The sequence below is a fragment of the Streptomyces sp. NPDC006743 genome (assembly GCF_040703815.1).
Taxonomy (GTDB): domain Bacteria; phylum Actinomycetota; class Actinomycetes; order Streptomycetales; family Streptomycetaceae; genus Streptomyces.
In genome coordinates this window covers 115344-171844 of sequence record NZ_JBEYJA010000009.1, presented here as the reverse complement: position 1 = coordinate 171844, position 56501 = coordinate 115344, and the positions used below count along the sequence as shown (strand labels likewise).

Here is a 56501-nt window from a genome sequence, read left to right as displayed (position 1 = left end):
AGGGACCACGTGCCGCGCCGGGCGCCGAAGGCCTCTTCCTGCAGGGCCCGCACCGAGGCCTCCAGGAAACCGCCCTTGAGCACCGGTATGCCGAGGGCGCGCCCGCCCTGTGGCAGCCCGGCGGCCAGGCCCGCGAGCGTGCCGCCGGTCCCGCAGGCGACGGCGACGACGTCGGCGCGGTCGCCCAGCTCCGCGCCGAGCGCCGTGCAGCCGTGCACGGCCAGGGAGTTGCTGCCGCCCTCGGGCACCACGAAGGCGTCCGCGGCCCCCACCGTGCGCAGGACGGTGGCCAGGGTGGCCGGTTCGGCCTTGCGCCGGTACGTCTGCCGGTCGACGAAGTGGAGACGCATCCCGTCGGCCGCACACCGGGCCAGGGAGGGGTTGAGGGGACGTTCGGCCAGCTCCTGGCCGCGGACCACACCCACCGTGGGCAGCCCCAAGAGGCGGCCCGCCGCCGCGGTGGCCCGCAGGTGGTTGGAGTAGGCGCCGCCGAAGGTGACGACGGTCCGTCCGGCGGCGGCCCGGAGGTTCGGGACGAGCTTGCGCCACTTGTTGCCGGTCAGCTCCGGATGGATCAGGTCGTCCCGCTTGAGCAGCAGGCGCAGCCCGCGCCGGCCGAACCGGTCGTCGCTCAGCTCCTGCAGGGGTGAGGGGAGCCTCGGTGCCGGCGCGGCGGCAGGGTCGGGGACGGGGACGGCGGAGCTGGTCATCCGTCCATTGTCCCCGGCACCGCCGCGCCCGCGCCGCCCTGCCCGCACCGCCGCGCCCGCGCCGCGGCGGACGACGGCGGGGCGGTGGTCATCCGGGGGCCAGCCCCACCGAGATCGAGCACGAATCGAACAGGATCGCTACGCGTGCCCGGACCGACGGTGATCCATTCCCGCTCTTTCGTGTAATAGCACGGACACGTTACGTGATGGAAGGCTGGGGCTCGCAAATCGATGCGCGGCGCCGATCGGGCCGGGCATGAGAGCGGGAGGGCAATTCTCTATGTCGGTAGGCGAAGAGGTCCGCACGGAGCAGGACCGGCCGCAGCAGAGCCTCGGCACCGCGGCCGCGCGGAACCTGGCCACCACCACCAAGTCCGTACCCCAGATGCAGGAGATCAGCTCACGCTGGCTGCTGCGCATGCTGCCGTGGGTCGACGTGCAGGGCGGCACGTACCGGGTCAACCGGCGGCTCACCTACGCGGTCGGCGACGGCCGGATCACCTTCGTGAAGACCGGCGACCGCGTCGAGGTGATCCCCGCCGAACTCGGCGAGCTGCCGGTGCTGCGCGGGTACGAGGACGACGACGTGCTCTCCGAACTGGCCCAGCGCTGCAGGCAGCGTGAGATCGCCGCCGGACAGGTGATCGCCTCCTTCGGGAACCAGGCCGAGGAGGTCTACCTCCTCGCGCACGGCAGGGCCGAGAAGGTCGGCACCGGCCCCTACGGCGACGACCAGGTCCTCGGCGTCCTCGCCGACGGCGCCTACTTCGGCGAACAGGCGCTGCTCGACCCGGACGCCATGTGGGACCACACGGTCCGCGCCGCCACCGCGTGCACCGTGCTCGTCCTGTCCCGGCACGACTTCCAGCAGGTCGCCGAGCGCGCCGACTCGCTCACCGCCCACCTGGGGCGGCTGCGTTCGATCCCCGGGCAGCGCACCAACAAGTACGGCGAGAAGGCGGTCGAGCTGGCCGCGGGGCACAGCGGCGAGCCGGACATTCCGCACACCTTCGTCGACTACGAGGCCCGGCCCCGCGAGTACGAGCTGAGCATCGCCCAGACCGTCCTGCGGATCCACTCGCGGGTGGCCGACCTCTACAACCAGCCGATGAACCAGACGGAGCAGCAACTCAGGCTCACCGTCGAGGCGTTGAAGGAGCGCCAGGAGCACGAGCTGATCAACAACCGTGACTTCGGACTGCTCCACAACTGCGAGTACGACCAGCGGATCCAGCCGCACGACGGGGTGCCGAGCCCCGACGACATGGACGAACTGCTCAGCCGGCGCCGCTCCACCAAACTGTTCCTCGCCCACCCGCGTGCCATCGCCGCGTTCGGCCGCGAGCTGAACAAGCGGGGGCTGGTCCCCGAGACGATCGACATGGGCGGCAACCGGATCCCCACCTGGCGCGGGGTGCCGATCTTCCCGTGCAACAAGATCCCGGTCACCGAGGCGCGGACCAGCTCGATCATCGCGCTGCGCACCGGAGAGGACGACCAGGGCGTCATCGGGCTGCGCGCCAAGGGCATCCCGGACGAGATCGAGCCGAGCCTGTCCGTGCGGTTCATGGGCATCAACGAACAGGCCATCATCAAGTACCTGGTGACGGCCTACTACTCGGCGGCGGTCCTGGTGCCGGACGCCCTGGGTGTGCTGGAGAACATCGAGGTCGGGCGTTGGCGCTGAGGCCCTTCGCCGGTCACCGGTGTCCCCGCCCCAAGGGCCGGGGAGTACACCCCGGCGGCGGGCGCCCGGTGCCCTGCGGGCGGACGTCACGGTTCTCGCAGTCTCCGAGGGGGAGCGGATGGCGGAGTTCATGACGGGGACGACACCCCGTCCGCCCGGCGCGCGGGGCGGCGCGCCGACGGCGCGGCAGGAAGGGGCGGCGCCTGTGGAGCCGCTGCCCCGCCCCGCCGGACCCGGCCGCCCCGACGGCTCCGAGACCGCCGCCGGTGGCCCGGGGGGCGGCTGCCGGGGGCAGGAAGGCGCGTGGGACGGGCAGGACGCGGCGGAGATCCTGGAACGGGCGCGGGTGTCGTTCGACCCCGAACTGCGCTCCGCGGTCGCCTCGCTGCCCGCCTCGATGCGCCGGGTCGCGAGCTACCACTTCGGCTGGGAGGACGCGGACGGCACACCGACCGCGGGAAACGCGGGCAAGGCGATCCGTCCGGCCCTGGTGCTCACCGCGGCCGCCGCGCTCGGCGGACCGGCGGCGAGAGCCGGGGCCGCCCGGGCCGCGGCGGCGGTGGAACTGGTCCACAACTTCACGCTGCTGCACGACGACGTGATGGACCGGGACGCCACCCGGCGGCACCGGCCCACGGCGTGGACGGTGTTCGGTGACGCCGACGCCATCCTCGCCGGGGACGCCCTGCAGGCGCTGGCCCTGCGGATGCTCGCCGAGGACCCGCATCCGGCGTCGCGTGCGGCCGCCTCCCGGCTCGCGTCCTGCGTCGTCGAGCTGTGCGCGGGCCAGCACGCGGACACGGCCCTGGAGCGGCGCCCGCCCGACCAGGTCACCCTCCCCGAGGTGCTCGCCATGGCCGAGGCCAAGACAGGGGCGCTGATCGGCTGCGCCTGCGCCGCCGGGGCGCTGTACGCGGGGGCCGGCGAGGAGGAGGTGGAGGCGCTGGACGCGTTCGGCCGGCAGGCGGGGCTGGCGTTCCAGCTCATCGACGACGTGATCGGCATATGGGGCGACCCGCGCCGCACCGGCAAGCCGGCCGGAGCCGACCTCGCCGCCCGCAAGAAGTCCCTGCCCGTGGTCGCCGCACTCACCTCCGGCACGCCGGCGGCCGAGGAACTCGCCGAGCTGTACGCCCGGCCGCATCAGGAAGGAGAGGAGGAGCGCGCCGCGCTGGCGGTGGAGCGGGCCGGCGGCCGGGACTGGGCGCAGTCCCAGGCGGCCGACCGGATGGCCCAGGCCGTCCACGAGCTCTCCCGCGCCGTCCCGGACCCCGCCGCCGCCGGGGGCCTGCTGGCGCTGGCCGAGTTCGTGACCCGGCGCAGCAGCTGAACGCGCACGAGATTCCGGCGGCCCCGGGTGCGCACGGTTCCTGACCCCGCGCGGACCCGGGGCTCCGGTCGGCGGGTCCCGCACTGCCCCACGGTGTGCGGGACCCGCCTCTCACCGCACCGGCAGCCGGCCCCCGCCGATCTTCTGCGCCGCCCCCCCCGTGCACCGGCCGGGCGGGAGGAGACACGCCGTTCGGAGCCCGCTACGGCAGGCCGCCCGTCTCCGGGTCCCGGCCGGTCAGGCAGTACACCCCGCCGGCCGGGTCCCGCAGCACCGTCCATTGCGGGTGATCAGCCACGTGGGTCGCGCCCAGGCGCTCGTGCCAGGCGCGGGTGGCGCCGATGTCCGCGCAGGCCAGGTCCACATGGGCGGCGGGGGGCCGTTCCTCGTCCAGCCGTTGCAGCAGCACCCGGACCGGCAGCCCGGACGGCGGTTCGAGCACGTGGAACTCGGGCCGGGAGCCGGGCCGCGACTCCCAGCCCTCCAGGAGGCCGCTCCAGAAGGCGACTTCGCCGGCGAAGGCCGACGGCGGGACGTCCAGGCACACCTGGTCCAGGCGGGTGCCGCGGACGACGGGCGGGCGTACCGCCTCCCCGCGCCAGGGCACCGCGCAGAACAACTGCCCTGCCGGTGAGCGCAGGACGGCCCACCCCTGGTGCGCGGCGACGGCCGTGGCCCCGAGCCGTACGGCCGCGGCGACCAGGCCCGGTACGTCGTCGACGGCGAGGTCGAGGTGCGCGCCGCCCCGGCCGTCCGTGACGGCCTGCACCTTGCCGCAGGCGTCGACGCCGGGATCCACCGGGACCAGGGTGGCGAACTCGTCGTCCTCACCCTGCCGTTCGGACGGCCGGGTGTCCGTGACGGCCGACCAGAAGTCCAGGGCACGGCCGAAGTGCCCGGCGGGCCGGTCGAGGAAGGCGTACGTCCAGCGGATGCTCATGGACGGGATCGTAGGGCGCGGCGCGGGCGCGGGCGGGCGGGAGAACCCCGTCCGCGGGACCCGGCGGCGCGTTCATTCCCGCGCGCGCTGCATGAACCGCAGCATGTTCCCGGCCGGGTCCCGGAACGCGCAGTCCCGTACACCGTAGGGCTGGTCCATGGGCTCCTGGACGACGTCGGCGCCGTACTCCCGGACCCGCGCGAAGAGGGCGTCGCAGTCGCTCGTGGTGAAGTTGACGCCCCGCAGCACGCCCTTGGCCAGCAGCCGGGCCATGATCTCCTTGTCGGCGGGGGAGATGTCCGGATGGGCCGCGGGCGGCTCCAGGACGATCTCCACATCGGGCTGCGCCGGCGACCCCACGGTCACCCACCGCATCCCCTCGAACCCGACATCGTTGCGGACTTCCAGTCCCAGCACGTCGCGGTAGAAGGTGAGCGCCTTGTCGTGGTCGTCCACGGCGATGAAGCACTGCCGGAGTTTGAGATCCATACACACCACGCTAGTGCTGTGACCGGAAAGCTTCACCGGCTCGCGACGCCCGGCGGCCTCAGCGCCGAGGCCTGCGGCCTGATCCGCCGGACAGACCTCCCGGGCGGACCCTGGCTAGGGCCCGGGCGGGGGTCCCGTGCGTCTCGGGCGGGTGAAGGCGCGGGTCACGCAGGCCGGGATCACCGCGCTCTCCTCGTGCGAGCGGGCGCGGTAGGCGCTCGGGGTCTCGCCGACGAGTTCGGTGAAGCGTGAGCTGAACGAGCCCAGCGAGGTGCAGCCGACCGCCAGGCACACCTCCGTCACACTCATGTCACCCCGCCTGAGCAGGGACTTGGCCCGCTCGACGCGCCGGGTCATGAGGTAGGTGTAGGGGGTCTCCCCGTACGCCTCACGGAAACTGCGCTGGAAGTGCCCCGGTGACATCAGCGCGGTCCGCGCGAGCGCCGCCACGTCCAGGGGCTCGGCGTACTCCCGGTCCATCCGGTCCCGGGCCCGCCGCAACCGGACCAGATCCTCTCGCGACATCACCCGGCCAGCATCGCACGCCGGCCGCCGGGCGGACCCGTCCACGGCGAAGGGCCCGGCCGTACGGCCGGGCCCTTCACTGTCCGGAGCGGCCCGCGGTGGTGCACCGACCGCCGGTCACCGGACCGAGCCTCGAGTTCAGGCCTTCTTCGTCTCCCAGAAGATCTTGTCGATCTGGGCGATGTAGTCCAGGGCCTTCTGACCCGTGGCCGGGTCGGTGGAGGCCTTGGCCGCGGAGAGGGCCTTCAGGGTGTCGTTGACCAGCTGGTGCAGCTCGGGGTACTTCTCGAAGTGCGGGGGCTTGAAGTAGTCGCTCCACAGCACGGAGACGTGGTGCTTGGCCAGCTCGGCGCGCTGCTCCTTGATGACCGTGGCGCGAGCCTGGAAGTGCGGGTCGTCGTTGCCGGCCATCTTCTCCTGGACGGCCTTCACCGACTCCGCCTCGATGCGGGCCTGGGCCGGGTCGTACACACCGCAGGGCAGGTCGCAGTGCGCGCTGACCTTGACCTTGGGGGCAAACAGGCGGGAAAGCATGGAGCATTCCTTCCTCGTGATCGTCTTCTCAGGTGGGACATTACTCCGTGCAAGGCCCGTTTTCGCGGGTGCCCCCTGGGGCTTAGGACAAAAGTCCAGGGTCAGACTGAGACTGGTGGAGGAACGGACCGGGGAGGTGCCGGGGATGCCGGAGCTGTTGCAGGAGGGCGAGCGCAGGGGTGCCGTACTGCCTCTTGGGCTGGCCGAGGTGACCGGGCCGTCCATGGTGCCCACGCTGCACCACGGGGACCGGCTGGTGGTGCAGTACGGCGCCCGCGTCCGTCCGGGTGACGTGATCGTGCTGCGCCATCCGTTCCAGCAGGACCTGCTCGTCGTCAAGCGGGCGGTGGAGCGGCGTGAGGGCGGCTGGTGGGTGCTCGGCGACAACGCGTACGCCGGCGGGGACAGCACCGACTACGGCACCGTGCCCGAGGAACTGGTGCTGGGCAAGGTGTGGCTGCGCCTGCGGCCGCGCCGGGACGTTCAGCGCTCGCCGTTCGCGCGGGTGCGCTGGGCGCTGTCGGCCGTCAGGCCGGTGCTCGCCGACCGGTCGGCCTCCAGGCGTTTGCGGGCGCGGTAGGCGGCCACGTTGGCGCGGGTGGCGCAGCGGTCGGAGCAGTAGCGGCGCGAGCGGTTGGTCGAGGTGTCCAGGTAGGCGTTGCGGCAGGGGGCCGCCTCGCACAGGCCCAGACGGTCCACGCCGTACTCGGTCAGGTGGAAGGCCAGGCCCATGGCGGCGATCGCCGCGTAGCCCGCCGTGGCGTTGGACGGGTGGTCGGCCAGGTGCATGTGCCACAGCGGGCGGCCGTCGTCGTCGCGGTGGTCGTGCCCGGAGATCTGCGGGCTCACCGGGAACTCCAGCAGCAGGGAGTTCAGCAGGGCTACCGCGAGGGTCTCGTCGCCCTGGTCGGCCGCCTCGAAGACGGCGCGCAGCCGGGCCCGTACCGAGCGGAAGCGGGTGACGTCGGCCTCCGTGGCCCGGCGGGCCGCCGAGGCGTTGGCGCCGAACAGGTCCCGGACCGCCTCCACCGTGGTCAGGACGTCCTTGCCCCGGGCCGGTTCCTCGCTGTTGACGAGACGTACGGCGTAATCCGAGTAATAGGCCAGTTCCACTTGTAGTCCTTACGCGGGCGCTCTATGGTGACGGGCACGGCCTTGTAACAGCCGGTCGTGGATCCAGGGTATTACGCGAGTGTGGAGTGAGGGAGGACTGCGATGACGGACGCGGGCACGGACGTCACGGCGGCGGGCACGGACGTGAAGGGGGCGGGAACGACGGGCACGGGCATGACCGCCACGGGCGGGGACGTCATGGCCGCGGGGACGGACTGGCGGGCCTGGCAGGAGAGCTGGGACCGGCAGCAGGAGTGGTACATGCCCGACCGGGAGGACCGCTTCCGCATCATGCTCGACATGGTGGAGGCCCTGGTCGGGGACGCGCCGCGGGTCCTGGACCTCGCCTGCGGCACCGGCACCGTCACCGCCCGCCTCCTCGCCCGCTTCCCCGGCGCCACCAGCACCGGCGTCGACCTCGACCCGGCACTGCTCGCCATCGCCGAAGGCACCTTCGAGGGCGACGGACGGGTCTCCTTCGTCACCGCCGACCTGAAGGAGCCCGACTGGACGGCGAAGCTGCCGTACGACTCCTACGACGCCGTCCTGACCGCCACCGCCCTGCACTGGCTGCACAGCGAACCCCTCGCCGCCCTCTACGGTCAGGTCGCGCGACTCGTCCGCGACGGTGGTGTCTTCATGAACGCGGACCACATGATCGACGAGACCACCCCGCGGATCAACGCGGCCGAACGCGCCCAGCGGCACGCGCGCATGGACGCGGCCAAGCGCGAGGGCGCCCTGGACTGGGCCGAGTGGTGGCAGGTGGCCGCCGAGGACCCGGTCCTGGCCGCCCCGACCGCCCGCCGCTTCGAGATCTACGGGGAGCACGCCGACGGCGACATGCCCTCCGCCGCCTGGCACGCGCGGGTGCTGCGCGAGAAGGGCTTCGCGGAGGCCCGGCCGGTGTGGTGCTCGCCCTCGGACACGCTGCTGCTCGCGCTGAAGTGAGGACGTGCGGCCTCCGGTCGCACGAAGGTGCGGTACGAGGCCGCAAAGGGCGGTACGGAGTCTCCGTACCGCCCTTTGCGCGTGCGCGGCGCGGCGCCGGTCGCAGGGCCTCAGAGGACCTTCGACAAGAACGACTGGGTGCGCTCGTGCCGCGGGTCGGTCAGCACCTCACGCGGGTGGCCGGACTCGACCACCACCCCCTCGTCCATGAAGACCAGGCTGTCGCCGACCTCGCGGGCGAAGCCCATCTCGTGGGTGACGACGACCATCGTCATGCCCGACTCGGCGAGGTCGCGCATGACGTCGAGGACGTCACCGACCAGCTCCGGGTCGAGCGCCGAGGTCGGCTCGTCGAACAGCATCAGCTTCGGGTCCATCGCCAGCGCACGGGCGATGGCCACGCGCTGCTGCTGGCCGCCGGAGAGCTGGGAGGGGTAGTGCCCGGCCCGGTCGGCCAGGCCCACCCGCTCCAGCAGCTGCATCGCGCGTTCCCGGGCCTCGCCCTTGTTCACGCCCTTGACCTGGACCGGTGCCTCCATGACGTTCTCGACGGCCGTCATGTGCGGGAACAGGTTGAAACGCTGGAAGACCATGCCGATGTCCCGGCGCTTCATCGCCACCTCGCGGTCGCGCAGCTCGAAGAGCTTGTCGCCGTGCTGGCGGTAGCCGACCAGTTCGCCGTCGACGTACAGCCGGCCGCCGTTGATCTTCTCCAGGTGGTTGATGCAGCGCAGGAACGTCGACTTGCCGGAGCCGGAGGGGCCGATGAGGCAGAACACCTCGCCCGGCCTGACCTCCAGGTCGATGCCCTTGAGGACCTCGACCTGGCCGAAGGACTTGTGCACGCCCTCGGCCTTCACCATCGCCACGCCCGCGGCGGGCGCGGGGGAGTCCTGCTTGGTGAGCTTGTCGGTCATGCCGTGACCTTCCTGCTGGAGAAGGACGTCAGGTGCGCCCTGACCTTCTGCCACGGCGTCGCCGGGAGGGCGCGGCTGGAGCCGCGGGCGTAGTACCGCTCGATGTAGAACTGGCCCACGCTCAGCACGGAGGTCATGATCAGGTACCAGGCGGCGGCGAGGAAGTACATCTCCACCGGGGCACCGGAGACCTGGCCGATGTCCTGGGCGTAGCGGAACAGCTCCGGATACTGGACGGCCGCCACCAGGGAGGTCGTCTTCAGCATGTTGATGACCTCGTTGCCGGTCGGCGGCACGATCACCCGCATCGCCTGCGGGATGATGATGCGGCGCAGGGTCTTGCCGTGGCTCATGCCCAGCGCGTGGGCGGCCTCGGTCTGGCCCTCGTCCACGGCGAGCAGGCCGGCGCGGCAGATCTCCGCCATGTACGCCGCCTCGTTCAGGCCCAGGCCGAGCAGCGCCGTCAGCAGCGGCGTCATGAAGTTCGACCAGTAGTCCTTGTAGAACGGCATCAGGTTGATGTACTCGAAGACCAGGCCCAGGTTGAACCAGAGGAACAGCTGGACGAGGACCGGGGTGCCGCGGAAGAACCAGATGTAGAACCACGCGATGGCCGAGGTCACCGGGTTCTTCGACAGGCGCATCACCGCGAGGACGATGCCGCCGACGATGCCGATCAGCATCGACAGGACCGTCAGCAGGAGGGTCTTGCCGACGCCGGTGGTGATCCGGTCGTCGAAGAAGTAGTCGGGAACGGCGTGCCAGTTGATCTTGCCCTGGCCGAACGCGTAGACGATCGCCACCAGGATCGCGATCGCGACGAGCGCGGTGACGTAGCGCCCGTAGTGCCTCACCGGTATGGCCTTGATCGCCTGGGGTCCGGTGGCGGGGGCGCCCTCGGGCCCCGTCGTCCTGTCGATGTCAGCAGTCACGGATGTCGCCTCTCAGCGGCCGCTCGGGCGCGGTCACTTGCCGCCGTTGATGGCGGACTCCTTGACGGCGCCGTCCTGGGCGCCCCACTTCTCCAGGATCTTCTGGTACTCGCCGTTCTTGATGATCGCGTTCACCGCGGCCTGCAGCGCGTCGCGCAGCTGGGTGTTGCTCTTGCCGACGGCGATGCCGTACGGGGCCGCCTCGACCTGCTGGCCGACGATCTGGAAGTCGTTGCCGCCGCCGGAGGTCTTCACCGCGTACGCGGCGACCGGGAAGTCGGAGGAGGCCGCGTCCACGCCGCCCGAGCGCAGACGGGTCTGGGCCTGCTGGTCGTCGTCGAACGCCTCGATGGTGAGCTTCTTGCCGGCCGGACACTTCTTGGCCTCGGCCTTGGCCAGGTCCTGCGAGACGGTGCCGCGCTCCAGGGCGATCTTCTTGCCGCACAGGTCGGACCAGGAGCTGATGCCGCCGGTGTCGCCCTTGCGCGTGTAGATGGAGACGCCGGCCTGGAGGTAGTCGACGAAGTCGACGCCCTCGCCGACCTTCTTGCCGGTGGTCGGGTCGACACCCTGCTGACGGCTCTTGTTGTCCGTCATCGCCGACATCGCGATGTCGTAGCGGCTGGAGCGGATGCCGGTGAGCAGGGCGTCGAAGGTGCCGTTCTCGAACTGGAACGTCACGCCGAGCTGCTTGCCCAGGGCGGCGGCGACATCGGGGTCGAGTCCGGCGACCTTGCCCGACTTGTCCTTGAACTCGACCGGCGCGTAGGCGATGTCGGAACCGACCTTGATGACACCCTTGTCGCGGATCTCCGCCGGGAGCTTGCCGGCGAGCGGGGCGGAGCCTGCGGAGGACGAGCCGCCCGAGGACGTGTCCTTGTTCTTGGTCTGGTCACCGCAGCCGGTGAGGAGCAGGGCGCCTGCGACCGCGATCGCACCGGCCGCTGCCAGACGGGAGTGCGCGGCGGTCGTACGACGGGTGGAGCGTGCGGTCATGGTGGGTTCCTCCGGCGGATGGGTGGAGATGCCGATGGGTCGACGAGAACACACACCTTCGGGTGTCGCGACCTCGTGTGATTGACGCATCTTGCCATTCGGGCTGCGCCGTTCAGGGCAATCCCCATGTCAAAATCGGATAACGGGTGACCCCCGAACCGGCGTGACCGGCCGCCCGTGACCGGATCATCCGCGGGCATGCCTCCTTCCGGCCGGAAAATCTTCGGCCCGTCTCGGGATGCGGGCGGCCGGGCGACGGCTTATGGGCGAATTCGAGCCCTTGTCAAGGCTTAGACGAGGACTTGTCCCCATATTGGGCCACGTGTCGTGTCGTCGTCATGTGACCTTGGCGTTATGGACTCGTCGTCCATGGCGTCCGTCCGGTAAGAAGGTTCTTTACACCCCTCATCCGGGGCTCAGGGCGCGTGTGCGGCGCGCCCGTCGCGTACGGCACGAACGCATCACTTCACCGGGCCGTGCGCGGTCCCGCCCACCCCTCACCAGGAGTGGCCACCCTCAATCCATGAACAATTAAGGGGTAAAACCAAGTGGCAGCGGAGATCGTCAATCCTCGCAGCGACAGCAGTACGGATCAGGACGGCGGGGCAGAGCCGCTCGATTCCTTCGATCCGGCATTCGCGCTGCACCGTGGCGGGAAGATGGCCGTGCAGGCCACCGTTCCCGTCCGTGACAAGGACGACCTGTCCCTGGCGTACACGCCCGGCGTCGCGCGGGTGTGCACCGCCATCGCCGAGCAGCCGGAACTGGTCCACGACTACACGTGGAAATCGTCCGTGGTCGCCGTCGTGACCGACGGAACGGCCGTGCTGGGCCTCGGTGACATCGGGCCCGAGGCCTCCCTCCCGGTGATGGAGGGCAAGGCCATCCTCTTCAAGCAGTTCGGCGGCGTGGACGCCGTGCCGATCGCGCTCGACTGCACCGACGCCGACGAGATCGTCGAGACCGTGGTGCGCCTCGCGCCGTCCTTCGGCGGCGTGAACCTGGAGGACATCTCGGCGCCCCGGTGCTTCGAGATCGAACGCAAGCTCCAGGAGCGCCTGGACATCCCGGTCTTCCACGACGACCAGCACGGCACGGCGGTCGTCACGCTCGCCGCGCTGCGCAACGCCGCACGGCTGAGCGGCCGGGGCATCGGCGAACTGCGGGCCGTCATCTCGGGCGCGGGCGCGGCCGGTGTCGCCATCGCCAAGATGCTGGTCGAGGCCGGCATCGGTGACGTCGCGGTCGCCGACCGCAAGGGCGTCGTCTCCGCCGGCCGGGAGGACCTGACCCCCGTCAAGCGGGAACTGGCCGAGTTCACCAACAAGGCGGGCCTCAGCGGCTCCCTGGAGGACGCGCTGGCCGGCGCCGACGTCTTCATCGGCGTCTCCGGCGGTACTGTGCCCGAGACCGCGGTGGCCTCGATGGCGAAGGGCGCCTTCGTCTTCGCCATGGCCAACCCGAACCCGGAGGTGCACCCGGACGTCGCGCACAAGTACGCGGCGGTCGTGGCCACCGGGCGGTCGGACTTCCCCAACCAGATCAACAACGTCCTGGCGTTCCCCGGCATCTTCGCGGGCGCGCTCCAGGTGCGGGCGTCCCGGATCACCGAGGGCATGAAGATCGCGGCGGCCGAGGCGCTGGCCGGGGTCGTCGGCGACGACCTCGCCGCGGACTACGTGATCCCCTCGCCCTTCGACGAGCGGGTCGCCCCGGCCGTGACGGCGGCCGTCGCGGCGGCGGCGCGCGCGGAGGGCGTGGCCCGGCGCTGACGCGCGTTACGCCCCGGTGACCGGCCGGCACCTGCTCGGTGACCGGCTCGCGCCTGACCCGGACGATCCGGACGGCCCCGCCCCTCGGGCGGGGCCGTCCGGCTGTCCGGCGCCGGCCGGGGGGCGGGCTTGGCAAGAGGGCGTGTGTCACAGCGCCGCCTGGTTCCGCGGGCGTCGGGCCGCCCCTATCGTCAAGGTCATGTTCGCTGTCTACGCCGCCCGAATCGACCGCGACCAGCCGCTGAACGGCCTGGAGACGGGGGAGCGCCCGGCCCCCGAGGCCCGCCCCGGCTGGAGCACGATCGACGTCAGGGCCGCCTCCCTGAACCATCACGACCTCTGGTCGCTCAAGGGCGTGGGACTGTCCGAGGACAGGCTGCCCATGATCCTCGGCTGCGACGCCGCCGGTGTCGACGAGGACGGCAACGAGGTCGTCCTGCACTCGGTCATCGGCCAGAGCGGGCACGGTGTCGGCCCCAAGGAGCCGCGCTCCATCCTCACCGAGCGCTACCAGGGCACCTTCGCCGAGCAGGTCTCCGTGCCGGCCTGGAACGTCCTGCCCAAGCCGAAGGGGCTCTCCTTCGAGGAGGCCGCCTGCCTGCCCACGGCCTGGCTCACCGCCTACCGGATGCTCTTCACCAACGCCGGGGTGCGGCCGGGCGACTCCGTGCTCGTGCAGGGCGCGGGCGGCGGGGTGGCCACGGCCGCGATCGTGCTCGGCAGGGCGGCCGGGCTCAAGGTCTTCGCCACCAGCCGCGACGAGGCCAAGCGCAAGCGGGCGCTGGAACTCGGCGCGGTGGAGGCGGTGGAGCCGGGGGCCCGGCTGCCGCAGCGGGTGGACGCGGTGATCGAGACCGTCGGCGCGGCCACCTGGTCGCACTCGGTGAAGTCGCTGCGACCCGGCGGCACGATCGTCATCTCCGGGGCCACCAGCGGTGACCGCCCCTCGCACGCCGAGCTGACCCGGATCTTCTTCCTGGAGCTGAAGGTGGTCGGCTCGACGATGGGCACCAAGGACGAACTGGAGGACCTGCTCTCCTTCTGCGCCACCACCGGGGTGCGCCCGGTCATCGACGAGGTGCTGCCGCTGGACCGGGCCCGGGAGGGCTTCGAGCGGATGGAGGCCGGCGGCCAGTTCGGCAAGATCGTGCTCACCACGTCCTGATCCCCCGCCCTTCGGGGTTCTCCGAGCGGCGGGCCCGGCTCCCGGGCCCGCCGCTCGTGCGTCCATAAGCTCTTCCGTCAACCACGGTTGACATGTGGAGGCTGTCAACGTACGTTGACAACATGACCGACGCAACGGATCTCGCCGAGCGGGCGGGCGACCGCGACCCGCGGGTCGGGCTGCGGGCCGTCGCCGCACTGCGCCGGCTGCTGGAGCAGCTGGAGGCGGTGCAGGTGCGCAGTGCGCGCAACCAGGGCTGGTCGTGGCAGGAGATCGCCGCCGAACTCGGCGTCAGCAGGCAGGCCGTGCACAAGAAGTACGGGAGGCAGTGATGTTCGAACGGTTCACCAAGGACGCCCGGGCCGTCGTGCAGGGGGCCGTGGCCCACGCCGAAGCGGGCGGCTCGCCGTCCGTGGACGCCGAACATCTGCTGCTCGCCGTACTGGACCGCGAAGCGAGCCGCGCATCCTTCGCCCTGGCGGCGCTGGGACTGGACGCGCACAAGGACGCCGTACGACGGGAACTGCACGACGCGCGGCGGCGCGCCGGTCTGTCCCGCGCCGACACCGACGCCCTCGCCGGGCTCGGCATCGACGTCCTGGAGATCGTCTCCCGGGTGGAGGCGGCGCACGGTGCCGGGGCCCTGTCCGCGGGCCGGGAGGACAGCCCCTGGTGGTCGGGCCGCCGCCCTTTCGGCCGCGACGCCAAGAGGATCCTGGAGAAGGCGCTGCGCATGGCGGTGGCCCGCCGTGACCGGCGCATCGGCGACGAGCACCTCCTCCTCGCCCTGGCCGTCCGGCCGGGTGTGCCCTGCGAGGTGCTCGCCGACCACGGGGTGACGTACACGTCGCTGACCCGCGTGCTGTACGGCGACACGGAGACCCGGGCGGCCGGCTGAGGCCGCGCCCGGCGGCCCGGCCCCCGGCCGGCTCCCTCCGCCGGGCGGGCGCCGGGGCACCGGACCCCTCGCGTCCCGGGCTCGCCTCTCGGCCCGCGTCTCAGGGCTTCGGAGTGCCGCGCAGGACCTGCCCGATGTGTGCCGCGGCCGTCGCCAGATGACGACGCGTGGTGCGGAGCTGGTCCGCGGTGACACCGTGGTCGCGGGCCGCGTCGCGGATGTCGTCACGGAAGCGGTCCAGGAGCCGGTCCAGGTCGCGGGCCGGATCGCCGGTGGTGTTCTCGTGCGCCCAGGACGGTTCGTAGGCGGCGGGGAAGTCCGGCGGTGTCTCGGAGTACTCGGCGGGCCCCTGCGGACCGGCGGCCGCCGCGCCGAAGCCGAAGTCCTTGGCCAGGCCCTTGCCGAACTCCTTGCCGAAGTCGCCGAACTCCTTGGTCAGCTCGGTCAGGCCCTCACGCACCCCCGTGGGCCAGTCGCCGCGCGCGAAGTGGTCCTGCACCTGGTCCTGCACCCGCCGGGCGATGCGCTGGAACTCCTCCTGGGCCTGGGCCCGCGCCCGCTCCTGGGCCTCCTTGGCCTGGCGCCGGGCCCGCTGGGCCTCCTCGCGTGCCCGGCGGCTCTCGTCCTTGGCCCGCCGGGCCTGCTCCTTCCACTCCTGCTTGACGCGGCGCATCTCCTCCTTGGCGGCGCGCCAGGCCTCTTTGTCGTCGCTGTCGGCGCCGGCGTACTCCTGTGCGCCCGAGGCACCGGTGGAGCCCTGCAGGGCCTGGGAGGCCGCCGCGCGCATCTCGCGCCGCAGATCGCCCGCCGCGCCGCGCACGTCGGCCCGGATCTCGGCGGCGAGTTCGGCGACCGACTCGCGGATCTCCATTTCCAGATCGGCCAGTTCACCGCTGCGGTCGGCCAGTTCGGCGCGGCCCGCGTCGGTGATGGCGTACACCTTCCGGCCGCCCTCGGTGGTGTGGGTGACCAGGCCCTCGGCCTCCAGCTTCGCGAGCCGCGGGTAGACGGTGCCGGCGGAGGGCGCGTACAGGCCCTGGAAGCGCTCCTCCAGGAGGCGGATCACCTCGTAGCCGTGACGCGGGGCCTCGTCGAGCAGCTTGAGCAGATAGAGACGGAGACGGCCGTGGGCGAAGACGGGGGGCATGTCAGAGCACCTTCTTGTCGGTCGGTCCGGCGGTCGGGCCGTCGGGCGTGCCGTCGGCGGTGTCGGCCGGGGCGTCGGCGGGACCGTCACCGGCGGGGGCGGAACCCCACGGGGTGTCCTCCTCGGCGGGCGGGCGCCGCAGCAGGGCGATGGAACCGGAGACCGTCGTCGCCTTCAGCCTGCCCCGGCCGGTGCCCAGCCGTCCCGTGATCCGCTTGGCGCCCCACTGCCCGCTCACCCGCAGGTCCTCGAAGGCGTTGGAGACCGAGCCGCTCGCCGTGTTCGCCTCCACCTCCGCGTCGGCCGGGTGGGGCAGGCGGATGGCGATCTCGCCGGACACGTTCGTCAGGCTGATGTCGGTGGGGGAGGCCGCCCGGTCGAGGTCGACGATCATCGATCCGCTCACGGAGTCGGCCCGTACCGAGGAGCCGGATCCCTCGACCAGGGTCAGGTCACCGGAGACCGACTTGAACCGGAGGTCGCCCGAGAGGGCCTGCGCCTCCACGTTCCCCGAGACGGTGTCCGCGCGGACCGGGCCGGTGACGCCCACCAGTGTGGTGTCGCCGGTGACGCCCTTCACCTCCGTCCGCCCGTCGATGCCCGAGACCATGGCGGCGGCGCCGACGACCCCCACCTCGACGTGGGTGCTCGCGGGTACGGCCAGGGAGATGACGGCACTGCGCTGCCAGCCCCTGCGGTCGAGCCACTTGAGGAGGCCCTTCCAGGGCAGGTCGTCGTAGGCCACGGTCAGGGTGGAGCCGTGCTGGGTGACGACCAGGGGCGGCCCCTCGATACGGGAGACCTCCATACGGGCGGAGCCGTCGTCCGTGCCCACGACGTTCACCGTTCCGTGGACGATGCGGACGTTCAGCTGCGTCGGGGGCTCGTCGAAGGTGAGCTTGACGGGCTCGCCCACGGACCACTCGGACATGGTGCAGACCTCCTGGGACGGACCGGACCCCACGAGGCGGCAGGACCGGAAGACGGGACCGGGTCGGGGAGGCGAGCGGCGCGCCGGACACGACACGCCATATCGCGACCTCACTGGACACGATATATCGCGGACACGGAAAGTCAAGACACACCGTGAAAACGCGAGCGTCGCGCGCCGGGGGCACGCGCGGAGGAACGCGAAAGGCGCCCCCGAAGGGGCGCCCCGTCCCGGCCGTCCGCCGGTCCTTACTCGTCGTCGTCCTCGTCGTCCAGCCGCGCCAGCCAGGTGGCCAGCCGCTCCACCGGCACCTCGAAGTCCGGGTTCAGGTCGACGAAGGTCCGCAGCTGCTCGGCGAGCCACTCGAAGGTGACCTCCTCCTCGCCCCGCCTCTTCTCCAGCTCTTCGATGCCACGGTCGGTGAAGTACATGAGGTCAAGGATAGAGGCGCCGCAGCCTCGCGGAAACGGCCGGGCCGCACCCCTGGTGAGGGGGTGCGGCCCGGCCGGTCGAGGTCCGCGCGGCGACGGCGCCCTGCGGCGCCGTGACGCCCGCGGCAGCGGTTACGCCTCGAACACCTCGCGCACCAGCTGCTCCTGCTCGGCCTGGTGCCGCTTGGCGGAACCCACGGCCGGGGACGAGGAGTGCGGACGCGAGATGCGGCGCAGCCGCTCGCTGTGCGGCACGTCCGCGCCGACCGCCAGGTCCAGGTGGTCGATCAGGTTGAGCGCGATGAACGGCCAGGCACCCTGGTTCGCCGGCTCCTCCTGCGTCCACAGGTACTTCTCGGCGTTCGGGTACTTCTTGATCTCCGCCTGCAGCTCCGCACCCGGCAGCGGGTACAGGCGCTCGATGCGGATGATCGCGGTGTCCGTCACGCCGCGCTTCTTCCGCTCGGCGTCGAGGTCGTAGTAGACCTTGCCGGCGCAGAAGACGACCTTCTTCACGGCGTTCGGCTCGACCGAGTCGTCGCCGATGACCGGGCGGAACTGGCCCGTCGTGAACTCCTCCGTCTTCGAGGCGGCGGCCTTCAGGCGCAGCATCGACTTCGGGGTGAAGACCACCAGCGGCTTGTGGTGCGGGTTGTGCACCTGCCACCGCAGGAGGTGGAAGTAGTTCGACGGCAGGGTCGGCATCGCGACCGTCATGTTGTTCTGCGCGCACAGCTGGAGGTAGCGCTCGATGCGGGCCGAGGAGTGGTCCGGGCCCTGGCCCTCGTAGCCGTGCGGCAGCAGCAGCGTGACGCCGGAGGTCTGGCCCCACTTCTGCTCGGCGGCCGAGATGTACTCGTCGATGACCGACTGGGCGCCGTTGGCGAAGTCGCCGAACTGGGCCTCCCACATCACCAGCGCGTCCGGGCGGGTCAGCGAGTAGCCGTACTCGAAGCCCATGACCGCGTACTCGGAGAGCAGCGAGTCGTAGACGTTGTAGCGGGCCTGGTCGTCGGAGAGGTACAGCAGCGGCGTGTAGTCCTCGCCGGTCTCGCGGTCGATCAGCACCGCGTGGCGCTGGCCGAAGGTGCCGCGGCGGGAGTCCTGGCCGGAGAGCCGGACCGGGACGCCCTCCAGCAGCAGCGAGCCGATGGCGAGGGTCTCGCCCATGCCCCAGTCGATGGTGCCGTCCTCGACCATGGCCGCCCGGCGCTGCAGCTGCGGCAGCAGACGCGGGTGGACGGTGAAGTGGTCGGGGATGTTGACCTGGGACTCGGCGATGCGCTTGACGACCTCGGCGGAGATCGCGGTGCTGACCTCGACCGGGAAGCCCGCCTGCGGGTCCGGGGACTGCGGGGCGGACGGCTGCGAGGTGGCCTCGCGGACCTCGGTGAAGACCTTCTCCAGCTGGCCCTGATAGTCCTGCAGCGCCTGCTCGGCCTCTTCCAGGGTGATGTCGCCGCGACCGATCAGGGACTCGGTGTAGAGCTTGCGCACCGAGCGCTTCTTGTCGATCAGGTCGTACATCAGCGGCTGGGTGAAGGCCGGGTTGTCGGACTCGTTGTGACCGCGGCGGCGGTAGCAGATGAGGTCGATCACCACGTCCTTGTTGAACGCCTGGCGGAACTCGAAGGCGAGCCGCGCCACGCGCACGACGGCCTCGGGGTCGTCGCCGTTGACGTGGAAGATCGGGGCCTCGATCATGCGGGCCACGTCGGTGGCGTACATCGAGGAGCGCGAGGACTCCGGTGCGGCGGTGAAGCCGACCTGGTTGTTGATGACGATGTGGACCGTGCCGCCGGTGCGGTAGCCGCGCAGCTGCGACATGTTCAGGGTCTCGGCCACCACGCCCTGGCCCGCGAAGGCCGCGTCGCCGTGGATCGCCACCGGCAGGACGGTGAAGTCCGTGCCGCCCTTGTTGATGATGTCCTGCTTGGCGCGGGAGATGCCCTCGATGACCGGGTCGACCGTCTCCAGGTGGGACGGGTTCGCGGCCAGCGAGACCTTGATCTGCTCGCCGTCCAGGCCGGTGAAGGTGCCCTCGGCGCCCAGGTGGTACTTCACGTCGCCGGAGCCGTGCATCGACTTCGGGTCGAGGTTGCCCTCGAACTCGCGGAAGATCTGCGCGTAGGACTTGCCGACGATGTTGGCGAGCACGTTGAGGCGGCCGCGGTGGGCCATGCCGATGACGACCTCGTCCAGGCGCGACTCGGCGGCCGAGTCGAGGACCGCGTCGAGCAGCGGGATGACGGACTCGCCGCCCTCCAGGGAGAAGCGCTTCTGGCCGACGTACTTCGTCTGCAGGAAGGTCTCGAAGGCCTCCGCCGCGTTCAGCCGGCGCAGGATGCGCAGCTGCTCCTCGCGCTCCGGCTTGGAGTGCGGGCGCTCCACGCGGTCCTGGATCCACTTGCGCTGCTTGGGGTCCTGGATGTGCATGAACTCGATGCCGACGGTGCGGCAGTACGAGTCGCGCAGCACGCCGAGGATGTCGCGCAGCTTCATCATCGACTTGCCTGCGAAGCCGCCGACGGCGAACTCGCGCTCCAGGTCCCACAGGGTGAGCCCGTGCTCGGTGATGTCCAGGTCGGGGTGCTTGCGCTGCTGGTACTCCAGCGGGTCGGTGTCGGCCATGACGTGGCCGCGGACCCGGTAGGAGTGGATCAGCTCGAAGACGCGGGCGGCCTTGGTGACGTCGTCGTCGTGGCTGGCGTCGATGTCCTTGAGCCAGCGGACCGGCTCGTAGGGGATGCGCAGCGCCTCGAAGATCTCGTCGTAGAAGCCGTTCTCGCCGAGCAGCAGGTTGGCGACCTGGCGCAGGAACTCGCCGGAGGCGGCGCCCTGGATCACCCGGTGGTCGTAGGTCGACGTGAGCGTCATGACCTTGGAGATGCCGAGCTTGTTCAGGGTGTCCTGGCTGGTGCCCTGGAACTCCGCCGGGTAGTCCATGGAGCCGACGCCCATGATCACCGACTGGCCGGGCATCAGACGCGGCACGGAGTGGACCGTGCCGAGGCCGCCGGGGTTGGTGAGGGAGACGGTGACGCCGGTGAAGTCGTCCATCGTCAGCTTGCCGTCGCGGGCGCGGCGGACGATGTCCTCGTAGGCCTGCCAGAACTCGAAGAAGTTCAGCGTCTCGGCCTTCTTGATCGCCGCGACGACGAGCTGGCGGTCGCCGTTGGGCTTGACCAGGTCGATGGCGAGACCGAGGTTGACGTGGGCCGGCTTGACGAGGGTCGGCTTGCCGTCCTTCTCGCCGAACGACCAGTTCATCGACGGCATGGCCTTGATGGCCTGCACCATCGCGTAGCCGATGAGGTGCGTGAAGGAGATCTTCCCGCCCCGGGCCCGCTTGAGGTGGTTGTTGATGACGATGCGGTTGTCGAACAGCAGCTTCACCGGGACGGCGCGCACGGACGTGGCCGTGGGCAGCTCCAGGGAGGCGTTCATGTTCTTGGCGACCGCGGCGGACGGGCCGCGCAGCGTCACGTACTCGGGGCCGGCGGGGGCCTCGGTGGCGGGCTCGGCCTTCTTGGCGGCGGGCGCGGGCTTGGCGGCGGCGGGCTTCGCCGGGGCCGGGGCCTGCGCGGCGGGCTTCGCCGGGGCGGGGGCCGGAGCGGCGGCGGGGGCCGGGGCGGCCGGTGCCGCAGCGGCGGCGGCCGGAGCGGCCGGGGCCTGCGCGGGCTGTGCCGGGGCCGCCGGTGCGGCGGGCGCCTGGGGAGCCGTGGGGGTGGTGCCTGCGGCCCCCGTGGCCGCAGTACCCGCCGGAGCCGTCGGGGCAGCGGCGGCGGCCCCCGGCTTGTAGTCGGCGAAGAAGTCCCACCAGGCACGGTCTACGGAGTTCGGGTCCTGGAGGTACTGCTGATAGATCTCGTCGACGAGCCACTCGTTGGCACCGAACGCGGCTGCGGGGTTCTTCCCGGCTTGGTCGGTCTCGGTCGAGATGCTCGAGTTACTGGGGGACTGTGGCGACACGGCGGCAACCGCCCTCTTCCGCTTCACAAGGTGATGGACAGCGGGAATAAAGGCTACGCCTCCAAGAGCGCGAAGGTCAGGTCGAGCCCGTTCATCGTCGCGTAAGTCACATCGAAAGCTGTGTTTCGGGGCTTGAAATGGCGGGAAACAAGCGTGGTTCGCCCGTGAGAGGGAAGGGGCCATCCGGGCCTGGCCCCAGGAGGGTGCAGGCCCCGGCCCGATCACACGTGCCGGCCTGCGGCGGAGTGGGCCGCGGACGTACCGGCCCCGGCGCCGTCGGGCGGCCGGCCGGGCGGCGCCACGCTCGGGGACCGCTCGTGGACCGCTCGTGGATCTTGAGGTTCCGGATCGAACTTTACGTCAACTTGGTACAGCGGGAAGCCCGGGAAGGGTGATGAGGATCCGGCAACCGCGATCGGATTCGGCCACACCGATCCGGCCGCCGTGCAGATCCACCGCCCAGCGGGCGATCGCCAGCCCCAGGCCCGTACCGCCGTCGCTGCCCGGCCCGTGCGGCCGGCTCACGGCACCCCGGTTGAAGCGCTCGAAGACGCGGTGCCACTCGGAGCGCGGGATGCCCGGCCCCTCGTCGATGACCTCCAGCTCCAGCGACTCCGGCTGCGGCCCGCGCCGCGCCCGCACCGTCACCCGGCCGTGCGGCGGGCTGTGCTTGACGGCGTTGTCGATGAGGTTGGCGACCACCTGGTGGATCCGCTCGGGATCCGCGTGCGCGGTCAGGCTCAGCGGTTCGACGTCGAGCCGCAGGTGGACGTCCGTACGGGTGTGACTGCCGGAACCGGAGGCCATGCCCGCGCGCGCGGAGGCCACCATGTTGGCCTCCTTCAGCACGCCCGACAGGTACGGCCACACCTCGAAGCGCCGCGTCCTGAGCGGCACGACGCCGTTGTCCAGGCGGGACAGGTCCAGCAGGGTCTCCACCAGGCGGCCCAGCCGCTCGGTCTGCTTCAGGGCCGTGCGCATGGTCTCCGCGTCGGCCTCGGTGACCCCGTCGACGATGTTCTCCAGGACCGCGCGCAGACCCGCGATCGGCGTACGCAGCTCGTGCGAGACGTTCGCCACCAGCTCCTTGCGCTGACGGTCCTGGGCGGCCAGCTCGTCCGCCATGCGGTTGATCGTCTGGGCGAGGTCGCCCAGCTCGTCCCGGCGGTTCTCGCGCACCCGGCGCGTGTAGTCGCCGTGCGAGATGGAGCGGGCCACCGCGTTCATCTCGTCCAGCGGGGCGGTCAGCGAGTGCGCCACGAACTGGGTGATCAGAAGCGTGGCGATCATGGAGAAGACCATGATGAAGCGCAGCTCGGTCTTGGTGTGCACCGCGATCATCGACAGTCCGGTGGTGATCAGCACCGCGATGACGACCAGCGCGCCCAGCTTCGTCTTGACCGAGAACGGGCGTACCCCGCCCCAGGGCTCTCCCCGGTCCCCGCGCGCGGCCGGCCCCTCGCTCATGGGGTCGGCGTCTCCAGCGCGTAGCCCACGCCGTGCACCGTGCGGATCCGCTCGGCGCCGATCTTCCGGCGCAGCGCCTTGATGTGGCTGTCGACGGTACGGGTGCCGGAGGCGTCCGCCCAGTCCCACACCTCCGCCAGGAGCTGCTCGCGCGAGAGCACCGCGCGCGGGGTGTTCGCCAGGCACACCAGCAGGTCGAACTCGGTCGGCGTCAGGTGGACGTCCTCACCGCGCACCCGCACCCTGCGCTGCGCGTGGTCGATCTCCAGCTCGCCCAGGCGCAGGATCCCGCTGCGCGGGGTCGCCGCGGCCAGCGCCGCCCGCTCCACGCGGCGCAGCAGCACGTGCACGCGCGCCGCCAGCTCCCGCATGGAGAACGGCTTGGTCATGTAGTCGTCGGCGCCGACCCCGAGGCCGACCAGCATGTCCGTCTCGTCGTCGCGCGCGGTGAGCATCAGCACCGGCACCGGCCGCTGGGCCTGGACCCGGCGGCAGACCTCCAGGCCGTCGAAGCCGGGCAGCATGATGTCGAGGATCAGCAGATCGGGCTGCCAGGCCTCCGCGGTGTCGACCGCGCTCGGCCCGTCGCCCGCGGTCTGCACCAGGAAGCCCTCGGCGCGCAGGCGGGTGGCGATGGCATCCATGATGGTCTGGTCGTCCTCGACCACCAGGACCCGGCGCTGCGCGCCCGGTCCGGCCGTCGTGCCGTTGTGCGCGGTGTGTGTCTGCTCCATCGCCCGCCCCTGAGTGTGCTTTCCGGAACCAGTGGGGTGATTCCTTGACTGCGCGTAGTTGCGATTGACGCTTGAATGATCGGCGTCAGGGATGCAGCGTACGGGGAGTCACGGTGCCTTTGCTATCCAGCCCTGACGGCGAGGTGCACGACGTCCGGAACGCCCCGGGCAACCGGGATCTCTTCGGTGCGCACCTGCGTGAACCCGACATTCCGCAAGGTTCCTTCAAATTCCGGAGAGGGTTTCGCCGACCACACCGCGAGCACGCCGCCGGGCCTCAACACCCTTGCGCAGCTTGCCAGTCCGGGGGGTGTGTACAGCTCTCCGTTGCCCTCCGTGACGGTCCATCCGGGGCCGTTGTCGATGTCCAGGCACAGCGCGTCGAACGTGGCGGACGTCTCATTGACGTAGGCGATCAGGTCGGCCTCGACGATGTCGGTGCGCGGGTCGGCCAGGGCCGTCGCGGTCAGTGCGGCCAGCGGTCCCTCCCGGTGCCAGCCGACGATCGCCGGCTCGCGCTCGACGACCGTGATCCGGCCCCAGCGGTCCTGGGCCGCGGCGTGCGCGAGTGAGAATCCGACGCCGAGGCCGCCGATCAGCACGTGCGGTGCGGGGCGGCCGTCCAGTGCGGCGAGGGCGGCGTCCACGAGCAGCCGTTCCGACCGTCCGTCGGAGGTGTCCATCAGGAAGCAGCCGTTGGCGATGATCTGCAGCAGTTCTCCGTGCCGGCGCAGCACGACCTCTCCGTGGGGGCCCTCGCTGCGGTCCAGGACCACAGGTGTCTCGTACGAGGCGTTCATGCGGTCATCCTGCCCGAACGGGGGTTTGCCGCCACATGATTTCGGGGTGAGGCGGGCGGAGCCCCGCGCGGGGACGGCGCGTTCGCCCGCGCGGGCGGCGACGGGCCCGGGCGGCCCGGCCCCCTGCGGAAGTTAATAGGTTGCTGTGAATCGGCCGCCGGGTGGCGCCGGTCATGGACAACGCCCCGCCGGACGCGAAAGGTGGGGGCCCGACGTCAAGGAGCCCTGCCGTGGAACGGACTGCGGACACCGACGCCGCGGCCCCGCCCCGCGTGGACGGCATGCCCCGGCAACGGCCCCGGACGGCTTCTGCCGCCGGCGCCGCGCCACGGGAACCCGGCCGGGGCGAGGGCGTCCCCGGGGACCTTTCCGGGCAGCCGGAGTCCCGCGGGCACGGCGCGCTCCCGGCGGCCCCGGCGCTCGGGGCGCCGGCGGCGCCCGCCTGCGCCCCGCGGGCCGCGGCCGGCCGGCCCCGCCCCGCGTCCTCGCCCGCCGCCGCGTGCGGCGGCCGGTTCGACGGGGCGTCCGGCAGCCGGTTCGGCGGCGCGCGGGTGTGGCGGCTGCTGCCCGGGCCGGGCGGGACGCCGTTCACCTTCTGGTACGCGATCGTGCTCGTCGTCACCTCGCTCGTCGCGCGGTACACCGACCCCGCCGTGCTGGACGCTCTCTACCGCGGTTCCAGTACGGACGTCGCCCACCTGGTGCGGGAGCCGGTCGGGGTGCTGGCGGCCAGTGCGCTGTGGATCGCGGGCGGGGTGGTGACGGCGTACTCGCTCTGCTTCCTGCTGGTGCTCACGGCGCTGGAACGGCGGGTCGGCGCGGTGCGCGCGGCCGGCGTCTTCCTGCTCGGGCACGTGTTCGCCACCCTGGCCACCGAGATCCCCGTCGGTGTCGCGGTCCTGGCCGGCCGACTGCCCGGCGCCGCGCTGCACCGCCTGGACTACGGGATCAGCTTCGGGGTCGCCGCGTGCGTCGGCGCGCTGTGCGGGGTGCTGCGCCCCTGGCTGGGCGGGCCCGTCCTGGTCGTGTTCGCCGGGATGCTCGTGGTGAACCTGGTGGCGTCCACGGATCCGATGACCGACTGCGGCCACCTCATCGCCCTCACCGCCGGCATCGCCTGCCGGCCGGTGCTACGCACCCGGGCTCCGGTGCACGCCCCGCACTGACCAGGCCTGGAATTTTCCCTCGCCAGTGATCGCTGACGGCGAACAGCGGCCCGGGAACAATCGGCCCCGCCCGTGCATTGAGTCGGCATAGCTCAACTTGACTGCCGAAGGGGAGATCATGGCTGCTGAGTCCACGGCGTTCACACCGCTCACCCTGCCTGTGCTGCCGCTCGACGACGAGGTCGTGCTGCCCGGCATGGTGGTGCCGCTGGACCTGAGTGATTCCGAGGTGCGGGCCGCGGTGGAGGCCGCGCAGGCCGCCGCCAGGTCGGAGCCCGGGAAGCCCAGGGTGCTGCTGGTGCCACGCATCGAGGGGACGTACGCCAGGACGGGCGTGCTGGGCACGGTCGAGCAGGTCGGCCGGCTGGCCGACGGCGACCCGGGCGCGCTGATCCGCGGCCGGAGCCGGGTGAGCATCGGCGCCGGGACCACCGGGCCGGGCGCCGCGCTGTGGGTCGAGGGCACGCGGATCGACGAGAGCGTGCCGGACCCGCTGCCCGGCCAGGTCGCCGAACTGGTCAAGGAGTACAAGGCCCTCGCCACCGCCTGGCTGCGCAAGCGCGGCGCCTGGCAGGTCGTCGACCGTGTCCAGGCCATCGACGACGTCTCCGCGCTCGCCGACAACTCCGGCTACTCGCCGTTCCTGACCACCGAGCAGAAGATCGAGCTGCTGGAGACCGCCGAGCCGGTGGCCCGCCTCCGGCTCGCCACCCGCCAGCTGCGCGACCACCTCGCCGAGCAGGACGTCGCCGAGACCATCGCCAAGGACGTCCAGGAAGGCGTCGACAAGCAGCAGCGCGAGTTCCTGCTGCGCCGTCAGCTGGAGGCCGTCCGCAAGGAACTGCGCGACCTGAACGGCGAGAGCGAGGGCGAGGAGAGCGACGACTACCGCGCCCGCGTCGAGGCCGCGGACCTTCCGGACAAGGTCCGCGAGGCCGCGCTCAAAGAGGTCGACAAGCTGGAGCGCGCCTCCGACGCCTCGCCCGAGGGCTCCTGGATCCGCACCTGGCTGGACACCGTCCTGGAACTGCCGTGGAACGAGCGGACCGAGGACGTCTACGACATCCAGGGCGCCCGTGCGGTCCTGGACGCCGAGCACGCGGGCCTCAAGGACGTGAAGGAGCGGATCACCGAGTACCTGGCGGTGCGCAAGCGCCGCAGCGACCGCGGCCTCGGGGTGATCGGCGGCCGGCGCGGCGGTGCCGTGCTCGCCCTGGTGGGCCCGCCCGGTGTCGGAAAGACCAGCCTGGGCGAGTCCGTGGCCCACGCGATGGGCCGCAAGTTCGTCCGCGTCGCCCTCGGCGGTGTCCGGGACGAGGCGGAGATCCGCGGCCACCGGCGCACCTACGTCGGCGCGCTGCCGGGCCGCATCGTGCGCGCCGTGAAGGAAGCCGGGTCGATGAACCCGGTGGTCCTGCTCGACGAGATCGACAAGGTCGGCTCCGACTTCCGGGGCGACCCGGCCGCGGCTCTGCTGGAGGTCCTGGACCCCGCGCAGAACCACACCTTCCGGGACCACTACCTGGAGGTAGAGCTGGACCTGTCGGACGTCGTCTTCCTGGCCACCGCCAACGTCCTGGAGGCGATCCCGGAGGCCCTCGCCGACCGTATGGAGATCGTGCGGCTGGACGGCTACACCGAGGACGAGAAGATCGTCATCGCCCGCGACCACCTGCTCCCGCGCCAGCTGGAGCGGGCCGGTCTCGACGGGGAGGAGGTCACGATCGAGGAGGGCGCGCTGCGCAAGCTCGCGGGCGAGTACACCCGCGAGGCCGGGGTGCGCACCCTGGAGCGGTCCGTCGCGCGGCTGCTGCGCAAGGTGGCGGCCCAGCACGAGCTGGGGGAGCGGGAGCTGCCGTTCACCGTCACCGAGGGCGATCTGCAAAGCCTGATCGGCCGGCCGCACCACGTGCCGGAGTCCGCCCAGGACCCGGCCGAGCGGCGGACGGCCGTGCCGGGGGTGGCCACCGGCCTCGCGGTCACCGGCGCGGGCGGCGACGTGCTGTACGTCGAGGCGTCCCTCGCGGACCCCGAGACGGGCGCGGCGGGCCTGACCCTGACCGGTCAGCTCGGTGACGTGATGAAGGAGTCCGCGCAGATCGCGCTCAGCTTCCTGCGCAGCCACGGCGCCGAGCTGGAACTGCCGGTGGGCGATCTGAAGGACCGGGGCGTGCACATCCACTTCCCGGCGGGCGCGGTGCCGAAGGACGGCCCGAGCGCGGGCGTCACGATGACCACCGCCCTGGCCTCGCTCCTGTCCGGCCGGCTGGTCCGCACGGACGTGGCGATGACCGGTGAGGTGTCGCTGACCGGGCGCGTGCTGCCCATCGGCGGCGTCAAGCAGAAGCTGCTCGCCGCGCACCGGGCGGGCGTGACCACCGTGATCATCCCCAAGCGCAACGAACCCGACCTGGACGACGTCCCCGCGGAGGTGCTGGACAAGCTCGACGTCCACGCCGTCACCGACGTCCGCCAGGTCCTGGAACTGGCCCTCGCACCGGCCGTGAACGGCGCGGAGGCGGAGGTCCCGGCAGCGGCGTGACGGACGCTGCCGGGCAGGGTGAAGGCCCGGGTCCCGTGAGGGAGGCCCGGGCCTTCACCGTGCCGTGTACGTCTGCCCGCGTACGGGGGCGGGTGGGCCGCCGGCCGCGGCTCAGCCGTTGGCCAGGGCCTGCACCCGGTCCAGCGCGCCGTTGAACTTGTCGTGGTCACCGACGGTCGGGCCGGACGAGGTGTACTGCCACATCGTGTAGTAGCTCCAGCCGGCCGGGAGCGTCCCCACCGTCGAGGCGTACCGGGCGATCCACAGCGGGTTCTTGGTGGCGAAGCCGCCGTAGTTGCCGGTGCACTGGGTCCACCAGCTGGTGGCCGTGTAGATCACGGCGTCACGGCCGGTGCGCGCCTTGTAGGTGTTGAGGAAGTCGGCGATCCAGCTGACCATCGCGCTCGTGGACTTGCCGTAGCAGGCGGCGCCGTAGGGGTTCCACTCGATGTCGAGGGCGCCCGGCAGGGTCTTGCCGTCCTTGGACCAGCCGCCGCCGTGGTCGACGAAGTAGTTGGCCTGGGTCGCGCCGCTGGTGGTGTCCGGGGTGGCGAAGTGGTACGAGCCGCGGATCATCCCGATGTTGTAGGAGCCGTTGTACTGCTGGGTGAAGGAGGGGTTCGTGTAGTACGTCCCCTCGGTCGCCTTCGTGTACGCCCAGCGCACCCCGCTGTTCCACAGGGTGGACCAGGCCACGTTGCCCTGGTAGCCGCTGACGTCGACGCCCTCGGTCTGGGTGGCGGAGTCCGTCGTGGGCGTGCCGCTGCGGCCGTCGTGCGCCGCGACGCCCATGCCCATGTAGGCGGAGCCGCGGGCGGGCGTGGTGCCGTCGGCGGCACCGCTGCCGGCGCCGGTGCCGGCCGAGGAGGGGCTGGTGAGGAAGAAGGAGAACGCCGCGAGCAGGACTCCCGCGGCGGTCAGCCGCCGCATGCGGGCCGTTCCGGATCTGTGCACGGGCATCACGTGCCTCCGAAGTTCGGTGGTGCTCGGTGGGGGGAAACGCGGGCATGGCCCACGGTCGCACGAGGGGAGCGCGGGCCTGGGGAGACCCGCCGGGAAGTCCGATGGCGTGGGCATGCCATTCAGTGCCTGGGCAAGACGCTACGCACGTAGAACAGCTCTGGGAAGGGGGCCCGGAGTCCGCCGTTGGTCTACGCCTGCGAAATACTGACCAAGCTGCGGCGATGGCGGCGAACGGCGGAAACTTTCAGGACCGGCGACACTCCAGGCAGGGGTTGACGTGCACGAAGACGCAAAGGGCGGGCATCGGGCCGCCGAGCCCGGCACCGCGGCGCCCGGTGGTGTGGACCGCGAGTTCCTCTCCCTGGAACGGGAGATGACCGTACTGCTGCGGCGCGCCCGGGCCAGCCAGGCAGAGATGGCCCGTGAGGTGCACCCGGAACTGGAGTCCTCGGCGTACGGACTGCTGGTCCGGCTCGACGAGTGCGGCAGCCAGCGCGCGACGGCACTCGCCGCGTACATCGGCGTCGGCAAGGCCACGATGTCCCGTCAGTTGCGCGCCCTGGAGGAGCTGGGGCTCGTCGCGCGCGAGCCGGACCCCGCGGACGGGCGCGCCTGGCTGATCGCGCTCACCGACGACGGCCGCCGCCGGGTCGGCAAGGTGCGCGATGCCCGGCGGGGGCGTTACGTCAGACAGCTCGACCACTGGGACCGCCGCGAGGTCGCCGAACTGGCCCGCCTGCTGCACGAGCTGAACGGCGTCATGGAGAAACACGAGAGCTGACACGGCGGGGGTGACACGATCTCGCGCGGCGAGTGGCACGACCGGGTGAGGCCGGTTCCGGGCGGCGGGGGGCACGACCGGGTGAGGCCGGCGGTCCCGGCCGCGAGTGACGCGGCAGGGTTGGCAGCGCCTGGCGCCGTCCGCGCCGTCCCGTGAGTGGCACGGCGAAGTGACATCGCCGGCCCTGCGCCGTGAGCGCCCGGCGGGATGACGACGACCGGACGCGGCGCGTCGGCAACGCCCGGCGCCGCCCGCACCCCGGGGCTCCGTGCCCCCACCGGCCGACGGGCCGCGCCCCCTCACAGCTCCGCGAACGCCGCCGTCGCGTCGTCGTGGGTCTTGCTGCGGCCGAGACGTGTCCGCTCCTCGCGGTCGGCGTGTTCCAGCAGGCGTACGCGGTCCACCAGGGCTCGCGGCCCCTCCTTGCGCAGGAGGGCGAAGCACTGGGCCCAGTCGCCCTCGCCGAACTTCTCCACCCAGCGTGCCGCCCCGTCGGTGAGCGCCGCCAGGGCCCGGACCCGGGAGCGCGGCACGGTGCCCGTCACCGCACGCTCCGCCACCGAGGGGTCGGCCGCGGCGGTGAAGAAGCCGCCCTCCTTGTTGCGCAGGGTGGCGTCGACCAGCGCGTCCGTCGCCAGCGCGGCGCGCGGCAGCCGCGCCAGCCGGTCGTCCAGGACCGGGGTGACCAGGCCGTCGGGCGACTCCAGCAGGAGCGCCGAGTCGGACAGGACCAGGTACTCGACCGAACCGGCGGACCACCGTACGGCCACCACGGTTGCCTGCGGCGTGCGGGGGTGAGAAAGGTCACAGGTGAGCGCGTGAGCTTCCGCGGTGCCGTGGATGGTGCGCGCGAGGGCCTGCGCAAGTGTCAGATCTCGCCGCGAAACGGTCAGTTCCAGCAGCCCGCCGCCGAGCCGGGAGGTGTACCAGGGGACCGAATGCAGACACCCCGTCTCCCGCGGCGGGGTCACCCCGTCCAGGACGACCAGGCACCCGCCCTGCCCGTCGGCGGGCAGGGCGAAGGCGGCGAAGTCCTCGTTCGGGTGATCCGGCAGACCCGGCTCCGAAACAACCTCAGTTCGCATCCGGCCAGTCTGCACCAGGCCTTCACATGATCCGCCAAAGGAGGCCATTCGCCTTGGAATTGACGCAGGGTCGCAGGTCAGGCGCCTGATTTGAGGCGGATTGGAGCACTCCGGGAAGGCGTGGCGGCGAATCCTGCCAAAGCCTGCCGCCGACGTCCAACCGGCCCGCCGGACGGCACCCTGGCACGCGCCGGAGGAACTTGCCCGCCAACTCCCCTCCGATGTTCACTCCTTCGGGTGGCCGGTCGGACGATGCGGGACCACTGCCCACCGGCACTGGGAGGGTCGGAGACCGATGCAGGCCCCCTGCTCGCGCCACACGGACGGCGGGAGCCCGGGGGAGGGTGGACGCACCAGTCGCACCAGCTGACGAGGCGCCACCCGGGCCCATGAGTACACGAGTACAGGAATGCGAGCACCGGTGCAGAAGAAGCGGCCTCGGCGCACAGGCAAGCAGACGGCCACCGCGAAGGGACCCGAGCGGACGACCGGCACACCCTCCGCCGTCCCCACCGCCGCCCCGGTGGGCAAGGGCCGCCCCACGCACGTACGCAACCGCCTCGTCGTCTCCGTCGCCGTCGTGGCCGCCGTCGTGGCCGGCGCCGGCGCGCTCGGCGTGATCGACGCATCCGGCCGGCTGAGCGACTCGCAGGACCTGGTCACCCTCGCCGGACAGACCCAGGACGCCCTCGCCCTCGCCCACTCCCTCGCCGACGAACGCGACGAGGTCACCTCCTACGTCGCCGCCGGCCGCCCCAAGTCCAAGGCGCCCTCCGAGCAGCGCAGCACCCGCGTGGACCGCCAGGTCGACGAGCTGCGCACCGACCCCGGCACGCCCGCCTGGCTGCGCACCGACCTCGACGGCATCGCCGCCGTGCGCCGCTCGGCGCTCACCGGCCAGAGCAGCGCCCTCCAGGCCCACCAGGCGTACTCCGCCACCATCGCCGAACTGCACCGGCTCGCCGGACAACTGGCCGAGCAGACGCCCCCGCGGGCCGGCTCCGGTGCGCACGCCCTCGCCGAACTGGACACCGCCGTCCAGCAGGCCGCCGCCGCCCGCGGCCTGCTGACCGCCGCCCTGAACGTGCCGTACACCACGCGGACCGCCTACGACCCGGTCACCGGCCTGCCTGCCGAGACGACCAGCTCCTCCAAGGCCGACACCAAGCTGCGTGACGCCCTCAGCGCCGCCGCCCAGCAGGCCCGCGTCCGCTCCGACGCCGCGCTCGCCGCGTTCCGCGAGACCGCGCCCGAGGCGGCCCGCGACTCCTACGACTCCACCGTCACCGGTCCCGAGGTCAACTCGGCCACCGCCTACCTGGCCAGGCTCACCGACCAGCCGACGCTGTCCGACTCCGACCTCGCCACCAGCGCCAAGAAGGCCGACACCGCCCTGACGGCCCGGATCGACCTGATGCGCGGCGCCGAGTCCTCCCTGTACGACCACCGCACCAAGGACCTGGCGAAACTCCGCGACGACGACGTCACCGCGCTGGAGCTGCGGATCGCCCTGCTCGGTGCCCTCGTGCTCCTCGCGGTCGGCGTCGCCACCGCCCTGGCCCGCACCCTCACCCGGCCGCTGGCCGTCCTGCGCCTGGGCTCCGCCCGCCTGGCCGGTGCCGAGGACCTCGCCGCCGAGGAACCGATCCGCTTCACCGGCCGCAACGACGAGTACGCCCAGGTCGTCCGGTCCGTCAACGCCCTGCACGCCCAGGCCGCCGCCCTCGCCGAACGCGTCGCCACCCTGGAGACCGACCGCAAGCACCTGGTCGGCCAGCGGCAGAAGATGGCCGACGCCCGCGAGGAACTGCGCGCCGAACTCGCCGAGGCGACGGCACGACTGGACCGGCTGCGTGCCGGCATCGGCTCCACCTTCGTCAACCTGGCGCTGCGCACCCTGGGCCTGGTCGAGCGGCAGCTCACCGTCATCGAGGGGCTGGAGGAGCGCGAGCAGGACCCCGACCGCCTCGCCACGCTCTTCAAACTCGACCACTTCGCCACGGTGATGCGCCGGCACAGCGAGAACCTCCTCGTGCTGGCCGGTACCGAGCACGTGCAGCAGCACGCCGGGCCGGTTCCGCTGGTCGACGTCGTACGCGCCGCGGTCAGCGAGATCGAGCGCTACGAACGGGTCCGCATCGCCGCGCTGCCCCCGCACGCGCACGTGGCCGGCTTCGCCGCCGACGACCTCTCCCACCTGCTGGCCGAACTCATGGAGAACGCCACCTCGTTCTCACCGCCCGACCGGCCCGTCGAGGTCTCCGGCTGGCTCCTGGAGAACGGCGAGATCATGATCTCCGTCCAGGACGAGGGCATCGGCGTGGACGGGGAGCGGCTGACCCGGCTCAACGCCCGCCTCGCCGACCCCGGCCCGGACCCCGCCCACCACCAGGACGGCGAGGAGGACGCCAAGGACCTGGGCCTCGGCCTGTACGTGGTGGCCCGCCTCGGTCACCGGCACGGCGTGCGCGTCCAGTTGCGCGAGCAGAAGCAGGGCGGCACGGCGGCCGTCGTCGTGGTGCCCCAGCCGCTGCTGGCCCCCGCCCCCGCGTCCGCGGTCCCGGCGGCCGGCCCCGGCGAGGGCGGCACCGGCACCTTCTCCCTGCCCGGCGCCGACGCCGAGGCCAACTCCAATGTGCTGCACGCCCGCGCCCAGGACGGCGGCGCGGACCCGCTGGTCGCCCTGGCGGAGCAGGCGGTACGGGAGTCCGAGGCGGCCGAGGGCACGGAGGGGACGGCACCGCAGGAGTCCCCGTCCGAGACGACGATGGAACTGCTGCTCCCGACCCCGCCTCCGGACGGGGACACCCCCGCCGGGACCACCGGCGGCCGGGGCGCGGCCGGGGAACCGGACCGCGACACCGCCGTGGATCCGGCCGCGGGCCGGGGCGCCCCCGAGGAGCCCGCCCGGGACCGGGACACCGCCGCGCACGAGACGGCACGCCGCCACCCCGGCCCGGCGGCACCGGCACGGCAGGACGCCTCCGCGTCCGGGACGGCGCCCTGGCCGGGACTTGCTCCCGCGTCCGGGACGACGTCCGGGACCGGGACGGTTTCCGCGCACGGAGGGACCTCCCTGCCCGGAGGGTCCTCCGCGCCCGGTGCGAGGCCCGCGTCCGGGACGGCGGCGCCGTGGCCGGGAGCGGCGCCCGCGCCGGAGGCCGCATCCGAGCAGGCCCCCGCACCCGCTGAGGCTTCCGCTCCCGCCCCGGCCGCCGACCCGGCGCCCTGGCCCGGCGCGGCCCCCGCGCCCGCCCGTACGCCGGACGCGGCCCCCGCGCCCGGAGCGGCCGGTGACGAGGAACCGGACCCGGACGGCGCCGAGCACACTCGGGCGCCCGAAGAGACCCTGACCGCCAAGGGTCTTCCCAAGCGCACCCCCAGAATCACCACACCCGCCCAAGCCCCGCGCCAGCGCACCGGCTCGGTGGATGCCGAGGCCCTCCGCCGCCGCCTGGGCGGCTTCCGCCGAGGAGCCCAGGCCGGCTACCGCGATGTGGAGGCGGAGATCGCGGACCAGACCGCCCAGAACCGCCGGCCGACGCCGGCCACCCGCACGCAAGCCGAGCAATCCACGGGGGGCACAGTCGAGGAGGCAAGCAGTTGACAGCGCCCACCACCTTCGGACTGAGCAGTGAGGCCCGCAACCTGCACTGGCTGCTGACCAATCTGGTCGAGGAGGTGCCCGGCATCGAATCGGTCGCCGTGGTCTCCTCCGACGGCCTCCTGCTCCTCTCCTCCGACCCCGGCCGCAACAGTGAGGCCCGCAGGCCCCGCTCCGAGGCCCCCGCCGGGCCGCGCGGCTCCGCCGCCGACCTCGCCACCATCGTCTCCGGCATCGGCAGCCTCACCGTCGGGGCGGCCAGGCTGATGGACTCCGGTGCGGTCAAGCACACGATGGTCGCGATGGACGAGGGCAGTCTGTTCGTGATGTCGATCAGCGACGGCTCGCTGCTCGGCGTGCACGGCTCCGCGGAGTGCGACATGAGCGTGGTGGCGTACCACATGGCGCTCTTCGTGGGCCGCGCCGGACACGTCCTGACGCCCGAACTCCGCAGCGAGCTGCGCAAGTCCCTGGAGTCCGAGTCGGCCGGGAGTGCCCGATGAGCGGTGTGCCCCGGCAGCAGCTACCGGTCCGCGGCGGGGACCGAAAACCCGCCCGCGTCCGCCCCTACTCGCTCACCGGCGGACGCACCCGTTTCGGGCACGTGCTGCTCGTGGAGACGTTCGTGGCGAGCACCGCCGCGCTCGAACCCGCCGAAGAGCGCAGGGAACTGACGAGCGCCCCGCTGTCCACCCGGGTCATGCCGGAGATGCGGGCCATCGTCGAACTGTGCCGCCGGATGCGTACGGTGGCCGAGATCGCCGCGCTGCTGAGGATGCCGCTCGGTGTGGTCCGCGTGCTCCTGAGCGACCTCGCGGACCAGGGAAAGATCCGTGTGTACGGAACCGGGACCGGTCACGGCACCGGCCGTCCGGACCGCGCTCTGCTGGAAAGGGTGCTGAGTGGACTCCGCCGTCTCTGACTCCGCCGTCGCCGCCACCGCCGTCTCCGCCTTCGCCCCCGGCGCCGCCCCGCTCGACGAGCCGGACGAGTCGCTGCGGCCCTGGCAGACGGACCGTACGCGGGCCCCGATCGCCACGAAGATCGTGGTGGCCGGCGGCTTCGGCGTGGGCAAGACCACGCTGGTCACCGCCGTCTCGGAGATCACGCCGTTGCAGACCGAGGCGCTGATGACCGAGGCGAGCGCCGAGACCGACGACCTGACCGCCACCCCGGGCAAGGTCAGCACGACCGTCGCCATGGACTTCGGCCGGATCACGCTCGACGACGACCTGGTGCTGTACCTGTTCGGTACGCCGGGCCAGCAGCGGTTCTGGTTCATGTGGGACGACCTGGTGCGCGGTGCGATCGGTGCCGTCGTGCTGGCCGACACCCGGCGGCTGAAGGACTGCTTCCCGGCGCTGGACTACTTCGAGAGCTGCGGGCTGCCGTACGTCGTGGCGGTCAACCACTTCGACGGCAGCGAGCTGTTCGAACCGGAGGACGTCCGGGAGGCGCTCACCGTCCCCGCGCACATACCTGTCATGATCATGGACGCGCGGCGCAGGATCTCCGCCGTCGAGACGCTGCTGGCCCTGGTGGCCCACGCACTCGAGGAGACCCCCGAATGAGCCGCCGCACGATCCGCCGAAGGATCCGCCGAGCGTGATCCCCGCAGCCCGGAACCTCCGGGCACGCTCCCTTCAAGCACGATCCGCCGAGCACGATCCTTCGAGCAGTCCCACAGCCGTAGGAGGCACCACCCGCATGCGCAAGATACTCGTCGTGGGGGCCGGCCAGTCCGGTCTCCAGCTCGCCCTCGGCCTCCAGTCACACGGGTACGAGGTCACCCTGATGTCCAACCGGACCGCGGACGAGATCCGCTCCGGCCGGGTCATGTCGACGCAGTGCATGTTCCACACCGCGCTCCAGCACGAGCGTGACCTGCAGCTGAACTTCTGGGAGACCCAGGCCCCCCGGATCGAGGGCCTCGGCGTCTCGGTCGCCGCCCCCGGCTCCCACGACCCGGGCCCCACCCAGCGCGCGATCGACTGGGTGGGCCGCCTCGACGGCTACGCGCAGTCGGTGGACCAGCGGGTGAAGATGGCCGGCTGGATGGAGACCTTCGCGCAGCGCGGCGGCCAGCTCGTCATCCACGGCGCGGCCGTCGGCGACCTCGACTACTTCTCCCGCGCCTACGACCTCGTCCTCGTCTCGGCGGGCAAGGGCGAGCTGGTGTCGATGTTCGAGCGGGACGCCGAGCGGTCCCCGTACAGCACGCCGCAGCGCGCGCTGGCGGTGGCGTACGTGCACGGCCTGGGCCCGCGCCCGGAGCACCCGGAGTTCGACGCGGTCCGCTGCAACGTGGTCCCCGGGGTCGGCGAGCTGTTCGTCATGCCGACGTACACCGTCTCCGGCCGCGCCGACATCCTGTTCTGGGAGGGCATACCCGGCGGTCCGCTCGACGTCTTCCAGGGCGTCAAGGACCCGGCTCAGCACCTGGCCCTGACGCTGGACCTCATGCGCAGGTTCACGCCCTGGGAGTACGAGCGGACCGCGCACGTCGAACTCACCGACGCCGGCGGCACCCTCGCCGGCCGCTACCCGCCCACCGTGCGCAAGCCGGTCGGCCGGCTGCCCGGCGGCGGCCTGGTCCTGGGCGTCGCGGACGTCGTCGTGGCCAACGACCCGATCACCGGGCAGGGTTCCAACTCGGCGTCCAAGTGCGCCGCCGCCTACCTCGCCTCCATCCTCGAACACGGTGACAAGCCGTTCGACGAGGAGTGGATGCAGCAGACGTTCGACCGCTACTGGAACACCGCCCGGCACGTCACCAAGTGGACGAACGCCATGCTGGCCCCGCCGCCGGAGCACGTCCTGAACCTGCTCGGCGCCGGCGTCGGATTCCAGCCGGTCGCCGACCGTTTCGCCAACGCCTTCAACGACCCGGCCGACTTCGAGAACTTCTTCTACGAGCCGGCGAAGACGGAGGCCTACCTGGCCGAGGTCGCCGCCGGCCCGGCGGCCTAGGGTCTTCCCTCCGGGGCGGGCCGGAAGCACTGGTCCACCAGGGCTCCTACAGGACCGCGGGCTTCCCAGGACCGAAGCCCGCGGGCGGACCCACGGTCGCCGGCCCGCCCGCGGCCGGGTCCCCGGCGAGTGCGGGAAGCCTCGGCGGGGTGTAGCGCGGCAGGGGCTTCCCGGCCGGGTCCGGCCGCACCGCCCCCAGCACCGGGTTGGCGGCCAGCGGTGACACCTTCACCCGCGCGCCCGGCCGGGGCGCCTGCACCACCAGGCCGTGGCCGAGGTAGAGGGCGACGTGCGTGGCCTCGGGGAAGTACACCACCAGGTCGCCGGGCCGCAGCTCCTTCAGCGGTACGTGCGCGAGCTCGGCCCACTGCTCCTGGCTGGTGCGCGGGATGGGCGTACCGGCCTGGCCCCAGGCCCGCGAGGTCAGGCCCGAGCAGTCGTACGCCGCCGGGCCGGTCGCGCCCCACTGGTACGGCTTGCCGAGCTGGTCCACCGCGTAGCGCACCGCCGCCTCGCCCTGCGGGGTGGGCGGCCGGTCGCCGCCGAGGGTGCCCGAGGCCAGGAGCCTGTCCTGCGCCCGGGCGATCCCGGCCTCCTCCGCAGCGGCGAGCGCCGTCAGCCGCGCCGGGCTGAGCGAGGCGAGCAGTTTCTCGATGGCGTGCAGCTTGCTGCGGACGTCGTCGCGGGCCCGCTGCTGCCGCCGGGCGAGGGCGAGACGGGCGTCGAGCGCGGAGCGGGCGGCGCGTGCCAGGTCCTCCGCCTTCCTCTCGCTCGCCGTCAGCCGGGCCACCGTCTCGGACCGCTCCCGCGCCAGCTGGCCGATGACGTGGCCCTCCTCCAGCGCGTGCTGCGGGTCGCGGGCCAGCATCAGCCGCAGGTAGGGGGAGAAGTCGCTGGTGCCCTGGTACTCCTGCCGGGCCAGCCGCCCGGCCGCCGCCCGGCCGTCGCGCAGGGCGGCCCGGGCCCGGGCGAGGGCGGCGGTCAGCCGGTCGGTCTCGGCGCGCTGCCGCTCCAGCCGCTGCGCGGCGGCGTTGTAGGCCTCGGTGGCCTGCTCGGCCTGCCGGTACAGCGCCTGGAAGTTCGTCAGCAGGGCGGCGGCGGACGGCTGTTCCGGCAGCCGGCCGGCCGGCTGACGGTCCGGCTGAGTGCCCGGCAGGGTGAGCAGGGGGCCGGACGGCTGTCCCGGCGCCCCGCCCGGCGACGGCCGGACCGGTTGCTCCGACGGCGGCCGGACCGGCTGCTCCGGCGACTGACCCGCCGTCCCCTGCCCGGGGCCGGCCGGCCGTGGCTGGGCACCGGCGGTCACCGGCACGAGGGCGGCCTGGGCCGCCATCGCCGCCGTGCACACCAGGCGCAGCGCCCTTTTTGACACGTCATCACCTCCGGTGCGGGGCGGCCTCTCCGCTCCACACCGTGAGGATTGGACGTATGAGCCGATTTGTGTGCCCGTTGTACGCCGGCCGGCGCAACGCGGTCACCCGCCGGTGTCACCCGGCTTGCCCTCCGGGCCGTTTCGGGGCGCCGGACGGGACCACGGCCACTTCGGCCGGCCGTCCTGCTCCCCCTCCGGGTCGAACTCGTACTTCCACCCCCGCGGCAGCCCCAGCCTCCTGCTCTGCCCGCGCGGCACCCGCCGGTAGACGAGCACGGTGGGCGGGCCGCCCGCCGGGTCCGGGACCGGGATGCGGTACGTCTTGGGCGGGTGGCCGGTGGGGCCCACCAGCACGGGCAGCACGCGGCCGTCCATGGGGCCGCCCTCGAACGGGGTCTGTTCGCTCTTCACCGCACCAGTGTCAGCCATCCGCCGAGGTCAGGCCCTGGACCAGGGCGGCGGTCTGCGCGTCACGGGCGGCGGTCACCGTCAGCACGGCCACGAACTGTTCGACCAGCCAGTCCCGCAGCTCCCCGACGGGCGGCTGCTTGTCCTCGTCGAGCCAGATCAGGGAGGCGGCCTCCACGGCCGTGATCCACATCCGCACGGTCATCCGCAGCCGCGGCCCGGGGTCGCTCACCCGCAGGTGGCTGAGGATGTGCTCGGCGGCGGCCCGGCGCACCCCGTCCACGATGGCGGTCGTGCGGGACGTCTCGACCACGCTGCCGCCCTGGAGCAGTGCGGTGAACCCGGCGTCGTGCTGGTCGACGAAGGCCAGGTAGCGGTCGAGGGCGCGGGCGAGGCGGGGCAGCAGGGGGCCGGTGCGCGGCTCGTCGAAGCAGTGCCGCAGCTCGTCGGCGGCGGAGCGCAGCGCGGCCTCGTACAGCTGCTGCTTGCCGCCGGGGAAGTACCGGTACACCAGCGGCCGTGACACGCCGGCGGCCTCCGCCACGTCGTCCAGCGAGACCTCCTCGGGCGCCCGGTGCGCGAAGAGGGACAGGGCCGCTTCGAGCAGCTGAGCGCGCCGTTCCTCGACGCTGAGGCGGCGGTAGGCGGGGGTCGGGGCGGCAGGGCTCATGACCAGCAGCGTAATCGGTGGCCGCCCCGCACGGTCGTGCCGATCAGGCCCCTTCCCGCGCCACCGCGCGTCCACGGCGGGACAGGCCCTGTCGTCACCTTCCCGCCTGCCCCGCGACGCCTGGCACGCCCTCTCGCCGCACCGGGCGAAAGCCCGAGTACGCCCGTACGAGGACTTCCGCCCGGCACGCCGAGAGCACGCACCAGACGCCGCAGGGCCGCCCTCCGGGCGACGACCGGAATGTGACGACAGGACCTACGCCAGCAGCCCCGAGGACCGCCACAGCTGCCGTCCGACGCCCCGCAGCACCCCGATGTCGTCGAGGAAGTCGGTCAGCCGTCTGGCGCCGTTCTGCATGACCTCGCGCCGGTGGCCGCTGGCCTTCACCTGGGCCATGGCCTCGCGCTTGTCCAGCCCCACGTTCGTGTACACCTCGGGGTTGACGAAGGCGATGGAGAAGACCCGGGCGAACTCGCCGGAGGTGACCCGGGTGAACTCCTTGGACCACCTCGGTGCCGTCACCATCTGGCGGCGCAGCTCCTCGCGGGCGTAGCGGACGTGGCGGGCCTCCTCCACGACGTGGATCCGCGTGACCCCGCGGACCAGCGGCTGTATCCGCTCGTCGGGGAAGGTGAGCCGCTGCATCCAGTCGAGCACCTCCTCGCCGAGCAGGGTCGCGGTGAAGGAGCCGGGGGTGGTGGAGATGGTCTTGAAGAGCCGGCCGAGGTGCTGGTGGACGGGGCTCACCGGGTACCAGGGGGTGCCGCCGCGGGTGATCAGGCGGGCGAACATCTTCGAGTGCCGGCACTCGTCCTCGATCTCGGTGAGGGCGTACCGGACGTGGGCGCTGGTGGCCGACTTGTCGTAGATGTGCCGGACGAGCAGCTGCATCAGGATCAGTTCGAACCAGATGCCGAGGGAGGCGAGGGCGGCGGCCTCGTGCTGGGAGAGCAGGATCCGCTGCTCCTCGCTCATCCGCTTCCACAGCGGCGTGCCGTACAGCGACACCAACTCCGGCGGCCAGAACCACTTGCCCTCCTCGAAGGGCGCGTCCCAGTCCAGTTCCCTGTCCGGGTCGAAGGAGTGCTTGGCGGAAGAGTCGAGCAGCCGCTCGGCCACCTGCTCCCGGTCCTTGAGCAGTCCGAGCGCGTCGCGCAGTCCGGCGAGCGCGTCGGCTTCCGTCACGGTCGTCATGGCTGTCCCACCTCGTCGTACGGGCATGTGGCCGGCTGGATCGGCTGGTTACCGGGGAGTCAGTTCCTCCCCTCTTATGAGACTGCCTGTCAGCAAGCCCGTCAATCCCCTGGGCCGGACTTGTTGACCCGGCGTCTACGGAACCGGCGTCCCCGGCGCGCGCAGCACCGCCTCCATGACCGCCTTCGCGATCGGGGCCGCCGTACCGCCGCCGCTGATGTCGCCGCGCCGGGCGGAGGCGTCCTCCACCACCACGGCGACCGCCACCCGCGGATCCATGTCGCCGGCTCCCTGCGCCCAGGAGATGAACCAGGCGTACGGCGTCCCCGTGTTGCCCACGCCGTGCTGGGCCGTGCCGGTCTTGCCGCCGACGACGGCGCCCGGGATCGCCGCGTTCCCGCCGGTGCCGTCGGTCACCACGCCGCACATCAGCTCCCGCAGCCGTGCCGCCGTCGTCGCCCGCATCACCTGCCGCACCGGCTGGGAACCGGCCGCCGACACGATGTCCCCGCCCCTGCGCGTGGTCCGCTCCACCAGGTACGGCACCCGCACCTGGCCGCCGTTCGCGACCGCCGCCGCGACCATCGCCATCTGCAACGGCGTGGCCCGCGTGTTGTACTGCCCGATCGACGACAGCGCCAGCTGCGCCCGGTCCGCCGGCGCGTCGAACGTGCTCGGCGTGACAGAGAAGGGCACCTTCAGGTCCGGGTCGTCGAAACCGAAGCCCTCCGCCGCCTGCCGCATGGCCGGCGCGCCGACGTCCACGCCGAGCTTGGCGAACACCGTGTTGCACGACCACTCGAAGGCGAGGCGCAGCGACGCGTTCTCGCAGTCGTCGGCCTCGTTGACCAGGCGTGTCGTGCTGCCGGGCAGCCGGTAGGGGTCCGGCGAGTCGGTCGGCGCGTCCAGATCCGTCACCAGGCCCGCGTCCAGGGCCGCCGCCGCGGTCACCACCTTGAACGTCGAACCGGGCGGATACGTCTGCCGCACCGCGCGGTTCAGCATCGGCTTCTCCGGGTCGTCGTTCAGCCGCGCCCAGGCCGCCGCCACCGCGGGCCCGTTGCCGGACAGCTCCGCGGGGTCGTACGAGGGGGTGGACACCAGCGCCAGGATCCGGCCCGTCGCCGGTTCGACCGCCGCGACCGCGCCCTTGCGCGCGCCCAGTCCGTCGAACGCCGCACGCTGCGCCGCCGCGTTCAGGGTCGTCACCACGTTGCCGCCCGCGGGCCGGCCCCGGGTGAAGTCGTGCCACAGCCGGAACCCGGCCAGCATCGGATCGGTGCCCGCCAGCACCCGGTCCTCGGCGTGCTCCAGGAACGTCGTCCCGTAGCGCTGCGAGGCGAAGCCGGTGACCGGCGCGTACAACGGGCCGTCCGCGTACGTCCGTTCGTAGCGGAGCTGCTCGCCGGTGTCCCGGGAGCCGGTGACCGGCCGGCCGCCGACCAGGATCTCGCCGCGCGGCTGCTCGTACCGGGCGATGGTCGGGCGGCGGTTGGCCGGGTTGCCGCCGTAGGAGGGACCCTGGAGCACCTGGAGCCAGGCCGTGTTCACCAGCAGCGCCACCAGCAGCAGCACGCAGAAGGCGGCCGCGTGCCGGATGTGCCGGGTCACCGGACGGCCTCCGGAGCGGCCCGCCCGCCCCTCACGGCGCCACCGTCCCGTCGTACTGCCGCCGCGCGACATGGCTGACCCGGATCAGCAGCGCCACGATCGCCCAGTTGGTGACCACCGACGAACCGCCCTGGGCCAGGAACGGCATCGCCATGCCGGTCAGCGGGATCAGGCCGGTCACCCCGCCCGCGATCACGAAGACCTGGAGCGCCACGATGGAGGCCAGCCCCACCGCCAGGAGCCGGCCGAAGGGGTCGCGCAGCGCGAGGCCCGCGCGGTAGCCGCGCTCGACGAGCAGCGCGTACAGCAGGAAGACCGCCGAGAGGCCCGCCAGGCCCAGTTCCTCCCCGGCGGTGGCCAGGATGAAGTCCGACTTGACCGCGAAGCCGACCAGGACCGAGTGGCCGAGCCCCAGCCCGGTGCCGAGCAGCCCGCCCGCCGCGAACGAGAACAGCGACTGGGCGACCTGGCCGGGGCCCTGACCGGCCTCGATGGACGCGAACGGGTGCAGCCACTCCGCCACCCGGCTGTGCACGTGCGGCTCCAGCCGGCCGACGGCGAAGGCGCCGGCCACCGCGAGCAGCAGCCCGAGGGCGATCCAGCCGGTGCGGCCGGTGGCGATGTACAGCATCACGACGAACAGCCCGAAGAACAGCAGCGACGTCCCGAGGTCCCGCTCCAGCACCAGCACGCCCACGCTCAGCAGCCAGATCGCGACCACCGGCCCGAGCACCCGGCCGGTGGGCAGCTGCACCCGCCACACCCGGCGGCCGGTGTACGCCAGCGCGCTGCGGTTGGCGGCCAGGTAGGCGGCGAAGAACACCGCGAGGAGCACCTTCGCGAACTCTCCCGGCTGGAAGGAGAGGCCGCCGAGCCGGATCCAGATGCGGGCGCCGTTCACGGCGGGGAAGAGGATGGGCAGCGTGAGCAGCGCGAGCGCGGCGACGACGCAGACGTACGCGTACCGCTGGAGCCAGCGGTGGTCGCGCAGCACGAGCACGACCAGGGTGAACAGCGCCACGCCCAGGGTGGACCACACCAGCTGCACGGGCGCCGCCTCCTCGCCGGGCGTCTCCAGGTCCAGGCGGTAGATCAGCACCAGGCCGAGCCCGTTCAGCAGCACGCCGATGGGCAGCAGCAGCGGGTCGGCGTACGGCGCCCGCAGGCGCACCGCGCCGTGCGCGAGCAGCGCGAGCACGCCGAGCCCGGCGCCGTAACCGGCGGCGCCGGGCGGAAGGGTGCCGGATCTCGCCAGGCCGACGGCGCAGTAGCCGTACACGGACAGCAGGACGGCGAGGACGATGAGGGCGAGTTCGATGCCGCGGCGCCGGGGGAGCCGGACGGCGGCGCCCGGGGCGGGCGGGCCCGCCGCCACGGTGGTTCCGGTGGGGCCAGGGCTTCCGGGGCTCCCGGCGCTTCCGGGGCCCCCGGTGGTTCCGGCCTTGGTCATGTCCGGAACCTACCTAAAAGATGCATATCGGACGATGTGTGGGTCAGCACCAGCGTGGCGCGGGCCCGACGTTGTCGATGTAGCGGGCCGAGCCCCACGCCCAGGTGCCGTCCGCGAGCAGGTACCACAGGTGGTTGCCGCCCACGTCCGAGCCGTTCGTCTTGCAGTAGATCCACACGGTCTCGCCCTGCCGGGCCACCCGGAGCACCCGGCTGCCGCGGTCCGGCCGCGAGCGCAGCGCGAGGCCGCCGCGCGCGGTGACGCGGCCCCGGTAGAAGCGGGTGGCGGCGTCCGGGGTGCCGGTGCCGCTCGGCGCCGGGGTGGCGGCGGGGGAGCCGGCCGGTGCGGGGGTGGCGGTGCCGGCCGGTGCGGCGGGGTGGGCCTGGCCGGCCGGGGTGGTGGCGGCGCTGCCGCCCGGGCCGGGGGTGACCGCCGGGGCGCCGTGGCCGTCCGCTTCGGCGGCGGCGGGCGCGACGGCGGCGGCCAGGAGGGCGCCGGCGGCGGCCGTCACGGCCAGCCGGGCGAGCGGGGAACGCAGGGACATGGACAACCTCCAGCGGGGCGACGAAGTCCGCCGGGGCGGACTTATCTGACTTACCGCCACATTAGGAGCGAGGACGCCGGGGGCGTCCCGCCACGCTGCGGCGGCGGGGAGGACGTCACCTGAAATGCCGCCAGGAACCGGGCGGAAGCCCGCGACGAGCCGCGAGGAAGCCGGCAGGGGTGGGTCAGGAGCCCAGGGGTGAGGTCGCCGGGAGACCCGGTGGGTCCGTGAGGAGCGCAGGGTGAGGCCTCACGGGACCGGGTGGGTCCGTGGGGAGCCCAGCGCTGAGGCCGTCAGGAAGCCGGTGGGTCCGTCAGGAACCCGGTGCCGGTCCGTCAGGACCGGTCCGCGGGCGGGGGTGGTCCGGAGCTTTCCGGAGGGGGCTCGGCCGTCGTCGGCGGGCTCTGCGGCAGGGTCAGGGTCGCCATCGCGCCGCCGTCCGCCGCGTTGGCGAACTCCAGCCGGGCGCCCAGCACCTCCGCCTGGCCCCGTGCGATCGTCAGCCCGAGTCCGTGCCCGGTCGCACCGCCCTCCGTGCGGAAGCGCTGCGGCCCGTGCTCCAGCAGGTACTCCGGATAGCCGTCGCCGTGGTCGCGGACGGTGACCGCCGGCCCGTCCACGGTCAGCACCACCGGCGGCCGGCCGTGCCGGTGCGCGTTGGCCACCAGGTTGCCCAGCACCCGCTCCAGCCGCCGCCGGTCCGTCTCGACGTACACGTCCCGGACGACCCTGACCCGCGTGCCGTCCCCGGCCGTGGCGTCCGCCGCGCGCGCCGCCCGTCGCACCACCGTGCTCAGGTGCTCGGCGTCCAGGGCCGGCCGCTCCCGCCCGGTGTCCAGCCGGGAGATCTCCAGCAGGTCCTCGGTGAGCGTGCGCAGCGCCGCCACCCGGTCGCGCACCAGCTCCGTCGGACGGCCCGGCGGCAGCAGTTCGGCCGCCGCGTGCAGGCCGGTCAGCGGGGTGCGCAGCTCGTGCGCCACGTCCGCGGTGAACCGCTGCTCGGCCATCAGCTTGCCCTGGAGCGAGGCGGCCATCGAGTCCAGCGCGGCGGCGACCGCGGCCACCTCGTCCTGGGGACGGGTGCGGTCCCGGGCGAGCGGGTCGTGCACCCGCGCGTCCAGGTCGCCGGTGCTGATCCGCCGGGCCACCAGCGCGGTCGCGTGCAGCCGCCGGGTCACCCGGGTCACCGCGAACGCGCCCACCAGCAGCGTCGCCCCGATCGCCAGCCCGGACGACCACAGGATGGCGTTGTCCAGACCGGCGATGGTGTGCGCCTGCTGCGAGTAGTCGACCTCGACGGCCAGCGTCCGGCCGTGGTCGGCGGGGCCGGCCGCCCACATCGTGGGCCGCCCGTGGTGCCGTCCGACCACCGTGCCGCGCTGCCCGTCCGCCGCCAGCCGCCGCAGCGACGGCGGCAGCCCCTCCGGGTCGACGCCCGCGCCGGGCAGCAGCGTGTCCCCGGACTCGAACGCGCTCGTGGCGTCCTTCAGCCGGGCCAGCGCCAGCTCGCGGGCCTGACCGACGGTCTGGTCGGTCACCGAGACGTGCACGAGGATGCCGAGCAGCGCGGCCAGCGCGCAGCACATCACCGTGATGAAGGCCGCGGCCTTCACGGCGAGCGTCCCGGTCCACCGGGGGAGCGGCACCCTCCTCGTCATCGGCCGCTCGCGGACGACGCGGCCGACGAGACAGACGAGGAGGAGGCCTGCGGATCGGAGCCGGCCCACGGGCCGGAAGCGGACGCCGGGCCCGTTCCGGCTGCCGGATCGGCTCCGGACGCCGGGTCCGCTCCTGACGAGGCGGCCGACGGGGTCAGGCCGGGGGTCGGCGTCGGCCGGGGCACGGGGGAGGGCGCGGCGGTGGCCGCCGGTGTGTGGGCCCGCGTCGGCTTGTGCGGGCCGGTGCGCAGGAACTCGTCGCGGGAGAAGACCATCGCCCGCTGGTCCGGGTCCCAGGTCCACGTCGTGCGGTACTCGTACCCGGCGATCCCGGCCGGCGACCGGATGATCACGGCGCGCCCGGCCAGCTCCACGCCGATCACCGCGTCGTCGTTGGCGAAGACCTGCACGAGCCGGTGCCCCTCGAAGGTGTACACGCGCACCGCCGTCTGGTTGGTGGGGTACAGCCGGAAGCCCAGCGTCAGGTCGTCGCGCCCGTCGCCGGTGAGGTCGCGGTAGTACGGCCGCAGGACCGGGCAGCCGCCCCGGCCGGGCCCCGCGCCGCAGTCCGCCAGCCGGGCGGCCGTGTCCCGGTACGGCGCCTTGGCGCCCTTGTAGTCGTCCGGGTGCGCGGCGACCTCGGCCCGTACGACGGCCACCGGGTCGACCGCCCGGATGTCGTCGCCGGGGGCGGTGATCCCCTTCACCGTCTCGATCTGCACCTCGTCGTACGGCCACGCGGGGCTGGCGGCCGGCCGCAGCGAGGGCCAGAGCCGGGCCGGGCTGACGGCGGTCTCGGTGGTGCCCGCGGCACGCAGTCCGCCCGCGTCGCCGCAGCCCGCCGCCGTGGCCAGCAGCAGGGCCGCGACGGCGGTCACGAGGGCGGGACGTTGGCGGAACACTGCTCTCCGGAGGGCGGACGGCGGGTGGCGGATCACGGCCGGGCGGGCCTCGTACACCTTATTCGTAATTCGTATTATTCGGTGGCAAGTCGTTTTTACGTACGAGCTGCCGCCCTCCGGGGCGGGCGGGTGCGGCCCGGCGGCGTGCGCAGAGCGTACGCGGCGAAGGTGAGAAACGGATCTCCTACTCGGCGGCCGGCTCCCCCAGCTCCTCCAGCAGCCGGGCCGTCGCCAGGCCCGCCCGCAGGTAGTCGGCGAACAGCTCGTTGTGCAGGGCCCACGGGGAGCGGCGGTCGCGGATCAGCCGGATCGCCTCGTCGGCCCGGTACCCGCGCAGCATCAGGGCGTGGCCGACGACGAGGCCCGAGCGGTTGTATCCGGAGTAACAGCGCACGAGCACCCGGCCGCCGGAGTCCAGCGCGGTGCAGGCGGCCTGTGCCAGGCGCATCACCCCGGCCAGCTGCGTCCCGTCGAGCGGCCCGTCGGGGATCGGCCACACCTGGTGCGTGACGCCGGGGCCGGGGCCGTACCCCGGGAGCCGGAGCAGCGACTGCACCAGGTCGAACTCGTCGTGCACGACGACGGACTCCAGCGCTCCGGCGCCGCTCCTGAACTCGTGTCCGCCCATCCACAGGCCGGGCACGATCTCGCTCCAGGGGTTCCCCGGAGCCGGTACGTCGGGCTGGTTCCCACGGGTCCGCAACGGCGCGCCTCCCCAACTCCCCACCCACGGCACCTCAAAGGTAGCCGTGTTCTTGCCCCGGCAGCACCCCGCCTGTTCCCATGGTCGCGGGGGTGATGGCGCATGAGCGGACCACGTCGACTGCCCGGCCCGCCCGGTCCGGGCCGCCTGCGCGTCGTACCGGGCGGACACCAGGGGCAGGAGCGGCTGTACGTGCGCGCCGCCGACGGACGCGTCCTCGCCTGGTACGACCGTGAGGCCGCCCGCGTCCACCTGCCGGCCGAGGACGACCGCGAGGCCGTGCTGGAGGCGCTGGGCCCCTTCCTCACCGGTCCGGTCGCGGTGGGCCCGCCGCCCGTCCCCACCCCCGCCGACCTGGCCCGGCTGAGCCTCCGCCCCGACGACGACCTGGCGCCGAACCGCCCCGGTGAGGCGCTGCTCGTCGCCCTCGAACGCGACCCGGCCCCCGCCCACCGCCTCCGCCCGGACCCGCGCCGCCGGGCGCTCGCGGCGGAACGGGCGACGGGGGAGGCGCTCGACCGCCTGGAGGGCGCCGGCTGGCGCGTCCTGCACTCCGTCCCGCTGCCCGGCGGCGACCGCATCCACCACCTGGTGATCGGCCCCGGCGGACTGTTCACCGTGCACTCCCTGTACGCACGCAAGCAGCGGGTGCGGGTGGCCGACCCGTCGGTCACGCTGGGCCGCCACGAGCCGGAGCCCCTGCTGCGCGGCGTCCGCGCGGCCGCCGCCCGCGCCTCCCACGCCCTCACCGCCGAGGTCCACCCGCTGCTGGCCCTGACCGGCCCGGCCGACCTGCGGGTCACGGCCCCGCCGCGCGGCGTCCGCATCCTGCGGGACACGGACCTGGCGGACCTGGCCCGCGGAGGCGGCGTGCTGAAACCGGCGGACGTGGAAGCGCTGCACGCGATGGCGCGCGACCGGGGCACGTGGGCGAGGGCGTAGACCCGGCGGCGGCCCACGGGAGGAAACTACGCCCGTTCCCGTTCCCGTTCCCGCCCCGGCCGCCGGCCGGCCGCGCCGCGCTCGCCGGTCCGCCGGGGGGTCGGTCGGCCGCGTTCGTCGATCGGACGCCTGCGCCGGACTTCCCCGGCCGTCGGCCGGCCCCCTGACCCCTCGGCTCGCCCCCGCCCGCCGCACGGTCGTCCCTGACCTCCGTGACCGGTGGCCGCCCGCCGGTCACGGCACCTCGGGTGCCCGCTTCCTGTCCAGCAGGGGGGCCAGCAGGTCGCCGAAGTCCTGGATCCGGGGCGCGATGTCGTCCGCCCGGAAGCCGAGCCGCCCCGGTGCGCGGCACTCGGTGACCTCCTCCCACGTCACCGGTGCCGACACCGCGGGTTCCGCCCGCGCCCGCAGGGTGTAGGGCGCCGCCGTCGTCTTGCGCGCCGCGTTCTGGCTCCAGTCGACGAACACCTTCCCCGGCCGCAGACTGCGCGTCATCCGGTGCACCACCAGCCGCGGCATCGCCTTCTCCGCCTCCACGGCCAGCCCCTTCGCGTACGCCGAGGTCCGCTCGCCGGACGCCCCGCGCACCGCGGCCAGCAGGTGCAGCCCCTTGGACCCGGAGGTCTTCGCGTACGCCTCGATCCCGTCCGCGGCCAGCCGCTCCCGCAGCCACAGCGCCACCCGGCAGCAGTCGACCACGGTCGCCGGCGGTCCCGGATCGAGGTCGAAGACGATCCGGTCGGCCTCCTCGGGCGCCGCGATCACCCACTGCGGCGTGTGGAACTCGGTCACCAGGTTCGCGGCCCACATCAGGCTCGGCAGGTCCTGCACGAGCACCATCCGGGCCGGCCCCGCCGAGCGCGGCACCTCGGCCGTGGTCACCCACTCGGGCGTACCGGGCGGCACGTTCTTGGCGAAGAAGACCTGGCCGTCCGGCCCGTCCGGGTACCGCAGGAAGGACAGCGGACGGTCCCGCAGATGGGGGAGCAGCACGTCGGCGACGGTCGCGTAGTAGTGCAGCACCTCGCCCTTGGTGAACCCGGTCGCGGGATACAGGACCTTGTCCAGGTTGCTGAGCGCGAGCCGTCGCCCCTCCACCACTGTGATCGGCGCCATACGATAAGAAAAGCATGCTTATCACGTGAAACATGGACATACGTGACGAAAAGGCTCCGCCTGATCCGACCCGGAAGGTGCTGCACGTGCGATCCATCTGGAACGGTGCCATCTCGTTCGGCCTGGTCAGCATCCCGATCAAGCTGGTGAACGCCACCGAGAACCACACCATCTCCTTCCGTCAGATCCACACGGAGGACGGCGGCCGCATCCGCTACCGCAAGGTGTGCGAGCTGGAGGACCGCGAGGTCACCCAGGGCGAGATCGGCAAGGGGTACGAGGACGCGGACGGCACCATCATCCCGATCACCGACGAGGACCTGGCCCACCTGCCGCTGCCGACCGCCCGGACGATCGACATCGTGGCCTTCGTCCCGGCCGACCGGATCGACCCCCTCCAGATGGAGCACGCCTACTACCTGGCCGCGAGCGGCGCCCCGGCCGCCAAGCCGTACACCCTGCTGCGCGAGGCGCTCAAGCGCAGCGAGCGGGTGGCGATCGCGAAGTTCGCCCTGCGCGGGCGTGAGCGGCTGGGCATGCTCCGCGTGGTGGACGACGTGATCACCATGCACGGGCTGCTGTGGCCGGACGAGATCCGTGCGCCCCAGGGCGTCGCCCCGGAGACCGACGTCACGGTCCGCGACAAGGAGCTGGACCTCGCCGACGCCCTGATGGACACCCTCGGCGAGGTCGACCTGGAGGACCTGCACGACGAGTACCGCGAGGCCCTGGAGGAGGTCATCGCCGCGAAGGCCTCCGGCGAGGCACCCCCCGAGACCCATGAACCGGCGCCCGGCGGCAAGGTCCTCGACCTGATGGCGGCCCTGGAGAACAGCGTGCGGGCGGCCAGGCGGTCCCGGGGCGAGGAGGAGGACGGGGCGAAGACCGCCGGGGAGGGCGGCCAGGAGACCGAGACCGACGGCGAGGGCGAGGGGGACGCCGAGGTCAGACACCTCCCGCGCCGCAAGGCGGCCCGCACCGCTCCGCAGAAGGCGGCGTCCGGGAAGACGGCCGCCAAGAAGACGGCCTCCTCCGCGAAGAAGACCGCCTCCGGCGCCAAGAAGACGGCGTCCAAGTCGTCGCAGACGCGGGCCCAGCCGAAGAAGACCGCGTCGTCCGGCAAGTCGGCCGCGAAGAAGACCCCGGCGAAGAAGACGGCGTCCCGCAAACGCACGGCCTAGGTGTGTTCCGAGAACCCCTCCCCGCCGGCTGGGATGTGCCCCTCGGTCTTCGTTCGGGAGATGCCCCTCGGTCTTCGGCCGGGAGATGCCCCTCGGTCTTCGGCCGGGACGTGCCCCTCGGTCTTCGGCCGGTGAGGTGCCTCTCAGGCTTCGGCGGGGAGGTGTTCCAGCCTTCGGCCGGGACGTGCCCCTCGGTCTTCGGCCGGGAGGTGCCCCAGCCTCAAGGTTCGGCGCCCGCAGGGCTCAGCGCCCTGCCCGGTGTGCCGCGGGCAGCCGTCGCAGGGCCAGTACGGCGTTGTGGCCGCCGAAGCCGAAGGAGTTGCTCAGGACCAGGTCGCCGTCGCCGGGCAGGGGGCGGGGCGTGCCGGTGACGATGTCGAGCGCGATCTCCTCGTCGACCTCGGCGCAGCCCACGGTCGGCGGTACGACGCCGTTGTGCAGGGTGAGCACGGCGGCGACGGCCTCGACGCCGCCCGCAGCGCCCTGCAGGTGCCCGAGGTGTCCCTTGAGCGCGGTGACGGGCACGCCACCCGCCCCGAGCACCGCCCGCAGCGCCCCGGCCTCGGCGAGGTCGCCCTCCGTGGTGGCGGTGGCGTGCGCGTTGACGTGGACGACGTCCACGACGTGCCCGCCCGCGTCGCGGACCGCCCGCCGCAGCGCGAGCGCGACCCCGCCGCCCGACGGGTCGGGCGCCGCCATGTGGTGCGCGTCGGCGGACAGCCCCCACCCGGCGGCCTCGCAGTAGATCCGGGCGCCCCGGGCGCGGGCGTGCTCCTCGGCCTCCAGTACCAGCACCCCGGCGCCCTCCCCGTTGACGAACCCGGCGCGGTCCTTGGCGAAGGGCCGCGACGGTGAGGTGCCGTCGGCCGGATCCAGGCCGGACAGGGCGCGCATGGCGGCGAAGGACGCCATGATCGCCGGCGTGACGACGGCCTCGGCGCCCCCGGCCAGGGCGACGTCCACACGGCCGTACCGTATGCGGTCGACGGCCTGTCCGATCGCCTCGGTGCCGGAGGCGCAGGCGCTGGTCACGGTCCGGGCCTCGCCGGTGATGTGCAGGTCCAGCGAGACCTGCGAGGCGGCCTGCGAGGGCACGGTCATCGGCGTGGTGAGCGGGGACACACCGCGCGGCCCCTTCTCGCGCAGCTTGCGGTCGCCGCCGACGAGGACCGAGGCGTCCCCGAGGATGGAGCCGAGGCTGACGCCGACCCGCTCCGGGTCGAGCCCGCTCTCCCGCGTCCCGCCCTCGGCGTACCCGGCGTCGCCCCAGGCCTCGCGGGCGGCGAGCACGGCGAACTGCGCGGCCCGGTTCATCCGCCGGGCGGCGGCGCGGGGCAGCAGGGAGGACGGATCCACGGGCACGACGCCCGCGGTGCGCACGGGCAGCTCCGCGAACTCCTCGCCCTCCAGTTCCCGTATGCCGTGACGCCCGGCGAGCAGCCCCTGCCACAGCTCGCCCACCCCGGTGCCCAGCGGCGTCATGGCGCCCAGGCCGGTCACGACGACCCGCCGCGCTCCGGCCGCCGAGGGTTCGCGGGCGGGCCGCCCGTGGTGCCGTACGACGTACCCGGCCCGGTCGGCGTCGGCCGCCCAGGCCCGTACGACGTCGTCGGACACGGGCTGCGTGTTCCGGTCGTCGAGGTCGCGGTGCCACAGCCCCCAGCGCCGCCGGTACGTCACCTCGACGCCCTCCGGGTCGACGGCCCGCAGCCGGGTGACGCTGTCGCCGTCCCGGAACTCGACGGCGTCCAGCCGCGGTGACGACACGGCGGGCACGGCGGCGACGTCGACCCGCCGCCCAGCGACGACCACTTCCTGCCCGCGCGCGAGGACCGCCTCGCGGTCGGGGCCGCCGAGCGGCGGCCGCAGGGTCACCCGGATCGTCTCCGGTGACTCGGGCAGCGTGTGCATCACGACACACCACTGCCGTCGCTCGGTCTCGTCCCGCGAGAGGGCGATCAGATCGCCGGGGACGGCCTCGGCGGCGGTAACTGTGTGCGGGGTGAGGGGGACTTCTGGCATCGCGGATGAATTGGACATATCCGTACTGCTTCCTGTGACCCGAGGTGTCGTGCGGCGGACCATCTGAGTGAAAGGGACAAACAGTCGGAAAACTACGGAAATAGACGTGGGTCCCAAACAGGACGTCTGTACGAATACCCGCAATTGCGGCCAAGACGCGTCGAGTTGACCGGGGAACGGAGCATGCATGTGCCCCAGCTCACGCACGCGCCGCCGAATGCCAGGTGAGGCCGTGTGACCTACGGCACGTCAGCTGCGGAGGCGAGGGCGGCGGCGGGGCCGGGGCGCCCCTCAGAGGAGGCGGGCCACCAGCGGCCCGGCCTCCTCGCCGCGTTCCCGGGCGTCGCGACGGGCCAGGCCGGGGGAGGCGCCGGCCCCGACGACACGGCCGTCGCGCAGGACGACCCAACTGCCCTCCAGCACAGGGCCGATGGCCGTCAGTCCTCCGTCGCCCGCACCCGGCCCCGAAGCGGTGGCCGTCACCCCCTCGTCGGCGGCCCCCGGTCCTCCGCTGGTGATCCCTGGTCCTCCTCCGAGGGCGGTCGCGGGTCCTCCGCCGGTGGCCGTCAGCTCCCCGTCGCCGGCCGCCGTTCCGTCGTCGGTGGCGGTCAGTCCCTCCGCGGCGGCCGTCAGGCCGGTCGCCGTCAGAGCGACCGCCGCGGTCAGCCGGGCGTCCGGCCCGAGGGCGCCCGGCCGTGGCGCGGGCGCCACGGCACCGGCACGCCACTCGGCGGTGGTCCGCTCCCCGCCCGCCCGGTGCGACCACACCAGGTGCTGCACCACGATCAGCGGCCCCAGCGCGGTCAGCAGGGGGAAGCCCTCCGTGAGCGCGCCCACGGCGAACAGCGCGCTGATCGCACTGGTGACCGCCACCCCGACGGCCCCCGCGAGCAGCGCCTCACCCCGGCCGTACGCCTTCGCCGCCACCAGCGGGAACAGTACGAGCAGCAGCAGGTCCCCGAGGCCGACGGCCACCGGATGCGCGCCGCCGGTGAGCGCGAGCAGCGGGGCGAACGGCCGCCCCCGCACCTGCTCGAAGAAGTCCCCGGTGACGTGCGTGAGCGTGGTGGCGACCAGGTCGTAGCAGGTCAACACGGCGGCCAGCGCGGCCACCTGGGCCGAACGCATCCCGCTCTGCGCCCACAGGTTCGCCACGCCCACCACCGCCACCGCCAGCAGCACGCCGGTGCCGGCGCGCACCCCGGCCGCCGTGCCCGCGACGGCCGCCCCCGCGGTCAGGCCGGTCGCCGCGAGCGCGAGGCACCAGGCCCAGCGGCCGGAACACAGCGGAGCCAGCGTGAACTGCACGGCCACGCAGAGCACCAGACCGAACAGCGCGGACACCCAGGCGCCCGGCAACGCCCCGTACAGCAGCGGGGCCACGACCACCCCGGCGCAGAGCACGGCGACGTCCGCCGGGGCGTAGACGCCGACCGGCGGCCTGGGCACGGTGACCCGGGCCAGATAGCCGCCGGCCACCGCCATGAGCGCGGCCACGCAACAGCTCAGTGCCACCAGGGCGGTTCCGTTCACGCGCCGGCCCCTCCTTCCTCGCCCGCCGCGGCCCCGCCGTGCGCGGCGACGGCGGGGGCGCGGGGCGAGCGGCCCGGCCGGCCGGGCGCGGGCACGCTCTCGAAGCTGTGCTCGCGCAGGTCGGCGCGGAGCGGGCTGGTGGGCGGCATCGCCGACCGGTCGTCGTAGAGCACCAGCCCGGCCAGCGGCAGGCCCGCCGCGGTCGCGCGCTCCTCCAGCCGGGCCCGCAGCGCGGTCGCGGGCAGGGAGGGCACGAGCAGGTGCAACAGCGCGCCGCCGCCGGGCTGTTCGGTCACCGAGTACCGGGCGGGCAGCGGCACCTCGGGCTCGGCCTCGATGAGGTCGAGCAGGGCGCGGGTGGTCAGGGAGGCGCTGAGCGGCCCGGTCCAGCGGCCGAGGATCTCCGAGGTGGCGGGCAGGTGGGACAGCTCGCAGGCGGGCGCGGTGGAGGGTGTCCGTACCAGGTCGCCGGTGGCGTAGCGCAGCAGCAGCGTGCACTCCCGGTAGGGGAAGTAGGGGGTGTGCACGATCACGCCGGTGCCGCCGGGCGGGGCCGGCTCCCAGGTGAGCGGGTCGAGGACCTCCAGGTGCCCGAACTCGGGGGTGTGGTGCAGATGCCCCTGGCCGCACGGCGTACCGCCGGAGGGCAGCGTCTCGGTCATCAGGTACGAGGTCCCGACGGGCGCCCCGAACACGGCCTCGGCGCGCTCGCGCAGCGGCCCGGACAGCACCTCGCCGCCCACGCCGATGCTCAGCAGCCCGAAGTCCGCGGGCCGCCAGCCGTCCCGCTCGGCCCGGTGCACCAGCGCGGACAGGTAGGAGGCCGAGGTGCTGAGGTGGGTGATCTGGCCGGCCTTGCCCGGCAGTCCGAGCGGGGCGGCGAGCCGGTCCAGGGCCAGGGCGGGTGCCAGCGTGCCGAACTGGACGAAGGACGCGCCGACCCGTGTCGTCGACTCCTCGGCGTTGATCAGCGGCAGCGTGGCCCGCGAGCAGCCGGCGTAGGCGAGGGTGTGGTGCGGACGCAGTCCCATGCCGAGGGCGGCCGAGATGGTGCTGAGCGCGATGGTGACGTCGAGTTCGGCACGCGAGTACCACACGGCCGTGGGTGTTCCGCTGGTCCCCGTGGTGAGGGCCATCAGGGCGGGCCGCGCCGCGGCCGACACGAACGCCCCGGGCATGCCGCGCAGCGCCTTCTTCGAAGTGACCGGGACCTGGGACCAGCTGCCGGGTCCGGAACCGTCGGCGAAGGGGTCGAGGGCGTCGGCGTCGAGTCCGGCTCGCTCGAACACGTGCCGGTAGTAGGCGGTGTACCGGACCGCGGCCCGCGCGGTGGCCCGCAGACTGCGCCGGGTGACCGTCCGCCGCACCTCGGGATCGATCTGCCCCGCCTGCCCCGGCAGCAGCGCCGAGTCGGCGCCGGGCGCGCCGAACTCCTCCAGCGTGGCGACCAGGTCGCGGGCGATGCGCTCCAGGTCACGCGGCCGGATCGGGCGGTTGCGCAGCACGGCCATGCCGTAGCGGAGCTGACTCAGGGCGGTGCCGAACAAGGGGAGCCCTCCTGACGCCTGGACCTGGACGGGACCCCCGCCCCGGGACCGGGCCGGCGGCCTTCACTCGTCACCTCGCACCCGCGGGCCCCGGTC

At 73.1% G+C, this 56501-nt stretch carries 50 protein-coding genes (1 of these 50 only partly in view); 18 read left to right on the top strand and 32 right to left on the bottom strand.

The window, feature by feature from the left end; all coding sequences use genetic code 11:
- Window positions 1-710, bottom strand: partial view of a pyridoxal-phosphate dependent enzyme gene (locus ABZ719_RS11055; RefSeq protein WP_366724905.1) — the 5' portion only. The gene continues 211 nt to the left of window position 1, outside the view; 710 of the gene's 921 nt are visible here — the first part of the coding sequence; the start codon lies at window positions 708-710; its stop codon lies beyond the left edge, outside the window.
- 280 nt (window positions 711-990) lie between these two features.
- Between ABZ719_RS11055 and ABZ719_RS11050 the strand changes: the two genes are divergently transcribed.
- On the top strand, window positions 991-2397 hold the full coding sequence (locus ABZ719_RS11050) for a family 2B encapsulin nanocompartment shell protein (RefSeq protein WP_366724904.1): 1407 nt from the start codon (window positions 991-993) through the stop codon (window positions 2395-2397).
- Between the two features lie 118 nt (window positions 2398-2515).
- The gene (locus ABZ719_RS11045) at window positions 2516-3727 is read left to right on the top strand and encodes a family 2 encapsulin nanocompartment cargo protein polyprenyl transferase (protein ID WP_366724903.1); all 1212 of its coding nucleotides are present in this window, start codon (window positions 2516-2518) and stop codon (window positions 3725-3727) included.
- Between the two features lie 202 nt (window positions 3728-3929).
- Here ABZ719_RS11045 and ABZ719_RS11040 read toward each other — a convergent pair whose 3' ends face one another.
- The 4 genes from ABZ719_RS11040 to sodN form a co-directional block, all read right to left on the bottom strand.
- Window positions 3930-4667 carry a VOC family protein gene (locus ABZ719_RS11040; RefSeq protein WP_366724902.1) on the bottom strand — a complete coding sequence of 246 codons (738 nt, stop codon included), beginning with the start codon at window positions 4665-4667 and terminating at the stop codon, window positions 3930-3932.
- Between the two features lie 72 nt (window positions 4668-4739).
- Window positions 4740-5156 carry a VOC family protein gene (locus ABZ719_RS11035; RefSeq protein WP_366724901.1) on the bottom strand — a complete coding sequence of 139 codons (417 nt, stop codon included), beginning with the start codon at window positions 5154-5156 and terminating at the stop codon, window positions 4740-4742.
- 114 nt (window positions 5157-5270) lie between these two features.
- Complete coding sequence (locus ABZ719_RS11030) at window positions 5271-5681, bottom strand: helix-turn-helix transcriptional regulator (protein ID WP_366724900.1); 411 nt, start codon at window positions 5679-5681, stop codon at window positions 5271-5273.
- 138 nt (window positions 5682-5819) lie between these two features.
- Window positions 5820-6215 carry a superoxide dismutase, Ni gene (sodN, locus tag ABZ719_RS11025; RefSeq protein WP_004983535.1) on the bottom strand — a complete coding sequence of 132 codons (396 nt, stop codon included), beginning with the start codon at window positions 6213-6215 and terminating at the stop codon, window positions 5820-5822.
- A 145-nt stretch (window positions 6216-6360) separates the two neighbouring features.
- On the opposite strand from sodN, the gene sodX reads away from it, so the two are divergent.
- On the top strand, window positions 6361-6795 hold the full coding sequence (gene sodX / locus ABZ719_RS11020) for a nickel-type superoxide dismutase maturation protease (protein WP_366724899.1): 435 nt from the start codon (window positions 6361-6363) through the stop codon (window positions 6793-6795).
- On the opposite strand, the gene ABZ719_RS11015 is transcribed toward sodX, so the two are convergent.
- Window positions 6699-7328 carry a CGNR zinc finger domain-containing protein gene (locus ABZ719_RS11015; RefSeq protein WP_366724898.1) on the bottom strand — a complete coding sequence of 210 codons (630 nt, stop codon included), beginning with the start codon at window positions 7326-7328 and terminating at the stop codon, window positions 6699-6701. The two genes, sodX and ABZ719_RS11015, sit on opposite strands and share 97 nt — an antisense overlap.
- 174 nt (window positions 7329-7502) lie before the next feature.
- Between ABZ719_RS11015 and ABZ719_RS11010 the strand changes: the two genes are divergently transcribed.
- Window positions 7503-8279 carry a class I SAM-dependent methyltransferase gene (locus ABZ719_RS11010; protein WP_366724949.1) on the top strand — a complete coding sequence of 259 codons (777 nt, stop codon included), beginning with the start codon at window positions 7503-7505 and terminating at the stop codon, window positions 8277-8279.
- A gap of 110 nt (window positions 8280-8389) precedes the next feature.
- Here ABZ719_RS11010 and ABZ719_RS11005 read toward each other — a convergent pair whose 3' ends face one another.
- From ABZ719_RS11005 to ABZ719_RS10995, 3 genes are read right to left on the bottom strand one after another with little or no spacing between them, the layout of a single operon-like run.
- Window positions 8390-9142, bottom strand: coding sequence for an amino acid ABC transporter ATP-binding protein (locus ABZ719_RS11005; RefSeq protein WP_366724948.1), 753 nt, complete (start codon window positions 9140-9142; stop codon window positions 8390-8392).
- Between the two features lie 50 nt (window positions 9143-9192).
- Window positions 9193-10128, bottom strand: a complete 936-nt coding sequence (locus tag ABZ719_RS11000) for an amino acid ABC transporter permease (RefSeq protein WP_366724897.1) — start codon at window positions 10126-10128, stop codon at window positions 9193-9195.
- A gap of 33 nt (window positions 10129-10161) precedes the next feature.
- Complete coding sequence (locus ABZ719_RS10995) at window positions 10162-11124, bottom strand: ABC transporter substrate-binding protein (RefSeq protein ID WP_366724896.1); 963 nt, start codon at window positions 11122-11124, stop codon at window positions 10162-10164.
- Between the two features lie 548 nt (window positions 11125-11672).
- Here ABZ719_RS10995 and ABZ719_RS10990 point away from each other — a divergent pair.
- The 4 genes from ABZ719_RS10990 (at window position 11673) to ABZ719_RS10975 (ending at window position 14959) form a co-directional block, all read left to right on the top strand.
- Entirely contained in the window at window positions 11673-12896 is a 1224-nt protein-coding gene (locus ABZ719_RS10990; RefSeq protein ID WP_366724895.1) for an NADP-dependent malic enzyme, read from the top strand.
- Between the two features lie 199 nt (window positions 12897-13095).
- On the top strand, window positions 13096-14061 hold the full coding sequence (locus tag ABZ719_RS10985; RefSeq protein ID WP_366724894.1) for a zinc-binding dehydrogenase: 966 nt from the start codon (window positions 13096-13098) through the stop codon (window positions 14059-14061).
- Window positions 14062-14183: 122 nt separating this feature from the next.
- Entirely contained in the window at window positions 14184-14393 is a 210-nt protein-coding gene (locus ABZ719_RS10980) for an HTH domain-containing protein (protein WP_037851906.1), read from the top strand.
- A complete protein-coding gene (locus ABZ719_RS10975; protein WP_366724893.1) occupies window positions 14393-14959 on the top strand; it encodes a Clp protease N-terminal domain-containing protein in 567 nt (188 codons plus the stop codon). The genes ABZ719_RS10980 and ABZ719_RS10975 overlap by 1 nt, the downstream gene beginning before the upstream one ends.
- Before the next feature lie 100 nt (window positions 14960-15059).
- Here the strand turns inward: ABZ719_RS10975 and ABZ719_RS10970 are convergent, their stop codons facing one another.
- The 7 genes from ABZ719_RS10970 to ABZ719_RS10940 form a co-directional block, all read right to left on the bottom strand.
- The gene (locus tag ABZ719_RS10970) at window positions 15060-16106 is read right to left on the bottom strand and encodes a helix-turn-helix transcriptional regulator (protein ID WP_366724892.1); all 1047 of its coding nucleotides are present in this window, start codon (window positions 16104-16106) and stop codon (window positions 15060-15062) included.
- Between the two features lies 1 nt (window position 16107).
- Window positions 16108-17037, bottom strand: a complete 930-nt coding sequence (locus tag ABZ719_RS10965; protein WP_366724891.1) for a DUF4097 family beta strand repeat-containing protein — start codon at window positions 17035-17037, stop codon at window positions 16108-16110.
- A 248-nt stretch (window positions 17038-17285) separates the two neighbouring features.
- Complete coding sequence (locus ABZ719_RS10960; protein ID WP_019075209.1) at window positions 17286-17468, bottom strand: DUF6104 family protein; 183 nt, start codon at window positions 17466-17468, stop codon at window positions 17286-17288.
- 132 nt (window positions 17469-17600) lie between these two features.
- A complete protein-coding gene (locus ABZ719_RS10955; protein WP_366724890.1) occupies window positions 17601-21440 on the bottom strand; it encodes a multifunctional oxoglutarate decarboxylase/oxoglutarate dehydrogenase thiamine pyrophosphate-binding subunit/dihydrolipoyllysine-residue succinyltransferase subunit in 3840 nt (1279 codons plus the stop codon).
- 360 nt (window positions 21441-21800) lie between these two features.
- Complete coding sequence (locus tag ABZ719_RS10950; RefSeq protein WP_366724889.1) at window positions 21801-22907, bottom strand: HAMP domain-containing sensor histidine kinase; 1107 nt, start codon at window positions 22905-22907, stop codon at window positions 21801-21803.
- Window positions 22904-23641 carry a response regulator transcription factor gene (locus tag ABZ719_RS10945; protein WP_037851897.1) on the bottom strand — a complete coding sequence of 246 codons (738 nt, stop codon included), beginning with the start codon at window positions 23639-23641 and terminating at the stop codon, window positions 22904-22906. The genes ABZ719_RS10950 and ABZ719_RS10945 overlap by 4 nt, the downstream gene beginning before the upstream one ends.
- A gap of 122 nt (window positions 23642-23763) precedes the next feature.
- Complete coding sequence (locus ABZ719_RS10940; protein ID WP_366724888.1) at window positions 23764-24441, bottom strand: spermidine synthase; 678 nt, start codon at window positions 24439-24441, stop codon at window positions 23764-23766.
- 230 nt (window positions 24442-24671) lie between these two features.
- Here ABZ719_RS10940 and ABZ719_RS10935 point away from each other — a divergent pair, with 230 nt between their 5' ends.
- Both ABZ719_RS10935 and lon read left to right on the top strand, forming a co-directional pair.
- Window positions 24672-25607, top strand: coding sequence for a rhomboid-like protein (locus tag ABZ719_RS10935; RefSeq protein ID WP_366724887.1), 936 nt, complete (start codon window positions 24672-24674; stop codon window positions 25605-25607).
- A 118-nt stretch (window positions 25608-25725) separates the two neighbouring features.
- Window positions 25726-28149, top strand: a complete 2424-nt coding sequence (gene lon / locus ABZ719_RS10930; protein ID WP_366724886.1) for an endopeptidase La — start codon at window positions 25726-25728, stop codon at window positions 28147-28149.
- A 111-nt stretch (window positions 28150-28260) separates the two neighbouring features.
- Here lon and ABZ719_RS10925 read toward each other — a convergent pair whose 3' ends face one another.
- Window positions 28261-29109, bottom strand: a complete 849-nt coding sequence (locus ABZ719_RS10925) for a lysozyme (protein WP_366724885.1) — start codon at window positions 29107-29109, stop codon at window positions 28261-28263.
- 280 nt (window positions 29110-29389) lie between these two features.
- Here ABZ719_RS10925 and ABZ719_RS10920 point away from each other — a divergent pair, with 280 nt between their 5' ends.
- Complete coding sequence (locus ABZ719_RS10920; protein WP_366724884.1) at window positions 29390-29893, top strand: MarR family transcriptional regulator; 504 nt, start codon at window positions 29390-29392, stop codon at window positions 29891-29893.
- A 299-nt stretch (window positions 29894-30192) separates the two neighbouring features.
- Here the strand turns inward: ABZ719_RS10920 and ABZ719_RS10915 are convergent, their stop codons facing one another.
- A complete protein-coding gene (locus tag ABZ719_RS10915; protein ID WP_366724883.1) occupies window positions 30193-30978 on the bottom strand; it encodes a protein phosphatase 2C domain-containing protein in 786 nt (261 codons plus the stop codon).
- A gap of 421 nt (window positions 30979-31399) precedes the next feature.
- On the opposite strand from ABZ719_RS10915, the gene ABZ719_RS10910 reads away from it, so the two are divergent.
- The 5 genes from ABZ719_RS10910 (at window position 31400) to ABZ719_RS10890 (ending at window position 37552) form a co-directional block, all read left to right on the top strand.
- Window positions 31400-34585 carry a nitrate- and nitrite sensing domain-containing protein gene (locus ABZ719_RS10910; protein WP_366724882.1) on the top strand — a complete coding sequence of 1062 codons (3186 nt, stop codon included), beginning with the start codon at window positions 31400-31402 and terminating at the stop codon, window positions 34583-34585.
- Complete coding sequence (locus ABZ719_RS10905; RefSeq protein ID WP_366724880.1) at window positions 34582-35085, top strand: roadblock/LC7 domain-containing protein; 504 nt, start codon at window positions 34582-34584, stop codon at window positions 35083-35085. The genes ABZ719_RS10910 and ABZ719_RS10905 overlap by 4 nt, the downstream gene beginning before the upstream one ends.
- Window positions 35082-35504, top strand: a complete 423-nt coding sequence (locus ABZ719_RS10900; RefSeq protein ID WP_037851883.1) for a DUF742 domain-containing protein — start codon at window positions 35082-35084, stop codon at window positions 35502-35504. The genes ABZ719_RS10905 and ABZ719_RS10900 overlap by 4 nt, the downstream gene beginning before the upstream one ends.
- Window positions 35485-36153 (top strand): ATP/GTP-binding protein, encoded by a 669-nt coding sequence (locus tag ABZ719_RS10895; protein WP_366724879.1) that lies wholly within the window; start codon window positions 35485-35487, stop codon window positions 36151-36153. Before ABZ719_RS10900 ends, ABZ719_RS10895 begins: the two co-directional genes overlap by 20 nt.
- Window positions 36154-36289: 136 nt before the next feature.
- The gene (locus ABZ719_RS10890; protein WP_366724878.1) at window positions 36290-37552 is read left to right on the top strand and encodes a styrene monooxygenase/indole monooxygenase family protein; all 1263 of its coding nucleotides are present in this window, start codon (window positions 36290-36292) and stop codon (window positions 37550-37552) included.
- Between the two features lie 46 nt (window positions 37553-37598).
- On the opposite strand, the gene ABZ719_RS10885 is transcribed toward ABZ719_RS10890, so the two are convergent.
- The 10 genes from ABZ719_RS10885 to ABZ719_RS10840 form a co-directional block, all read right to left on the bottom strand.
- Window positions 37599-38924, bottom strand: coding sequence for an NlpC/P60 family protein (locus ABZ719_RS10885; protein WP_366724877.1), 1326 nt, complete (start codon window positions 38922-38924; stop codon window positions 37599-37601).
- 102 nt (window positions 38925-39026) lie between these two features.
- Window positions 39027-39353: a hypothetical protein gene (locus tag ABZ719_RS10880; protein WP_366724876.1), complete on the bottom strand. Its 327-nt coding sequence runs from the start codon at window positions 39351-39353 to the stop codon at window positions 39027-39029.
- Complete coding sequence (locus ABZ719_RS10875) at window positions 39346-40002, bottom strand: helix-turn-helix domain-containing protein (protein ID WP_366724875.1); 657 nt, start codon at window positions 40000-40002, stop codon at window positions 39346-39348. The genes ABZ719_RS10880 and ABZ719_RS10875 overlap by 8 nt, the downstream gene beginning before the upstream one ends.
- A 255-nt stretch (window positions 40003-40257) precedes the next feature.
- Window positions 40258-41196, bottom strand: a complete 939-nt coding sequence (locus ABZ719_RS10870; protein ID WP_366724874.1) for a diiron oxygenase — start codon at window positions 41194-41196, stop codon at window positions 40258-40260.
- A gap of 135 nt (window positions 41197-41331) precedes the next feature.
- A complete protein-coding gene (locus ABZ719_RS10865; RefSeq protein WP_366724873.1) occupies window positions 41332-42807 on the bottom strand; it encodes a penicillin-binding transpeptidase domain-containing protein in 1476 nt (491 codons plus the stop codon).
- A 31-nt stretch (window positions 42808-42838) separates the two neighbouring features.
- A complete protein-coding gene (locus tag ABZ719_RS10860) occupies window positions 42839-44257 on the bottom strand; it encodes an FtsW/RodA/SpoVE family cell cycle protein (RefSeq protein ID WP_366724872.1) in 1419 nt (472 codons plus the stop codon).
- Between the two features lie 43 nt (window positions 44258-44300).
- Window positions 44301-44801 (bottom strand): SH3 domain-containing protein, encoded by a 501-nt coding sequence (locus tag ABZ719_RS10855; protein ID WP_366724871.1) that lies wholly within the window; start codon window positions 44799-44801, stop codon window positions 44301-44303.
- A gap of 335 nt (window positions 44802-45136) precedes the next feature.
- The gene (locus ABZ719_RS10850) at window positions 45137-46459 is read right to left on the bottom strand and encodes a HAMP domain-containing sensor histidine kinase (RefSeq protein ID WP_366724870.1); all 1323 of its coding nucleotides are present in this window, start codon (window positions 46457-46459) and stop codon (window positions 45137-45139) included.
- Window positions 46456-47337: a hypothetical protein gene (locus ABZ719_RS10845; RefSeq protein WP_366724869.1), complete on the bottom strand. Its 882-nt coding sequence runs from the start codon at window positions 47335-47337 to the stop codon at window positions 46456-46458. The genes ABZ719_RS10850 and ABZ719_RS10845 overlap by 4 nt, the downstream gene beginning before the upstream one ends.
- 208 nt (window positions 47338-47545) lie before the next feature.
- On the bottom strand, window positions 47546-48064 hold the full coding sequence (locus tag ABZ719_RS10840) for a protein phosphatase (protein WP_366724868.1): 519 nt from the start codon (window positions 48062-48064) through the stop codon (window positions 47546-47548).
- Between the two features lie 102 nt (window positions 48065-48166).
- On the opposite strand from ABZ719_RS10840, the gene ABZ719_RS10835 reads away from it, so the two are divergent.
- On the top strand, window positions 48167-49006 hold the full coding sequence (locus tag ABZ719_RS10835; protein ID WP_366724867.1) for a nuclease-related domain-containing protein: 840 nt from the start codon (window positions 48167-48169) through the stop codon (window positions 49004-49006).
- Between the two features lie 234 nt (window positions 49007-49240).
- Here the strand turns inward: ABZ719_RS10835 and ligD are convergent, their stop codons facing one another.
- Window positions 49241-50122, bottom strand: a complete 882-nt coding sequence (gene ligD, locus ABZ719_RS10830; RefSeq protein WP_366724866.1) for a non-homologous end-joining DNA ligase — start codon at window positions 50120-50122, stop codon at window positions 49241-49243.
- An 86-nt stretch (window positions 50123-50208) separates the two neighbouring features.
- Here ligD and ABZ719_RS10825 point away from each other — a divergent pair, with 86 nt between their 5' ends.
- The gene (locus ABZ719_RS10825; RefSeq protein ID WP_366724865.1) at window positions 50209-51303 is read left to right on the top strand and encodes a Ku protein; all 1095 of its coding nucleotides are present in this window, start codon (window positions 50209-50211) and stop codon (window positions 51301-51303) included.
- A 243-nt stretch (window positions 51304-51546) separates the two neighbouring features.
- Here ABZ719_RS10825 and ABZ719_RS10820 read toward each other — a convergent pair whose 3' ends face one another.
- The 3 genes from ABZ719_RS10820 to ABZ719_RS10810 form a co-directional block, all read right to left on the bottom strand.
- On the bottom strand, window positions 51547-53325 hold the full coding sequence (locus ABZ719_RS10820; protein WP_366724864.1) for a beta-ketoacyl-[acyl-carrier-protein] synthase family protein: 1779 nt from the start codon (window positions 53323-53325) through the stop codon (window positions 51547-51549).
- Between the two features lie 291 nt (window positions 53326-53616).
- Window positions 53617-54858, bottom strand: a complete 1242-nt coding sequence (locus tag ABZ719_RS10815; RefSeq protein WP_366724863.1) for a hypothetical protein — start codon at window positions 54856-54858, stop codon at window positions 53617-53619.
- A complete protein-coding gene (locus tag ABZ719_RS10810) occupies window positions 54855-56405 on the bottom strand; it encodes a phenylacetate--CoA ligase family protein (RefSeq protein ID WP_366724862.1) in 1551 nt (516 codons plus the stop codon). The genes ABZ719_RS10815 and ABZ719_RS10810 overlap by 4 nt, the downstream gene beginning before the upstream one ends.
- Window positions 56406-56501: the final 96 nt, after the last annotated feature.

Coding starts and splice junctions, on each gene's coding strand:
- ABZ719_RS10855 (WP_366724871.1), bottom strand. CDS start 44,801: ATGTCCCTGCGTTCCCCGCTCGCCCGGCTGGCCGTGACGGCCGCCGCC.
- ABZ719_RS10950 (WP_366724889.1), bottom strand. CDS start 22,907: ATGAGCGAGGGGCCGGCCGCGCGCGGGGACCGGGGAGAGCCCTGGGGC.
- ABZ719_RS10900 (WP_037851883.1), top strand. CDS start 35,082: ATGAGCGGTGTGCCCCGGCAGCAGCTACCGGTCCGCGGCGGGGACCGA.
- ABZ719_RS10875 (WP_366724875.1), bottom strand. CDS start 40,002: ATGAGCCCTGCCGCCCCGACCCCCGCCTACCGCCGCCTCAGCGTCGAG.
- ABZ719_RS10965 (WP_366724891.1), bottom strand. CDS start 17,037: ATGTCCGAGTGGTCCGTGGGCGAGCCCGTCAAGCTCACCTTCGACGAG.
- ABZ719_RS11030 (WP_366724900.1), bottom strand. CDS start 5,681: ATGTCGCGAGAGGATCTGGTCCGGTTGCGGCGGGCCCGGGACCGGATG.
- sodN (WP_004983535.1), bottom strand. CDS start 6,215: ATGCTTTCCCGCCTGTTTGCCCCCAAGGTCAAGGTCAGCGCGCACTGC.
- ABZ719_RS11035 (WP_366724901.1), bottom strand. CDS start 5,156: ATGGATCTCAAACTCCGGCAGTGCTTCATCGCCGTGGACGACCACGAC.
- ABZ719_RS10860 (WP_366724872.1), bottom strand. CDS start 44,257: ATGACCAAGGCCGGAACCACCGGGGGCCCCGGAAGCGCCGGGAGCCCC.
- ligD (WP_366724866.1), bottom strand. CDS start 50,122: ATGGCGCCGATCACAGTGGTGGAGGGGCGACGGCTCGCGCTCAGCAAC.
- ABZ719_RS11040 (WP_366724902.1), bottom strand. CDS start 4,667: ATGAGCATCCGCTGGACGTACGCCTTCCTCGACCGGCCCGCCGGGCAC.
- ABZ719_RS11050 (WP_366724904.1), top strand. CDS start 991: ATGTCGGTAGGCGAAGAGGTCCGCACGGAGCAGGACCGGCCGCAGCAG.
- ABZ719_RS10970 (WP_366724892.1), bottom strand. CDS start 16,106: ATGCCCCCCGTCTTCGCCCACGGCCGTCTCCGTCTCTATCTGCTCAAG.
- ABZ719_RS10985 (WP_366724894.1), top strand. CDS start 13,096: ATGTTCGCTGTCTACGCCGCCCGAATCGACCGCGACCAGCCGCTGAAC.
- ABZ719_RS10960 (WP_019075209.1), bottom strand. CDS start 17,468: ATGTACTTCACCGACCGTGGCATCGAAGAGCTGGAGAAGAGGCGGGGC.
- ABZ719_RS10890 (WP_366724878.1), top strand. CDS start 36,290: ATGCGCAAGATACTCGTCGTGGGGGCCGGCCAGTCCGGTCTCCAGCTC.
- ABZ719_RS11045 (WP_366724903.1), top strand. CDS start 2,516: ATGGCGGAGTTCATGACGGGGACGACACCCCGTCCGCCCGGCGCGCGG.
- ABZ719_RS10945 (WP_037851897.1), bottom strand. CDS start 23,641: ATGGAGCAGACACACACCGCGCACAACGGCACGACGGCCGGACCGGGC.
- ABZ719_RS10995 (WP_366724896.1), bottom strand. CDS start 11,124: ATGACCGCACGCTCCACCCGTCGTACGACCGCCGCGCACTCCCGTCTG.
- ABZ719_RS11005 (WP_366724948.1), bottom strand. CDS start 9,142: ATGGTGAAGGCCGAGGGCGTGCACAAGTCCTTCGGCCAGGTCGAGGTC.
- lon (WP_366724886.1), top strand. CDS start 25,726: ATGGCTGCTGAGTCCACGGCGTTCACACCGCTCACCCTGCCTGTGCTG.
- ABZ719_RS10820 (WP_366724864.1), bottom strand. CDS start 53,325: ATGCCAGAAGTCCCCCTCACCCCGCACACAGTTACCGCCGCCGAGGCC.
- ABZ719_RS10870 (WP_366724874.1), bottom strand. CDS start 41,196: ATGACGACCGTGACGGAAGCCGACGCGCTCGCCGGACTGCGCGACGCG.
- sodX (WP_366724899.1), top strand. CDS start 6,361: ATGCCGGAGCTGTTGCAGGAGGGCGAGCGCAGGGGTGCCGTACTGCCT.
- ABZ719_RS10940 (WP_366724888.1), bottom strand. CDS start 24,441: ATGAACGCCTCGTACGAGACACCTGTGGTCCTGGACCGCAGCGAGGGC.
- ABZ719_RS10980 (WP_037851906.1), top strand. CDS start 14,184: ATGACCGACGCAACGGATCTCGCCGAGCGGGCGGGCGACCGCGACCCG.
- ABZ719_RS10835 (WP_366724867.1), top strand. CDS start 48,167: ATGAGCGGACCACGTCGACTGCCCGGCCCGCCCGGTCCGGGCCGCCTG.
- ABZ719_RS10850 (WP_366724870.1), bottom strand. CDS start 46,459: ATGACGAGGAGGGTGCCGCTCCCCCGGTGGACCGGGACGCTCGCCGTG.
- ABZ719_RS11010 (WP_366724949.1), top strand. CDS start 7,503: ATGACCGCCACGGGCGGGGACGTCATGGCCGCGGGGACGGACTGGCGG.
- ABZ719_RS10915 (WP_366724883.1), bottom strand. CDS start 30,978: ATGCGAACTGAGGTTGTTTCGGAGCCGGGTCTGCCGGATCACCCGAAC.
- ABZ719_RS10880 (WP_366724876.1), bottom strand. CDS start 39,353: ATGGCTGACACTGGTGCGGTGAAGAGCGAACAGACCCCGTTCGAGGGC.
- ABZ719_RS10925 (WP_366724885.1), bottom strand. CDS start 29,109: ATGCCCGTGCACAGATCCGGAACGGCCCGCATGCGGCGGCTGACCGCC.
- ABZ719_RS10975 (WP_366724893.1), top strand. CDS start 14,393: ATGTTCGAACGGTTCACCAAGGACGCCCGGGCCGTCGTGCAGGGGGCC.